Genomic DNA, 57,269 nt, shown 5'->3' on the forward strand with positions numbered 1-57,269 from the left:
GCTGGAGCGACGCCGCGGGCCGCGACGTCGTCGAGGGCCGCATGAACCTCGGCGTCGTGACGCTCAACGTCCCGCGCATCGCTCTCGAGACGCGCGGCGACATCGAGGGGTTCTGGGCGCTGCTCGAGCAGCGCCTCGAGATCGTCCACGACGCGCTCCTCTACCGCGTCGAACGGTGCAAGGAAGCGGTGCCCGCGAACGCGCCCATCCTGTACCGGCACGGTGCGTTCGGCGAGCGCCTCGCCCCGGACGACGACGTCGACTCGCTGTTCCGCGGCGGCCGCGCGACCGTGTCGCTCGGGTACATCGGCCTCTACGAGGCCGCGGCCGCGTTCTTCGGCGGCGAGTGGGAGTCCGACCCAGAGGCGAAGGAGTTCACTCTCCGTGTCCTGCGGACCTTGTCGGAGCGCGCCCGTGCGTGGACCGCGGAGCACGGTTACCAGTTCTCCGTCTACGCGACGCCGAGCGAGAGCCTGACGGACCGCTTCGCGCGGCTCGACGCGAAGAAGTTCGGGGACGTCGAGAACATCACCGACAAGGGCTACTACACGAACTCGTTCCACTACGACGTCCGCAAGGACCCGACGCCGTTCGAGAAGCTCGACTTCGAGAAGGTCTACGCACCCCTGACGTCGGGCGGGTTCATCCACTACTGCGAGTACCCGGTCCTGCAGCAGAACCCCAAGGCCCTCGAGGCAGTCTGGGACTACGCGTACGACCGCGTCGGCTACCTCGGCACGAACACGCCGATCGACCACTGCCTCGAGTGCGACTTCCACGGCGACTTCACGCCCACCGCGCGCGGCTTTGCGTGCCCGGCGTGCGGCAACGACGACCCGCGCACGTGCGACGTCGTCAAGCGCACCTGCGGCTACCTCGGCAACCCGCAGCAGCGGCCCATGGTCCGCGGCCGCCACATCGAGATCTCCTCGCGCGTCAAGCACATGGCGGGCAGCACGGGGTCGCTTCCTGATGGCGCGTGAGCCGCTCCCGGACTGGAGGTCCGACCGCCTCAGCCAGGGGCGTGTCGCGGACTACAAGCCGTTCGTCATGGTCGACGGCGAGGGCGTGCGCTGCTCGCTGTACGTGAGCGGCTGCCCGTTCGCGTGCGAGGGCTGCTTCAACGAAGCAGCCTGGTCGTTCCGGTACGGGCAGGTGTTCGACGACGCGCTCGGCGACCGCATCGCCGCGGACCTCGCGCACGAGGCCGTGCAGGGCCTGACCCTGCTCGGCGGCGAGCCGTTCCTCAACACGGGCGTGTGCCTCGCCGTCGTGCGGCGGCTGCGTGCGACGCACGGCCGCGCGAAGGACGTGTGGGCGTGGAGCGGCTACACGTTCGAGGAGCTGCTCGCGTGGGCCGAGGCCGGGCACGACGACAAGGCCGAGCTCCTCGCCGAGGTGGACGTGCTCGTCGACGGGCGGTTCGACGTCACGCAGAAGGACCTGCGGCTCGCGTTCCGCGGGTCGCGCAACCAGCGCGTCATCGACGTGCCGGCTTCGCTCGCTGCGGGCCGCGCCGTCGCGTGGAGCGGCGTGCAGGACGCCTCCGCGACGTTCGAGCAGGTGGACCGGCGGGCGCTTGTCTGATCGCGGTGCCGGGACGCCGGTGCACTCAGCCCCCCGACGGCCGGGACTCGCTGCCCACAGACGGGCGGCTGCAAGCAACTCCCCACAACGTTGGGCTGCGCCGTCCGCAGGACCGCGGCTCCCATCACCGGTCGCGCGGCCCTTGCGGCGTGACGATGATGAGGGCATGGACCTCAAGGACCACCTGCACGGATACCTGCGGAACCGGCGCTCTGACCTGCTGTCGAAGCTTGACGGGCTGAGCGAGCACGACGCGCGCCGCCCCATGACGGCCACCGGCACGAACCTTGCCGGGATCGTCAAGCACGTCGCGAGCGTCGAGGTGGGGTACTTCGGCGAGGTCTTCGAGCGCCCGTTCCCGACCCCGCTCCCGTGGTTCGACGACGACGCCGAGCCCGACGCGGACTTCTGGCTGCCCGAGGGGCAGACGGTGGCCGACGTCGTCGCGCTCCACCACGCGTGCGCCGCGCACAGCGACGCGACGATCGAGGCGCTGCCGCTCGACGCCCCGGGCGTCGTTCCCTGGTGGGCTCCCGACCGTCGCGAGGTCACCCTCGGGCAGGTGCTCGTGCACATGCTCGCGGAGACCGCCCGTCACGCGGGCCACGCGGACATCGTCCGCGAGACCCTCGACGGGACGGCGGGGATGGCCCCCGGCGACGGGATGGTGACGCGACGCACGCCCGAGGAGTGGGCGACGCACCGGTCGCGGATCGAGGCAGCCGCCAGGGCGACGGTCATCGGCGCGGGCTGAGGCTCCGCTCACCACACGAGCGCTCGGAACACCGGAGACGCCACCGCGGTTGTACCGACCATGCCCGTCACTCTCTCCATGCTCGACCTTGCCCCGATCGTCCCCGGCGAGACCGCGTCCGACAGCTTCGCAGCGTCGGTCGCTCTCGCCCAGCAGGCCGAGAAGAGCGGCTACGCGCGCGTCTGGTACGCCGAGCACCACAACATGCCGTCCATCGCATCGAGCGCCACCTCCGTGCTCATCGCGCACGTCGCTTCGCAGACGTCGACGATCCGCCTCGGCGCGGGCGGCATCATGCTGCCCAACCACTCCCCGCTCGTCATCGCCGAGCAGTTCGGCACCCTCGAGGCCCTCCACCCCGGACGCATCGACCTCGGCCTCGGACGCGCCCCGGGCGGCGACCACTCCACCTTCCGCGCCCTGCGCCGCGACCCCGCCGCGTCCGACCGCTTCCCGCAGGACGTCGTCGAGCTGCAGGCGTACCTCGCCGGACGGTCCCGCGTCCCCGGCGTCACCGCCACCCCAGGAGCCGGCTCGCACGTTCCGCTGTACATCCTCGGATCGTCCCTGTTCGGCGCACACCTCGCTGCGACGCTCGGCCTGCCGTACGCGTTCGCGTCGCACTTCGCGCCCGCAGCCCTGCACGACGCCGTCGCGACCTACCGGCGTGAGTTCCAGCCGTCCGACCAGCTCGCCGAGCCGTACGTCATCGCCGGCGTCAACGCGATCGCGTCCGACGACCACGACGACGCTCTCGAGCAGCTCATGCAGGTCAAGCGGGCGCGCGTGCTGATGCTCCTGCGGCAGAGCGGGCAGGTCCCCCTCGACCGCACGTTCACCGACGACGAGCTCGACATGCTGCTCGACTCCCCCGTCGGCGCGCAGGTCGCGTCCATGACCCACTACACGGGTGTCGGCACCGGCGCGGAGGTCTCCGAGTACATCTCGACCTTCGCAGAGCGTGCCAGTGCCGACGAGGTGATCGTCGCCCACTCGTCGCTCGACGTGGCCGCCCGCCTGAGGTCCGTCGAGCTCCTCGCTGCCGCCCACCACTGACCGCGACGGCGCTCCTCGCGGTCAGCCCATCGGGGAGCGCCTCGCTCCAGACCTGGGAGCGCTTCAGACCCCGGAGCGCTTCAGACCTCGAGGATCGCCTCGCGCTCGGCCGACAGACGGGCTACCTCGTCCGCGGCCACGCCCGAACGCTCACCGAGCAGACGCTCGACCCGCTGGACCGCTTCACGAGCGCGCCTGCAGCGCGCTCGCGCGTCCTGCACCGACCGACGCACGGACATCGCCGAGAAGATGTCGTCGAAGAACATGTCCATCAGCTTGGTCCCCTCGGTCACGCCGACCGAGTCGACTCCGACGACGAGGTCCACGTCGGCAAGCTCACGCTGCAGGCGCCGCACGGCGTCGTCGGCCTGACGCATGAGAGCCTGCGCCTCGTCGATCTTCGAGTGCTTGACCATGTCGGTGACGAAGCCGCCGCCGAACAGGTCGAACGTCGCCCAGGACTCGGCGCTGTCGAGCACCCGGAGCACCTCGTCGAAACGGTCACGCGCTCTGCGCGCTGCGATCAGTGCCTCGTCGAGCTCGCGGCTCACCTCCCGCGCGGCCCCCATCTCGGTCGCGAGCGTCTCGAGCCGGACCCCGTCCGGGTGCCCGCTCGCACGCAGCCACTCGCCGCGCGCCGTGAGCACCGAACGCCGCCACGTCTCGAGGTCACCGAGCTCCTCGATGCGCGCGGACAGGTTCTCGACGTCGGCGCGGGCCGCGCCCGCCCGTGCGACCGCAGTCGCGTGGGCCGCCTCCGCGCGAGCTTCCTCGGCGCGCTCGCGCATCAGGTCGTCGGCGCGTGTGCCGCGGAAGGTCGCGGCGAGCCGCTCGAACGAGAAGCCCTCGAGACGCACGACGTCAGCGCGCTCGGCATCGAGCATCCTGCGCGTCTCGGACACCTGCTGCTCCGCCTGGGAGAGCTCACGACGGGCCACGTCACGAGCGCGCAGCAGCGCAGCCCGCTCCTCGAACGCCCGCGCGACCTCCTCGAGCCGTGCGTGGATCGCCGCGCCGTCGAGGCGGGCGGCTTCCGCGCGCCCGTCGGCTGGCTCGCTCACGGGCAGGGGACGGTCAACGGGGCCGTCGTACGGATCCCCACGATCTCCTCGAGCGGCACCGACACGTTCGTGCTCAGTCCGAGCGTCGAGACCCGGACGCCGACGACGCCCGTCGCGACCTCCGTGCTCGCCGCATGCGTGCCGCACCCGAAGCCCATCGTCACGACGGCTTCCACGACACCGTCGGGCTGGACCTTGATGGAACGGTCGCCCGGCACGGCGGTCGGGTCCTGCACCGGGTCCGTGACGGGACGGAAGGTGATGGTGAGCTGCGACGACGCGTCGGCCTCGGGCGCCGAGAGCACCACGGGTGTCAGCGACGCGTTGCGGATCTCGACGGCGAACGTCGTCGTCCCGCCTGCCGGGTCCGCGAGGACCCGCCCGTCGCCAGCGTCCACCTGAGCCAGGTCGAAGAGATGCGTGCGGTCGCCACGCTCGATCGACGGCGTCAGCGCCAGGAACAGCCACGCGCCCACGAGCACAAGGACCGCGAGCACGGCGATGCCGGCCTTGCCGAACCTTCGCCACGGGATCAACGGAGCGGGCTTGGGCCCGGTGTCCATGACCGACGTGAGCCATGCGCTGCGAGCGACGGGCGAGGCGTCGCGCATCGCCATCATCGGATCCTGCTTGCGGTCGTGCTCATGAGCGCCCCCTGGTGTTTTCGCAGATCGTAGCGGAGATGCGCCTCCCGACAACAGACCATGCGGGGGCCCCGGGAAGCCCCCTCACGGCCGGTCGCCCGGACCCGCACGTCACGTGCAGGTCCGGGCGACCGGTCAAGCCCAGCGGACGAGGTCAGCCCGCGAACGCGGCGCGCACCTCGTCGAGACGCTCCGCGACGACCTCAGCGACCTGCACCGCGTTGAGCGCGGCACCCTTGCGGAGGTTGTCGTTGCTGATGAACAGCGCGAGCCCACGCCCGCCGGGGACCGACTGGTCCACGCGGATGCGTCCCACGAAGGACGGGTCGGCGCCTGCCGCCTGCAGCGGGTTCGGCACGTCGGTCACCTCGACGCCCGGCGCCCCGGACAGCAGCTCCGTGGCACGTTCGGGCGACAGGGGCTGGCCGAACTCGGCGTTGACGACGAGCGAGTGCCCCGAGAACACCGGGACGCGCACGCACGTCCCGGAGACCGCAAGCTCGGGCAGGCCGAGGATCTTGCGGGACTCGTTGCGGAGCTTCTGCTCCTCGTCGGTCTCGAGCGAGCCGTCGTCGACGATCGAGCCAGCGACCGCCACGACGTTGAACGCGATGTTGCGCACGTACTTGTCCGGCTCGGGCAGCGCCACCGCTGAACCGTCGGTGACGAGCGCCTCGAGCGGCACGTCGCCCGCGACCGCGGCACGCACCTGGTCGGCGAGCTCGGTCGCCCCGGCCAGGCCAGAGCCGGACACGGCCTGGTAGGTCGACACGATGAGGCGCTCGAGCCCAGCCTCGTCAGCCAGCGGCTTGAGGACCGGCATCGCGGCCATCGTCGTGCAGTTCGGGTTCGCGATGATCCCCTTGCGCGCCTCCACGACGACCTCGGGGTTCACCTCCGACACGACGAGCGGCACGTCCGGGTCGAGCCGCCACGCGGACGAGTTGTCGATGACGACGGCGCCCGCCGCCGCGAAGCGCGGCGCGTGCTCCTTGGACGTGCCGCCGCCCGCGGAAAAGATCGCGATGTCGATCCCCGAGAGATCGGCGGTCGCCACGTCCTCGACGACGACGTCCTGCCCCTTCCAGGGCAGCACCTTGCCGGCAGAGCGCGCGGACGCGAAGTAGCGGATCGTGCCGACCGGGAAGCCGCGCTCGTCGAGCAGGCGGCGCATGACCGCGCCGACCTGACCGGTCGCACCGACGACGGCGACAGTGAGGTTCTCAGCCATCTTCAGCGCCCCGTTCCTGCGTAGACGACCGCTTCGGCGTCGCCGTCGAGCCCGAAGGCCGTGTGCACGGCGCGCACCGCGTCGTCGAGGGTGTCCTCGCGGGTGACGACGGAGATGCGGATCTCCGAGGTGGAGATCATCTCGATGTTGATGCCAGCGTCGCGCAGCGCCCCGAAGAGCTTCGCGGACACGCCCGGGCTGGACTTCATGCCCGCGCCGACGAGCGAGAGCTTGCCGACCTGGTCGTCGAACTGCAGCGAGGCGAACTTCAGCTCCTCCTGCGCGGCGGTCAGCGCGGCGAGCGTCCCGGGGACGTCGCCCTCCGGCAACGTGAACGAGATGTCGGTCAGGCCGGTCTGGGCGGCGGACACGTTCTGGACGATCATGTCGATGTTCGCGCCCGCGGTCGCGACGACCTCGAAGATGCGCGCTGCGGTACCGGGGACGTCGGGCACGCCGACGACGGTGATCTTGGCCTCAGACCGGTCGTGGGCCACGCCGGTGATGATCGGGTCTTCCATCGGGAGCTCCTCGCCGTTCTCGGCGTTCAAGGGTCGGTTGGTCACGAGGGTGCCCTCCTTTCCGGAGAAGGAGGACCGCACGTGGATCGGGACGTCGTAGCGACGCCCGTACTCGACGCAGCGCAGGTGCAGGATCTTCGCACCGCTCGCTGCCATCTCGAGCATCTCCTCGTAGGTGAGGCGCTCGACCTTGCGGGCGGCAGGCACGATCCGCGGGTCGGCCGTGAACACGCCGTCGACGTCGGAGTAGATCTCGCACACGTCCGCACCGAGGCCCGCCGCGAGCGCGACGGCCGTCGTGTCGGAACCGCCGCGGCCCAGCGTCGTCACGTCGTTCGTGTCGCGCGTGACGCCCTGGAAGCCGGCGACGATCGCGACTGCGCCTTTCTCGATCGTCTCGCGGACGCGTGACGGGACGACGTCGACGATGTGCGCCTTGCCGTGCACGGCGTCGGTGATGACGCCGGCCTGCTGGCCGGTGAACGACTTCGCCTTGATGCCGAGGTTGTTGATCGCCATCGCGAGCAGCGACATCGAGATGCGCTCGCCCGCCGTCAGGAGGATGTCGAGCTCACGCTGCGGGGGGGCTGGTGTGACCTGCTGGGCGAGGTCGAGGAGCTCGTCCGTCGTGTCTCCCATGGCCGAGACCACGACGACCACGTCGTTCCCGGCTCTCTTGGACTCGGCGATCCGCTTCGCCACCCTCTTGATGCTCTCCGCATCCGAGACTGACGAGCCGCCGTACTTCTGCACGATGAGTGCCATACGTTGCTCTCTTCTGTCACTGGTCCCGTCGATCTAAACGTCCACCAGGTGTTGTGTGAGTCGTGGCGATCATAGCCACGGCGCCGCGCGGGCCGCGACGGCCCTTCGTCATGCGGACGCGACGACGCCGCGGCCTCCGTCGTCGGAGTGCCGCGGCGTCGCGTGGTCAGCGTGCGTGGATCAGTTCTTCTGCTGCTTGGCGATGTAGTCCTGAGCGGAGTCCACGGCCTTGTCGACGTGCCCGTCGACCTTGTCGGGAGTCTTGCTCTTGACGAAGTCGCCCGCCTTCTCGAGGCCGTCGGAGACCTTGTCCCCATGCTGCTCGAGGGCGTCCTTCGCCTTGCCGACCAAGTCACCGAGTCCCATGCGCTTTTCCTCTCCTCGAGCGCGCCGACGCAGCCCGTCCGCGCATCCGTTGCTCACGCTAACCCGCGCCCCGCGTCCTTGCCAGGGTGCCCGCCCGCGGCACGCGGCGGCGCCGGTCAGGCAGCGAGGACCTGCCACCCGAGCCGGACGATGAGTGCGCCGACGACGAGCACGAACACGACACGCACGAACGTCGACCCCTTCGACACGGCCATGCGCGCGCCGATGTACCCGCCGACGAGGTTGGCCACGCCGACGGTCAGCCCGAGGCTCCACAGCACGGCGCCGTACGGCACGAAGAAGATCAGGGCGCCCGCGTTGGTCGCGAAGTTGACGATCTTCGCGAGGGCTGACGCCGGGAGGAACGCGTAGCCGAGCACGCTCACGAGGCCGATGACGAGGAACGTCCCCGTGCCGGGGCCGAGCAGGCCGTCGTACGCACCGATGACGAGCCCGAGCCCCGCGGCGGTCCAGCGGTGGGTGGCCGTGCCCTCCCAGCGGAGGCTGGACGTCCTGCCGAGCTGCGGCTTGAGCAGCGTGTACGCGGCGACGGCGACCAGGACGACGAGGATGATCGGCGTGAACAGCCCGGCGGGGATGCGCGAGGCGAGCGCTGCTCCGCCGACGGCGCCAGCGAGGGCTGCGAGGGCCATCGGCAGCGCGGTGCGCAGGTCGGGTCCGACGCGCCGGTAGTACGTGATCGCCGAGACCGAGGTGCCCATGATCCCGGCGAGCTTGTTCGTGGCGAGCGCCTGCACGGGGCTGATCCCGGGGACGAGCAGGAGCGCGGGAAGCTGGACGAGCCCGCCACCGCCGACCACGGCGTCGATCCAGCCCGCTGCGAAGCCGGCCACGACCAGCAGCAGGATCGTGGTGCCGGGGATGTCCATGCGTCGGTGCGCGGGTCAGCGCGCGGCGTCGGCCGGGGCGTCTGCCCCGCCCTGGAGAGCCTCGTACTCCGCCTCCGCTGCGACGTCGTCGTCCACGTCGAGGCGCAGGTGCGCGAGGATCATCTGCAGCACGCGCGCAGCCGAGGCGGCGCGCTCGGCCCAGCTCGAGAGCGCGGAGAACTGCCACCACCAGAGCGCCTCGACGACGTGCCCGGCCTCGTGGTGCGCGAGGCCCTGCATGAGGGCCGCGGCGATCGCTGCGACGTCGTCGGAGAGGCTCGCGTCGCCGGTCTCGCCGCCGAGCACGGGGTCGACGACCTCGGGGTAGGCGTCGAGCCCGTCGAGGACGCGGGCGAGCGCGACGCGCAGCGGCTCGACGTCCGTGTCTGGTCCGGAGTCGGGTTCGAAGCGCTCGTCGGGGACGACGTCGACCATCGCGCCGAGCCGTGCGCCGGCGGCGAGGATGTCGGTCGTCGCGAGGAGCAGCAGCGGGATCGCGGCCTCGGGTGCGGCGCCTGAGGCGACCTGGGTGCTCGTCTCGAGGAAGCGGGTGGCCTGGACGGCGAAGGACTCGGCGACCTCCGCGAGGCTCGCCGGGGTGGGCGCGGGTGCGACCGCGTGCTCAGCCATGAACGACTCTCCGTCCTTCGAACGCCCGGCCGAGGGTGACCTCGTCGGCGTACTCCAAGTCTCCCCCGACCGGCAGGCCGGAGGCGAGTCGCGTGACGCGGAGCCCCATGGGGACGAGCAGGCGCGAGAGGTAGGTGGCGGTGGCCTCACCCTCGACGTTCGGGTCCATGGCGAGGATGACCTCGGCGACGGTGCCGTCGGCGAGGCGCGTCATGAGCTCCTTGATGCGCAGGTTGTCGGGCCCGACGTTGTCGATCGGGTTGATGGCGCCGCCGAGCACGTGGTACGTCCCGCGGAACTCGCGGGTGCGCTCGATCGCGACGACGTCCTTGGGCTCTTCGACGACGCAGATGACGGTCGTGCTGCGGCGCGGGTCGCGGCACACCTGGCAGCGCTCCTCCTCGGCGACGTTGCCGCACACCTCGCAGAAGCGGACCTTGTTCTTCACCTCGATCAGGGCGTCGGCGAGCCGCCGGACGTCTTCCGTGTCGGCTGCGAGCAGGTGGAACGCGATGCGCTGCGCGCTCTTGGGCCCGACGCCGGGGAGACGGCCGAGCTCGTCGATCAGGTCTTGGACTGCGCCTTCGTACACGCGTTCAGCCTAGTTCCTCGCCGGGAACCTGGGCGTCACGCCTGGCCCTCGACGATCTCGGTGATGACCTTGGCGCCGAGGAGCTGCGCCACGAGCGGGACTCCCATGAGGGTGGTCTCGGAGAAGTCGACGGAGTCCTCCGCGTACGGGGGCTCCTCGTCGTAGTCCGGGGGGACCTCGGCGTCGGGGATCGCGTCGTCCACCGGGGCGGCGGGCGACGACGGGCGCGTGCTCGCGCCGGCCTGCCGCGCGGCGAGCGCAGCCTTGGCGGCCTGAGCGCCGGTGAGGTGCTGGCCGGGCAGGTCGCCCGTCGGGACAGGGGCGAGGTCGGGTGACGGGACCGTCGCCGAACGCGGCATCGCGGCCGGGCTCTGCGCGTCTGCCGACGGCGCGGCGGGCGCAGGCGTGACGGGCGCCAGCGTGACGGCCGGTGCGTGCGGGGCGGCAGGCGCGGACGCGTGGGAGGCCGTCGACGTGGGTGCCGGATCGGGGACGTACGTGCCGACCGGGACGACCTCCCAGTCGGTCACCGGTCCCTCGGGCTCGGGCGACCGTGCCGGTGCGGAGGCGGCCGCGGCCACCGCAGCGGCCGGCGCGGCTGCGGGGGCGGGTTCGGGGGCCGGCGCGGGCACGGCTGCGGCAGCCGGTTCGGCGACCGGTGCGACGACGGAGATGGTCGAGTCGACGACCGTTGCGGCTGACGGCCCGGCACGGTGCGGTTCGGCCTCGTGCGCGGCGGCGGACGTTCCGGTCGCGCTCGCGAACGGGTCGTTCTCGGTGGCAAAGGAGTCGGTCTCAGGTGCGAACGGGTCGGCCGGGTGGCCGCGCCCCGGGTCGGGCTCCTCGGGCGGGGCGCTCGCGGACTCGCGCGCCGACGGGCGGGCCTCGTCGATGCCGCCCTCGACCTTGACCTCGAAGCCGAGCGTCTCGTGGACGGCCTGCTGAACGAGCTGCGCGTGCGGACCGTTGCGGAACGTCGTCGCGAGGCCGGCCGAGCCGAACGTGAGCCGCAGCGTCGTCGAGGTGAGCTCGGCGACCTGGGCGTTGTCCTTCACGAGCACCCACGTCGCGCGCTTGAGGTTGGACAAGGTCTCGAGAACCTCGGGCCAGCGACGGCGCAGCATCTCCGAGTCTTGCGATGCGGCGGCGTCCGCAGCCGGGGCGGGCGCGGAGGCTGGCTCGACGGCGGTCGACTCAACGGTGGACGCGGTGGTCGGCTCGACCGCGGTCGCGGTGGCCGGTTCGACCGCGGGCGTGGACACAGGCGCGGGGGCCGGCGCGGGCTCCTGCGCGACAGCGGGCGCTGGCTCAGGCGCGGTTGCATCGACGCTCGGCGTGAGCTCCTCGGCGCGAGGGGCCGGGACGTCCCAGGGCGGCGCGGGCTCGACGGCCGCCTCGGGAGCGACGGGTTGCGCGACCTGCGGGTCGGGGCGCACCTCGTCCTGACTGTGCGCCGGTCGCTCGTCGTCGTGCGGAGGCTCGAGGTCCCACGGCGGGAGGTCCTCGCCGACCGGCGCCGGACGCACGGCAGGTGCCGGGGCACCCGCGTCCGCAGCCACGTCGTCCGTCGGGGCCAGCGAGACGGGCGCCGCGGCAACCAGGCCCTCGGCGGCAGGCTCGTCAGCCGATCGCCCGGTAGCTGCCGGGCCACGGCCGGTCGCGGCCGCGAGAGCCTGACGGGCGGCGGCCGCGCCGCGACCTGGCGCGGCGGGTGCTGCGCTCGGCTGGGGCGCCGCGACGGGGGCGGCGGGACCTGATGCGGCCAGCTCCTGCACGTCGGCGGGCCGCGCCACGGGCGCACCGCCCAGACCGCGCTCGAGCCGGTCGAGGCGCGCGGCCACGCCGACCATCGCGTCGTCGGCCGCAGGCAGCAGAAGACGCGCGCACAACAGCTCGAGGTGCAGACGCGGCGAGGTCGCGCCGCTCATCTCGGTGAGCGCAGCGTTCGCCAGGTCGGCCGCCCGCGACAGCTCAGAGATGCCGAGGTTCGTCGCCTGCAGACGCATGCGCTCCATCTGGTCCGCGGGCAGTCCGCGCAGCACCGACTCGGCGCTCTCCCCGCTCACGGAGATGACGATGAGGTCGCGCAGACGCTCGAGCAGGTCCTCGACGAACCGCCGCGGCTCGTGGCCCGAGTCGATCACCCGGTCGATGACACGGAAGATGCTCGCGCCGTCGCGCGCCGCGAGGCCGTCCACGACGTCGTCGAGCAGCGTCGCGTGCGTGTAGCCGAGCAGCGCGACCGCGAGCTCGTAGTCGACCGTGCCGCCGTTCGACCCCGCGATGAGCTGGTCCATGACGGACAGCGTGTCTCGAGCCGAGCCGCCACCCGCGCGCACGACGAGCGGCATGACGCCGCCGCCCACCTGGACGCCCTCCTGCTGGCACAACGTCTCGACGTAGGGAGCGAGCACGTCCGGCGGGATCAACCGGAACGGGTAGTGGTGCGTGCGCGAGCGGATCGTGCCGATGACCTTGTCCGGCTCGGTCGTCGCGAAGATGAACTTCAGGTACTCCGGCGGCTCCTCGACGATCTTCAGCAGGGCGTTGAAGCCCTGCGGCGTGACCATGTGCGCCTCGTCGAGGATGAAGATCTTGAACCGGTCGCGCGACGGCGAGAACGTCGCGCGCTCCCGCAGCTCGCGCGCGTCGTCGACACCACCGTGGCTCGCCGCGTCGATCTCGACGACGTCGAGGCTGCCCGCCCCTCCCGTCGCGAGGTCGAGGCACGACGGGCATGTCCCGCACGGGGTGTCCCGCGGCGTCTGCTCCGTGTTCTCGTGGCAGTTGAGGATGCGCGCGAGGATGCGCGCCGACGTCGTCTTCCCGCAGCCGCGCGGGCCCGAGAACAGGTACGCGTGGTTGACACGGTTCGAGCGCAGCGCCTGCATGAGCGGGCCCGTGACGTGCTCCTGCCCGATGACGTCGGCAAAGGAGTCCGGGCGGTATCGGCGGTACAGGGCTGTGCTCACGGAGCAACCCTAGACGGTCCCGCTGACACGCTCGCGGGCGTCCGTCAGCGGCGCAGCATCTTCCGCGCGAGCCCGTTGCCGATCGCCTGGACCACCTGCACGATCACCACGATCACCGCCACGGAGACGAGCGTGATCTCCCAGTTGAAGCGCTGGTAGCCGTAACGGATCGCGAAGTCACCGATGCCACCACCGCCGATCAGGCCAGCCATCGCGGACATGTCGATCACACCGACGAACAGGAACGTGTAGCCCAGGATGAGCGGGCTCAGCGCCTCCGGGATGAGCACGGTGCGCACCACGCGCATGCGGGACGCGCCCATCGAGCGCGCCGCCTCGACGACCCCCGGGTCGATCGACACGAGGTTCTGCTCGACGAGCCGCGAGAACGCGAACGACGCCATGATCGTCATCGGGAAGATGACCGCCTCGGTACCGATCGTCTTGCCGACGACCTGCATCGTGAGGGGCCCGATCGCCGTGATGAAGATGATGAACGGGATGGGTCGCACGAGGTTCACGAGCATGTTGAGCACCGTGAACACGACGCGGTTCTCGAAGAGGTTCCCCGCGCGCGTGCCGTACAGGGTCAGGCCCATGATGAGGCCGAAGAACCCGCCGACGACGAGCGTGATGCCGACCATGTAGAGCGTCTGCACGATCGAGTCGAGCAGGACCGGGAGCATCTGGTCCCAGTCCGTCGGGCGCGCGGCGCCCGGGAGGAGCGTCGGGAGCGCGAGGGCGAAGGACGCGGTCATGACTGGGGCCCCTTCCGCCGGAACGGCGCTAGCGGGTCGAAGGACGGCGCGCCGCCGGGCGCCGCGTCGAGGTTCGTGGGCAGAGCGTCGCGGTCCGACGGGACCGACAGCGGCGTCGTCGACGCGCGCGGCCCGACGGCGTCCGGGTCCTCGATCGGGGCCGCGGCGGTGCCGAGGTCGAGGACCGTCGTCGAGCGTGACAGGTCCGCGATGAACGCGTCGATCGCGGCGGTGTCCCCCTCGACCTCGAGGGTGAGCGAGCCGTAGGGCCGCTCGGAGATCTCGGTGATGCCGCCGTAGACGATCGTGCCGTCCACGGGGTGCTCGCGCAGCGCGCGCGTCAGGTCGGTCGACGACGCACCGTCCTCGCGGATGCCGATCGTCACGATGCGGCCCGGGTGCCGGCGGCGCAGGCGCTCGAGCGCGGCAGGGCTCGGGCGGTCGCGCAGCGCAGTGCCGACGAAGCGGCGCGTCGCGGGGTGCTTGGGCCGCGCGAACACGTCGTAGACGTCGCCGTGCTCGACGACCTTGCCGCCCTCCATGACCGCGACGCGGTCGCACACGTACTTCACGACGTCCATCTCGTGCGTGATCACGACGACGGTCACACCCAGCTCGACGTTGACGCGCTTGAGGAGATTGAGCACGTCCTGCGTGGTCTCGGGGTCGAGCGCGCTCGTCGACTCGTCCGCGAGGAGGATCTTCGGGTTCGTGGCGAGGGCGCGGGCGATGCCGACGCGCTGCTTCTGCCCGCCGGACAGCTGAGACGGGTACTGGCGCGCCTTGTCGCTCAGCCCGACGAACTCGAGCAGCTCGGCGACGCGCGCGGCGCGTCGGGGCTTGGACCAGCCGGCGACCTCGAGCGGGTACGCGACGTTCCCCGCGACGGTGCGGGAAGACAGCAGGTTGAACTGCTGGAAGATCATGCCGATCCCGCTGCGGGCGACGCGCAGCTCGGACTCCTTGAGCGCGTGGATGTCCTGCCCGTCGACGACGACGGTGCCGCTCGTGACCGGCTCGAGCGCGTTGATGAGGCGCACGAGCGTGGACTTGCCGGCGCCCGAGTACCCGATGACGCCGTAGACCTCACCTGCCTCGATCCGCAGGTCGACGCCGTCGACGGCTCTCACCTCGCCGGACTTGGTGCGGAACACCTTGGTGGCGTCACGGAACTCCACCATGGCTTGCGGCTGGCTCATCGGCACTGCTCTCAATCCGTCGGTCACGTGTCGCTCATTGTCGCGCAGCGTGCTGCCCCGCGCCCGGGAGTCTCAGCACGACGACGGGGCTGCGCGTGCACAGCCCCGTCGTCCTCGTGCGCGTCACCGGGCCCCTCACCGGTGACGCTGGATGGTCAGCCCTTGATCTGGGCCTGGATGTCGGCGAGGTAGCCGGCGAGCGTCGCGCCGTCCTCCTTGACGATCACGGCCGAGCCGCCCGAGGCGGCCTTGAGGGCTTCCTCGACCTCGGCGTCGTGCGCGATCTCGACGAGCTTGAGGAGGGTCGGGTCGTTCTTGTCCTCGTCGCGGGCGACCCAGATGTTGATGTACGGGCGGGCGCCGACCGAGGACGGGTCGTCCTGGGCGATGGCGTCCTCGGGCTTGAGGCCCGCGTCAGCGATGAAGTCGTTGTTGATGATCGCCGCGGCGACCGACTGGAGCGAGATCGCGGCCTGGGCGGCGTCGACCGGCGTGACCTTGACCTTGGACTCGGGCAGGACGTCAAGCTCGGTCGAAGCGAGGGTCCCGCCGTCCTTGAGCTGGACGAGCCCGGCGCTCTGCAGCACGAACAGCGCGCGGTTGAGGTTCGTCGGGTCGTTGGGGACGGCGATCTCGGAGCCGGCGGGGATGGCGTCGACCGAGTCGTACTCGTTCGAGTAGAGGGCGAGCGGGTAGATCGCGGTCGAGCCGATCGGGGTCAGGTTGTCGTCGGACGCGACGTTGTAGTCCGCGAGGTACTGCAGGTGCTGGAACTGGTTGAGGTCCAGCTGGTCCTGGCTGAGCGCGGGGTTCGGCTCGGTGTAGGCCGTGAAGTTGATGATCTCGACGTCGATGCCGGCCTCTTCGGCCTTCTTCTCGAAGATGGGCCACTGGTCGTCCTGCGAGCCGACGACGCCGATGCGGACGGGCTCGGTGCGGGCGGCGGGGGTCTCGCCTGCGGCGGGGGTGGCCTTGGAGTCGTTCGAGTCGCTGCCGCAGGCGGCGAGCGTGGCGAGGAGCGCGGTGGCGGCGACGACGGCGGTGGTCTTGCGGATCATGGTTCTCTCACTTCGTGTGGTGGTGACAGTCCCCGGTCGAGGCAGCGGCAGACGCTGCGACGGGGGTCGACACAGGGAGGCGGGCGTACCGCCGAGGGCGCGGGGGTGCGGGAGCTGGGCGCGTGACTGTGCCACGGCCTGGCAGGGTGGGCTCTCCGCCGGCGACCGCTGTGCGGTCGGGTCCTTCTGGACTGTCCGGAGGCTCAGGCCTGCGCGGCCCGCTGCGGCATTCGACAACACATCACGCCGCGACGGGAGGTCGCGGTGGCGATGAGGTCGAGGCCTGCGGTGCGGGTCATGTTCTCCACTATGGGTGGGCGCAGGCCCTCCTGACCAGCGAGATCCAGAATATCTCGGATGCTGGACGAGGCGTCCGAATTGTGGCGCCAGATCAGGAGGAGCCCGACAATCCGGGCACCGCCAGGCATGAAAGGACCCCCCGCACACCCGCCAGAGCTCACCTACCCTTGCTGCCTTCCGGCCCTGGGGGAGTTCAGCGAGATGACGCCGTACGAGGGGTCACCCCCGAGCCTAGCCCAGCGCCGGACCGCCCTCAAACTCCGCACACGAGGGCCGTCCGCACCCCCTGACTGTCCCAGTTTCAGCATCCGGCCACTCGTCGGGTATCCTCGGACGTGCTGTCACCAGGAGGATTCGCCTAGTGGCCTATGGCGCCGTCTTGGAAAGGCGGTTGGGTTAACGCCCTCGGGGGTTCGAATCCCCCATCCTCCGCAGCAGCACGAAGGCCCCGGACCACGTTTCACGGTCCGGGGCCTTCGTCATGGGCGAACGGCCGCACCGCGCTCCCCCCGACCACACCCCGGGCTCGCTGCGATGATGGGCTCATGCGTCCGTTCGTCACCGCGCTGCGTCGCGCCTCCGTCCCCACCCTCCTCATCGCCGCGGGCATCGCCCTCGCACCCGCAGCAGCAGCCCACAACCCGCCACCGGTGCCGACCCCGGCCGACGGCGCGACGGTCACGGAAGCCCCCGACGAGGTCGTCCTCACGTTCACCGACGTCGTGCTCGAGGTCGGCGCGACGGTCGCCGTCACCGCCCCCGACGGCACCGACGTCACGGACGGGGAAGCCGTGGTCGACGACACGGTCGTCACCCAGGCCCTCACCGCAGAGCGCCCCGCGGGCGAGTACCGCGTCGACTGGCGCGTCACCTCCGCCGACGGCCACCCCGTCGACGGCACGTTCACCTTCACCGCGTCCGACGCCGTCGCGCCCGCCCCTGCAACCCCTGAGGCCACGCCTTCCGAGGAGCCGAGCACCCCGCCCGCGACCGAAGCGCCGGTCGCACCGAGCCCCACGCCGACCGTGACGGACGACGGCGATATCACCACGCCAACCGAACCCGGCCGCACGATCGCCCTGGTCGTCGCAGCAGCCGCAGCGCTCGTCTTCATCCCGCTCCTCGTACGCCGGCTGCGAGAGACGCGCGAAGGCTGACGCGCGCGAGCGCGCACGAGCGAACCGCTCACGTCTGCGGCGGCTGGAACGATGTACCTGCTGGAAGCGCCACCAGATATGGTGAGCGACACACACCCGCACCAGGTGCAGACGACGGAGGAGGCGACAGATGGCCCCCTCGTCGATCCGCCGCACGAGCGTCCGCGAGGTGTATGTGAGGCGAGCGGTGGCCGCTGGTGAAGGTCGTGCGCAGGACGCGTATCCCTCGAGCCGCCGCACCGAGGCCGGTCCTAGACTCGCAGCCGTGATCTTCCGCGCCGTGGGCGATGGCCGCCCCTACCCCGAGCACGGCCTCGTCACGCCCAAGGACTGGGCTGTCGTGGCACCACGTCAGGTGCGCCTCGACGAGCTCGTCACGACCAAGCGGACCCTCAACCTCGACTCCCTCCTCTCGGACGACTCGACGTTCTACGGCGACCTCTTCGCCCACGTGATCATGTACCGCGGCGTCATGTACCTCGAGGACGGCCTGCACCGCGCCGTCCGCGCGGCGCTCCAGCAGCGCCCCATCCTGCACGCGCGCGTCCTGACGATCCCCGACGACGCAGAGCCCGTCTCGCCCGCGGACTCGGCAGCAGAGGTGACGTCCGAGCTTCCCGTGACCCGCACCCCGGCCGCTCCCGCGGCTGACGACCTCGACTAGATTGCACCTGTGAACACACCCCTGACCCCGCAGCAGGCGCGCGCCCTGCGCAGCCGCAAGCAGCACGAGCGCCAGGCCGTCGTCTTCGGTCTGCTCATCGCGCTGCTCGCGGCCACGGGCGTCGTCGGCCTCGCCGTCTACACGGGTGCGTTGTCCTTCCCCGGCTCCGCCGACTTCGTCGCGAAGGAGAAGGAGCCCGGGACGACGTTCACCGCGCCGCAGCCGTGCGTTCCCTCCGGGACCGTCCCGGTCGGCCGCAAGAAGATCAAGGTCACCGTCCTCAACGGCTCCGACCGTGCAGGGCTCGCGGCGGTCGTGAGCGACCTCCTCACCGACGAGGGCTTCACCGTCGAAGGGACCGGCAACGACACGCGGCGCCCGGCGCAGCCGATCATCTCCTTCGGGGCCAAGGGCATCACCCGCGCCTACACGCTGCTCGCCTACGTGCCCGAGGCGCGGCTCGTCCTCGACAACCGCCCCGGCGCGTCCGTCGACCTCACCGTCCCTGAGAAGTTTGCGGGACTCGTCCCGAGCGACCAGGTCATCCTCGACCCCGAGATCCCCCTCGAGAGCGTCCCCGAGTGCCTCGAGCTCGACGCCGTGACACCGCAGCCCGCACCGGCTCGCTTCACCAAGACCGAGGAAGCGACCGAAGAGCCCGCGGAGGGCTGATGGCGCAGGTCCGTCGCGCACGCACGGACGCCCTCGAACGCGCACGCCTCGAGGAGATCTGCCTGCTCACCGGCGCCGCCGGCGGGGACGCCACACAGCTCCTCGACGACCCGACACTCCTCACCGACGCCTACCTCACGCCCTACCTCGCGCTCGAGCCCGACCTCTGCCTCGTCCTCGTCGACGACGCCGACATCCCCGTCGGGTACGCCATCGGCGCCGCAGACACCGCCGCGTTCGAGGCGCGGTGCGCCGCATGGTGGCCGGTGGTCCGCGCCCGGCACGGGACCCGCACCCGACCTCCCCGGCCAGGGCTCGAGCAGCACCTCGTCGAGCGGCTCGACGGCCGCAACCTCACCGACCCGCGCCTCCTCGACCAGTTCCCCGCCCACCTGCACATCGACCTGCTGTCCACCGCCCAGGGCGGCGGCAACGGCCGGCTCCTCATCACCGCGCTGCTCGACGCCCTGCGCGAGGCGGGCGCCCGCGGCGTCCATCTCGGTGTCGACCCCGCCAACACACGTGCGCTCGGCTTCTACCGCCACCTCGGCTTCGCCGAGGTCCCCCACGCGAACAGCCTCGTGCTCGGCCTCCCCCTGTGACGACAGGGCACCTGACGACGAACGCCGCCGCCCCGGACGGGGCGACGGCGTCCTGTCAGCGCTGAGCGCCGGTCAGTCGAGGACCGTGTCCGGGACGGACGTCGGGCTCGCAGGCTCCGCCGTCGTCCCCCGCAGTCGGGAGACCACCCGCATGAGGTGGTACAGGACGATCGCAGCGATCGCGCCCGACGCGATGCCGCCGATCGTCACGCTGCCGATCGTGAACGTGTAGTCGGCGATGCCCATGATGAGCGCGACCGCCGTCGGCGTGAGGTTCACCGGGTCAGAGAAGTCCACCTTGTTCTGCACCCAGATACGGGCGCCGAGCAGGCCGATCATGCCGTAGAGCACGGTGCCCGCACCGCCGAGGACACCGGCAGGCATCGCCTGGATCACCGCGCCGACCTTCGGGGAGAACGCGAGGAGCAGCGCCGTCGCGCCCGCGACCCAGTACACCGCCGTCGAGTAGACGCGCGTCGCCGCCATGACACCGATGTTCTCGGCGTACGTCGTCGTGCCCGAGCCGCCGCCCGCACCCGCGAGGACCGTCGCGACGCCGTCCGCGACGAGCGCCTTGCCGACCTTGTCGTCGAGGTTCTGGCCCGTCATCGCCGCGACCGACTTCACGTGCCCGATGTTCTCCGCAACGAGCACCAGCACCACGGGCACGAACATGACGAGCAGCCCCGGGTCGAACGTCGGCGTCGTGAAGTGCGGGAGGCCGAAGATCGGCGCGTCGCCGACGCCGTCGAAGCTGATCTCGTCACGGAACCACGCGACGACGTAACCGACCGCGACACCGACGAGGATCGACAGGCGGCCGAGGATCCCGCGGAACAGGACGGCTGTGAGCGCGATCGCGAGCACGACGACGAGGCCGGTCACCGGGGCGGCACGGAAGCCGGACGTGCAGGACGGCACGATCTCGCCGTCGACGACCGACTGCTGGCACGCACCCCACGCGGCGCTCGCAAGGTTCAGGCCGATCAGCGCGACGATCGCGCCGTTGACGACCGGAGGCATGAGCGCATTGATCCAGCGGACACCGGCGACGTGACCGACGACCCCGATCACGATCAGGGCCGCCCCCGTGAAGACGACGCCGCCGAGCGCGTCCGAGACGGTCGCGGCGGCCGCGAACGGCGCGAGGAACGCGAAGCTCGAGCCGAGGTAGCTCGGGAGGGTGTTGCGGTTGATCAGCAGGAAGATGAACGTGCCGATCGCGGAGAAGAACAGCGTGGTCGTCGCCGGGAGGCCGGTCAGGAGCGGCACGATGAGGGTGGCCCCCGACATGGCGACGACGTGCTGCATCCCGAGACCGATCGTCCGCGGCCACGTGAGGCGCTCGAGCGGCGCCACCGCCTCCCCGTTCCTCACAGTCGTACCGTCGCCGTGCAAGGTCCACAGAGCCATGCGCATTCCCGTCTCGAGAGCTCGGATGGCGCCCGCCGCGCCGGGGGAATGCTACTCCCGGCGCGGGTCCGCGTCGCGCGTCGTTTCAGACGCAGCCGTTGACCGTCGCGGCGATGCGGTCGGCTGCGGCGCGCGCCTTGTCCCGCGCCTTCGACGTCCAGAGCCTGTTCGCGACGATCGAGAACGCCTTGAGCCGCCCGTCCTCACCGACGGTGTAGCCCGACAGCGCGATCTCCCAGTCGAGCGAGCCGGTCTTGGCGACCACGGCGCCGCGCGCACACTCCGACTTGCCCGTGAAACGGTATGCGAGCGTCCCCGTGCGCCCCGCGAGGGGGAGCGACCAGTCCTCGTAGAGGAGGGCCCGCAGCTCAGACCGGTCAGGCTGCGCCGCGACGCTCAGCAGGTTGACGACAGCGGCTGGCGAGATCTTGTTCGCCGCGGAGAGGCCGGACCCGTCCGCGAGCACGCTCGTGCCCAGGTCGACGCCGAGACGACGCATGACCTTCCGTGTGCCCTTCACGCCGCCAGCAAAGGTGGGTCGGTAGCCCTCGGAGCGCGCGACGTGCCGGCTCAGCACCTCGGCGACCTGGTTGTCCGAGACGAGCAGCATGCGCTTGACGAGCGTGTGGACCGTGTCGGAGTCGACCCGCGCGACGACGCGCGCCTTCGCGGGCGCGGCCTTGGCCCCCCGGTACTCCACGACCCATCCCCTGCCGAGGCTCGAGTCGAGCCGCTTCGCGAAGTAGCGCGCCGCCGACGCCGCGGAGTCCGACGAGCGCACGGTCGTGCGGGCCGTGCCGCGCACCGGCTGGATCGTGCCGAGACCGTAGCCGCCCTTGCGCCACGTGCCGAGCTTGCTGGCTCCCGCGAACACCGAGTCGTCGAGCCGTACGTACACGACCTTGCGGAGCTTGCCCTTGACCTTGGTCCGGGCGGGCTGCTTGGACTTGAGCGCAGCCGCGGTCTGCTTCGCGAGCAGCCTGAGCTTCGCGTTCGTCATCCGAGGGTCGCCGCCCGAGACGAGGGTGACGGTCCGTGCGCGGCCCTTGCGCTCGATGACGGTCGGGAACCGCGTCTCGAGCCCGAGGGAGGCGAGGGCCGCCGTCGCCGTGAACAGCTTGGTCGTGGACGCGGCGATGCGCGGGGTCCCCGACCTGGACGAGTAGATGCTGCGGCCGCTCTCGACATCGACGATCCGCACCGACGCGGCGGGGCCGAGCCCACCCTTGTCGACGATCCTCGTCACGTCGAGGTTGACGGCCTGCCGGACCTCGTCCTCGCTCGGCGGGAGGGGGAGCGCCACGGTGTCGTCGAGCTCGGCGCTCCCGTCCGTGGGAACCGGTGTCGTGCCCGGCGGGGTCGTCGCGGGCGGGGTCGGATCCACGACGGGCCAGATCGCTGCGTCCGCCGCGTCGAGACCGCCAGGGACGCCCCCGAGGACGAGGGCTGCCGCGAGCGCCAGGGCAGCACGACGGCGGCCAGGGCTGGTGGGCTGCGGCGCGGTCACCCCTCGACGATACTGTCGCCGGGGATGGGCGGTCCATCAGGAGTGGCCGTGCCGGTCCAGGAGGTTCGCAGCGAGCTCGTCGCCCCGCTGGGCGGCGCGGTGCCATGCCCGCCGGGCGGCCTCGAGGTCGCCGTTGTCGCACCACAGCGACCCCAGGTTGGTCAGTGCGTGCACGTCGCCGAGCTCGGCCGCGACGAGCAGGAGCGCCTCCGCGTCGTCGGTGCGCTCGGCCTCCCCCAGCAGGAGCGCCATCGTGACCGCGACGTGGTGCTCGCCCGCGGTCCAGTGGCGGTCGAGGATCTCGAGGCCCTCGTACGTCGGCGTCGACTCCCGCAACGCGTACTCGACCGCTGACTCCCAGCTCGTCCCGACGGACTCGTCGATGATGCGGTCCGCGTCCGCCGACATACCGAGGAGGCGCAGCACCCGCGCGAGCCGGACGGGAGTCTCGGGGAGCTCGAGCGCACGCGCGTAGTGCAGCGCCGCAGCCTGGTGCTCCCCGCACGCCTCGAAGATCTGTGCCGCCATGAACGCACCCTTGGCGTCACCGTGCTCGGAGGCGGTCACGAACCCCTGCCGGGCGCGGTCTACGTCGCCGCACTCGTGGTGCAGGAGCGCAAGGTTGTAGACGGCCTCGACGACCCCCGCCGCGATCGCCTTCTCGTAGAACGGGACGGCTGCCGCGTCGCAGCCGAGCGCCCGCAGGTCGTTCGCGATGTTGAAGAACTCCTCGGGGTGCTCCGAGGACACACGCCCGAGCGCGACGCGGATGTCTTCCGCTGCATCCATGTCGTCGTGTTCGCTGGCCATTTCTGGAGCATGGCAACGCCGTGAGGGGCCAGCAACCCTAACCACCCCGGGTCGTCGCGACGTCGCCCCGGGTATCGCCCGTGTCGTTGGTGCCGTCGCCCGGCCCGTCGCGCTCACCAGCGGGTTCTCACCACGTGGGCGCTGCGGTCGCGAAATCGTCATGTTTCCGCCAATCTGGTGGAAATCTCCGCACGGTCGTCGTCCACGACGGCCGGTCCGCCCCCCGCCGCTCGCCGCGCCAAGGAGCACCACGTGCCTCGTCCCCTGCTGGACCGCTCACGCCGCCGCCAGCGGCGTGTCACCGCGACCTTCCTGGTCGCGATGATCGCGGCGGCCAGCATCGGTGCCACCGCGATCATCGCTCCCACCGCCGAGCAGACCGATGTCGCCGAGCTGTTCCCCCCGGAGCCGCCCGTCGGGGTCGACGACGGCGTCCGCACGTCCCTGACAGGTCGCTCCGACTCGAGGCTCCCGGTCGACACCTCCGTCTCGACGGGCCTGCCGACCTCGAAGGCCGGTCCCTCGGCCGGTCCGACGACGCGGCTCGGGCGCCCGTGGCACCCGCTGCGCGGGCGGCGGCCGCCTGTCGCTCCGACAACCGGCCCCACCCCGCCCACGGCGACGGCACCGCCCACCACGCGGCCCACCACCGCCCCGCCGACGCCGGGCCCGACGAGCACGCCGTCGAGCACGCCCACTGCCACGGAGCCGGACCCGTCGACGAGCCCGACGAAGGCCCCGACCAAGACACCGAACCCGACCAAGGCGCCGCCGACCACCACGCCTCCGGCGCCGAAGCCGCCGGCCACGTCCCGCCCCGACGGCTCGAGCACCGGCGTGCCCGCCGGGACGAAGCTCAAGGTCCACGAGGGGGACCTGACCGTCACCCAGCGGGGTGCTGTGGTCGACCGACTCGACGTCCGCGGCGCGATCCGGGTCCAAGCGAGCGACGTCACGATCAAGAACACCATCGTGCGCGGGCGCCCCGTCTCCTCGATATTCCATCTCGTGCAGATCTCCGAGAACGCGAGGGGCACCAGGATCGTCGACTCCGAGATCTTCGGGGCGAACCCGTCCCCGTACGTCATGGGGGTCGTCGGCTCGAGCTTCACGCTCGAGCGCGTCAACATCCACACGGTCATCGACCAGGTCACGATCATCGGCAAGGACGTGACCATCAAGAGCTCGTGGCTCCACGACAACCTGTCGTACGCGCAGGACCCCAACCACAACGGCGGCCCGTCGCACGACGACAACATCCAGATCCAGGTCGGCTCCAACCTGCTCGTGACGGGCAGCCGGCTCGAGGGATCGAGCAGCGCTGCGGTCATGATCACGCAGGGCCGCGGCAAGGTCTCCGGCACGACCGTCGAGAACAGCTGGATCGACGGCGGCTCCTGCTCGGTCAACATCGCCGAGCTCAACCAGGGCCCGCTGAGCGGGCTCACGTTCCGGAACAACGTCTTCGGCACATCGACCCGGCACCCGTACTGCGCGCTGCTCGTCCCGTCGACGACCACGGTCACGCAGTCCGGCAACTCGTTCGCCGACGGGACCGTTTTCCGGGTCTCGAAGGGCTAAAGCCCCCGCCCCACCCTGCCGATCTGGGTGGTATGCGTCACTTTTGCCCCACTGCGCCCACGCTGACCAGCAGCGCCGCGCGTGTGACGCGCAACCTCTTGAGAAGAGGTTCACACCACACCACTCTTGGGTTCACCCTGGATGTACCCCAAAAGGGGCATATCCCCCACCCAGGAGTCGCTGTGCACACCCCCGACAGCACCACCACCTCCCGAGCGATCAGCACCCTGATCGCCTCGGTGATCGCTGCCGTCGTCGGCCTGTCCGGCCTCGCCGTCGTTGCGCCCGCCGCGACCGCAGCCAGCTCGACGCCCGAGAGCATCAGCCAGCGCGTCGCGAAGAAGAAGGCGAGCACCTACAAGGCCGTCACGGCCAAGCGCACGCTCGGCAGCGCCAAGGGCACGACGCTCAAGGCCGGCAAGGCGACCACGAAGAAGGTCAAGCGCCACGCCAAGGTCCCCGCGAAGACGACGTCGCTCGTCGTGAAGGTGACCGTCCGCGGCGCCAAGAAGCCAGGCACGCTCCAGCTCTGGACGCCCGGCAAGGCCAAGGTCGAGCGCACGGTCGTGAAGTACGGCAAGGGCACGACAATCGACAAGGTCCGCATCACGACGTCGGCCAGCGGCAAGATCCGCCTCAAGGCCAGCACCGAGGTGCGCGTCAAGCTCAGCACCGTAGGCTTCAAGAAGCGCACCGCCAAGCCGAACGCCACGAACACCGGCGTCCCCACGAGCAAGAAGAAGAAGCTCAAGGTCCACAACCGCGACCTCGTCGTCACGAAGAACGGCACCGTCATCGACGGTTACGACATCCGCGGCGTCGTGAAGATCCGCGCGAACGACGTCACGATCAAGAACTCGATCGTGCGGGGCGGCGCTCGAGCCAAGTCGATCACCCACCTCGTCCAGATCGCTGACGACGCCCGCCGTACCACGATCGTCGACTCGGAGATCGCTGCGACCCACGCCTCCCCGTACGTCATGGGTGTCGTCGGCGCACGCTTCACCCTCCTGCGCACCAACATCCACCGCGTCATCGACCAGGTGACGATCATCGGCCCCCACGTCCTCATCGAGGACTCCTGGCTACACGGCAACCTCTCCTACGCGAACGACCCCAACCACCGGGGCGGTCCGTCGCACGACGACAACATCCAGATCCAGCAGGGCACCAACATCCGCGTGATCGGCAGCCGGCTCGAAGGATCGAGCAGCGCCGCCGTCATGATCACCCAGGGGCGCGGCAAGGTCGCCAACGCCCGCTTCGAGGGCAACTGGATCAACAACGGCTCGTGCTCCGTCAACATCACCAGGAGCGCCTACGGCCCGTTGCAGGGCGTCGCGGTGACCGGGAACTCGTTCGGCACCGCGACACGTCACCAGTACTGCGGCATCATCATGCCGGTGACGACGAAGCTCGTCGAGGCCCGCAACTTCTTCACCGACAACCACGCGTTCCGCATCAGCCGCGGCGCCTGATCACGCGAGGACGACGGCCGACTCCCCGGCGAGCATCCCGCCGTCGACCGGGCTGCTCGCGACGAGGACCTCGCCCGCAGGCAGCTCGACCGGCTCCTCGGTGAGGTTCACGACGACCCTCAGGTCCCGCCCGCCCGCCGCCGCCCGACGGCGCAGCACGAGCAGGTCCGGACCAGGCTCCTCCCACGAGACGGACCCGCTGCGCAACGCAGGCTCCGCCCGGCGCAGCGCGAGGACGGACCGGTACAGCGCGAGCATCGAGGCCGGGTCGGCCTCCTGCCGCTCGACCGTCAGCGACGCCCAGCCTTCAGGCTGCGGCAGCCAGGTCGCGGCGTCGTCCGCGGCGAAGCCGAACGGCGGGCGGACGCCCGACCACGGCAGCGGGACGCGGCAGCCGTCACGGCCGCGCACCCGGCCACCCGAGCGGGCCACCGCCGGATCCTGCAGCACCTCGAGCGGCAGGTCCTCCACCTCGGGCAGCCCGAGCTCCTGGCCCGCATACACGTACGCGGCGCCCGGCAGGGAGAGCAGCAGGACGCTCATCGCGCGCGCCCGGCGCGTCCCGCGCGCGAACGCCTCGGGGTCGAGGGCACGCTCTTGCGCGACGTCGGGCACGTAGTCCCCGACGAGCGTCACGTCCGCGCCGTACCGCGTCACCGAGCGGGTCGTGTCGTGGTTGTCCGTGACCCACGTGGTCGGGGCGCCCACCGCGGCGTTCGCCGCGATCGACTCGTCGACCGCCGCACGCAGGGACGCACCGTCCCACCCCGCCTTGACGAAGCGGAAGTTGAAGGCGAGGTGCATCTCGTCAGGCCGCAGGAAGGCGGCGACGACGTCGTCCGGGGCGCCGGTCTCGATGACCGCCATGCGGTCGCCGGGGTACTCGTCCATGACGCGACGGAACGCGCGGTAGACGTCGTGCACCGCGCTCGACTCGTCCTTCGGGATGACCGGCGAGCCGTCCTCCGTGTCTGGCCACGTCGTGTCCTTGATGAGCGCGTCCGACACGTCGATGCGGAAGCCGTCGACGCCCCGGTCGAGCCAGAACCGCAGGATCCGCTCGAACTCCGTGAGGATCTCCGGGTTGCCCCAGTCGAAGTCCGGCTGCTCGGCCGCGAACAGGTGGTAGTACCACTGCCCTGGCGTCCCGTCGGGCTCGGTCACGCGCGTCCACGACGGTCCGCCGAAGACGGAACGCCAGTTGTTGGGAGGCAGGTCGCCGTCCGGGCCTCGCCCGTCGACGAAGTGGAAGCGGGAACGCTCGGCGCTGCCACGACCTGCCGCGACCGCCGCCCGGAACCACGGGTGCTGGTCGGAGCAGTGGTTGGGGACGAGGTCGATCGTCACGCGCAGGCCGCGCTCGTGTGCCGCTGCGAGGAGCTCGTCGAAGTCGTCGAGCGTGCCGAACATCGGGTCGACGTCGCAGTAGTCGGAGACGTCGTACCCGGCGTCGACCTGGGGCGACGGGTAGAACGGCGAGAGCCACAGGGCGTCTGCCCCGAGCGCCGCGACGTGGTCGAGCCGCGCCGTGATGCCCCGCAGGTCACCCATGCCGTCGCCGTCGCTGTCTGCGTAGGAGCGCGGGTACACCTGGTAGAACACGGCGTCACGCCACCACGGCGCGGCCTCCTCGGATGCGGTGGAGACGGCGGACGAGGAGGCGGGTGCAGAGGTCACCTGCCAACACTAGGCGAACGGTCAGGCCGGACGCGCCCTCAGGACGCGGTCCACGAGGGTCTGCATCGCGCCGCTCTCGAACGCCGAGAGCAGCGTGCCCTCGTCCGTCCGCCCTGCGTCCAGGACGGCGGCGACGGTCCGCAGCGCTGCGCCCGGCGTCAGCTCCGTGAGCTGGTCCAGGTCGGCCTCGCGGACCGCGCTGCTCACCACGCCAGGGTCGATACCAGCCGCTTCCACGAACGGCCGGAGCGCCTCCACGAGGGCGCGCGCCTCGGCGTCGAGGCGCGGCACGAGCAGCTCGTCGTCGTCACGGTGACCGTCGTCAGGCCCCTCGAACGGAACGGGGAGCCAGCCGCCCGACGCGCCCTCGGCACGTACGAACGCCCCGGCGAGCGCGTCCCAGCGCTCGACCGCCATCGTCTGCACGATGACGACGAGCCTGTCGTCGGCACCCTGCACATCCACCTGCTCCACGTCCAGCCCCCATTCTCGACCCCTGAGGGTCGAGCGTAGTCGTGCAGGCCCTGCGGTGGCTGCTCCCCCGCAGGGTGAGAGACGAGATGACCTCGCGTCTGCTCGTCGCGTCAGGCCGCGGCGAGCACCAGCCCGCCCGCACGACGCCGCGCCCACGCGGTCGCCGCGACGTCCGCGGCGAACCCTGCCGCAGCCCACACGAGCAGCAGCACCACCGCCCCGACGCTGCCGCCGTCGCCCGCAGCAGCGGTCAGGAAGCGACCCGCCGCGTCGAGCGGACCGAGGGCCCCGAGCGACTCGAGCCACGCCGGGGCCGACGGCGCGGACGCGGCGACGAGGACGGAGACCCCGACGACGAGCGCGATCGCACGGCCCACGTTGCCGGCCCACGCGACGAGCGCGTGGAGGAACAGCACCATCGACACCGCCGCGAGGGCCGCCGCGGGGACCATGGCGAGCGGCGCGTCGGTGACGACCACGACGACCGCACCGACGAGCACACCCTGGAGCGCCGTGACGCCGACCGCGAGGGTCACGCCGTGCAGCGCCATGCGGGCCGACGAGCGCGTCGTCCCGAGCAGGGCGAGGCCAGAGGTGCGCGGGCGCATCGTCATGACGAGGGCACCGAGCCACAGCGCGACCGCGGCCGTGAGGCCGACGCCCGCGAGCGGTCCGAGGTCGGAGAGCGTCGGCGCCGCGACGGGCGCCGCGATTACCTCAGCGAGCGTCTCGGGGTTCTCCGGGACCTGCGCGGAGATACCGTCGACCGCCTGGCCGAGACCGCCCGCGAGCTCGGACGTGCCGTCAGCGAGCTGCTTCGCGCCCGGCGCCGCCTGGGCGAGGCCGTCGGCGAGCTGGGTGGCCCCGTCCCCGAGGTCGCCCGCTCCGTCGGCGGCCTCACGGGTACCGGTCGAGAGCTGCGCGACGCCGCCAGCGAGCTCGCCGGTCCCGGAGGCGAGGCTCTTGGCACCCGAAGCAAGCTCGCTCGCACCCGAGGCGAGACCGTTCGCCCCGGTGCTCAGGGTGGTCGTGCCGGACGCGAGCGTGGTGAGACCGCCTGCGAGGCTGTCCGCACCCTTGTCGAGCGTGGCGGCTCCCGACGCGGTCTGCGCGAGGCCGCCCGCGAGAGTCTTCGTGCCCGTCGCCGTCGCCTGTGCGCCGGCAGCGAGCGCCTTGGCGCCCGACGGCTCGGCGCCGTCGGTGCCGTCGGTGCCGACGGCAGCAGCGAGGCCCGCAGCGAGCAGGTGGGCGCCCGTCGGTGCCGTGGTTGAACTCGCAGGCGTCCCTTCGGCGCGGCGGAGGCCATCGGAGAGCTTCTCGAGCCCACCGCGATATGGAGCGACGACATCGGCGAGTGCGGCGTCGAACGCCTCGCACGGACCGCCGTCCCCGGGCTCGCACCCGGCTGCCGCCTGGGCCGCCCCGACCTGCCGGATGCCGTCGACAAAGTCGTCGAGAGCGTCTCCCGCGAGCGCGTCGACGCCGGCACGTGCGGTGGCGAAGGCAGCCGGGACGTCAGCGGCGCCGCTGGCGAGCTTCTCGAGCCCGTCCACCAGGCCGTCGGCACCGTCGGCGACCGCCGCGGAGCCGGTCGCGAGCTCGCCCGCGCCGTCGGCCAGCGCGTCGAGGCCGTCGGCCAGCTGACCGGTGCCCTTGGCGAGCTCGTTCGCGCCGCCGGCCGCGCTCTTCGCACCCTTCGCGAGAGGCTTGACGCCCTTCGCGAGCTTGCCTGCGCCGTCGGCCAGGTCCCCAGCGCCACCCGCGAGGCTGCTCGTGCCATCGCTCAGCTTGCTCGCGCCCGAGGACGCCGTGCTGGCGCCTGAGGCGAGGGCGCTCAGGCCGTCAGCGAGGCTCCCGGTGCCGTCGGCGAGCGTGCCCGCACCCTGCGCGAGCTGGGTCTGGCCGTCGGCAAGCTCGCCAGCGCCGTCGGCGAGCTGCTGGGCACCGCCCGCGGCCTCGCCAAGCTGAGAGCTGAGGTCCTGGAAACCGACGAGGACGTTCTGGAGGTAGGACTCGGTGAGCTGGCGACCCAGGCCGACGGTCGCGGCGTCGGCGAGCGCGCTGGTCACGAGGTTGCGCGTCGCGGTCGAGCTCTCGGCGGTCGCGACGTCGATCTGTGCGGTGCGCGCGGCCGGCTGGTCCGCGGCGAACGACGTCGCAGCGGCGGAGAAGCCCTCCGGGATCGTCACGACGGCGGCGTAGCGGCCCTCGTCGAGGCCCTCGGTGGCGTCCTCGGAGTCGGTGACGACCCATGACCACCCGCCCTGCGACCGTGAGTCCTTGACGAGCTGCGCGGCGAGCTGACGGCCGAGCGGCGTGATCTGCCCGTCGAGCGTCACCGGCTCGTCGAGGTTGACGACGGCGGCGGTCACGTCGCCCGCGCGGGACGCGGGATCCCACTGCGCGGCGAGGAGCGCACCGACGAGCGCGATCGGGACGAGCAGCGCGACGAGGGCGACAGCCCAACGGCGGCGGCTCGACCGTGGCATGGAGGTGGGGCTGGTCATGTCACTCGCCCTTCGTGAGGGTCAGCAGGTGGGTGGAGGTGACGCCAGGGGGCAGGACGTCCGGGTCGGTCGTGCCGAGGACGAGCGTGGTGCCGCCCTGCGCGGCAGCCGCGAGGGCCGCGCCGGCACGGGCGTCGCCGTGCAGGTGGTGGGCGTGGTCGACGACGAGGACGCGCGGCTTCTCGCGCAGCGCGGCGTCGACGGCCCGGGCGTCACCGCGCCGGGCGTCGAGCCACGCGGCGCGTCGCCGCACGGTCGCGGCGCGCTCCGGCAGGACGAGGTCGTCGACCTTGAGGTCGCCGCCCTCGGGGCGGACGCGTCCGGCGAGCGTGAGGAGGAGGCCGGTGACGGCGCGTGCCGGCCCGTCGACGACGAGCACCCCGCGGTCGGGGACCTCCAGGTCGATCGGCGTCGCGACGTCGGCCCGCGGTGCGAGCTCGAGGCCGCGCGCAGCGACGGCCGTGCCCTCGCCCGGCCAGCCGGCGAGGGAGAGCTCGCGGTGCAGGCCCTCGCCCTCGACGTCGAACGACGGCAGCGCGCGGTCGAGCCACGCGGGCATCCACCAGGCGCGCTCGCCGAGCAGCTCGAGCACGGCGGGCACGAGCGTCATGCGCACGAGGAACGCGTCGACGGCGACACCGACGGCAAGACCGAGCGCGATCGGCTTGATATTGACGTCGCCCTCGGGGACGAAAGCGAAGAACACGGCGATCATGATGACGGCGGCAGCCGTGACCACCTTGGCGGAGCCGGCGAAGCCGCTGCGGATCGCTGCGCGCGCGTCGCGCCCGTGGACGTAGTCCTCGCGGATGCGCGAGACGAGGAAGACCTCGTAGTCCATCGCGAGGCCGAAGAGCACGCCCATGAGGATGATCGGCATGAACGAGATGACGGGGCCGAGGCGGCCGACGTTGAGCATCTCTGCGGCGATGCCGTTCTCGAACACCGCCGTGACGACGCCGAACGCGGCGAGGACCGACAGCAGGTAGCCGAGCGTCGCCTTGAGCGGCACGGCGACAGAGCGGAACACCATCGTGAGCAGGACGAGGGACAGCCCGACGACGAAGATGCCGAAGGGCAGCAGCGCGGCGCCGAGCTTGGCGGACACGTCGATGCCGACGGCGGTGTACCCGGTCACCGAGATGTCGACGTCGTAGCGGTCCTCGATCTCGGGCCGCATGTCGCGGATCGTCTGGACGAGGTCGGCCGTCTCCTGGTCGTTCGGGCCGGACTCGGGGACGACCTGGACGATGACCGTGTCGGCGGACGCGTTCGGGGTCGCGAGCGGGACGTCGGCGACGCCGGGCAGGGCGCGCAGCTCGTCGGCGAGGTCGGTGGCGAGGCCGAGCGGGTCGTCGCTCGTCAGGACGGACCCGGTGATGATGAGCGGTCCGTTCGAGCCGGGGCCGTAGTGGTCCGAGATGCGCTCGTACGTGACGCGGGCGCTGCTCGACTCGGGCAGCACGCCCGCGTCGGGCAGCGCGAGGCGCAGGTTGAGCGCGGGCAGCGCGAGGCCGGTGACGGCGCCGAGGACGAGGACGATCGTCACCCAGGGCTTCGCGACGGCGAGGTTCACCCAGCCGGTGAAGAAGCGGGAGGCGCGCGACGGCATCGTGCTGGGGGCGGCTGCCTGGCCGGTGGCCGCCGCACGGCGGGCGCGGCGCGACGGGCGGGGACGGAGGCGCTCGCCGGCGAAGCCGAGGAGCGCGGGGACCATGGTGAGGGAGACGATCACGGAGATGCCGACCGCGGCGGCACCTGCGACGCCCATGGTCGTGAGGAACGGGATGCCGGCGACGCCGAGGCCCACGAGGGCGATCATGACCGTGAGCCCAGCGAAGACGACGGCCGACCCGGAGGTCGCGACCGCGCGGGCGGCCGCTTCTCGGGGGTCGAGGCCGTCGGCGAGCAGCTCGCGGTGCCGGGACACGATGAAGAGCGCGTAGTCGATGCCGACGGCGAGGCCGAGCATGAGCGCGAGCATCGGCGTCGTCGACGTGACGGGGGTGACGGCGGTCGCGAGGACGACGAGGAGCATCGAGACGGCGACGCCGAGGAGCGCGTTGACGAGCGGCATGCCCGCGGCGACGAACGAGCCGAGGGTCGCCATGAGCACGATGAGCGCGACGACGACGCCGAGTGCCTCGGTGAGCGTCAGCCCGGGGAACTCGGACGCGAAGAGCTCGCCGCCGAGCGTCGCGTCCCACCCGTCGGGGAGCGCTCGCGCGAGGTTCGCGGTCGCGGTGCGCAGCTCTTCCTTGGTCGCGTCGGTGACGGTCGTGGAGGGACCGTCGAGCGTGACGGTCAGGAGGGCGGCGCGGTGGTCGTCGCTCGCGCCGGTGATGGCGTCGCCCGTGAGGGCGTCACCGGTGAGCGGGTCCGTGTAGGGCGTCGAGACGGCGGCGACGTGCTCGACGCCGGCGATCGCGTCGGCCGCGTCCCGGATGGTCGCGGCGACGTCGTCGGCCCGGACGTCCGCGCCCTCGGGCGCGAGGACGAGCACCTGCGCGGAGGCGCCGCTGACCTGGGGGAAGGTCGCCTTGAGCTGGTCGAGCGCGGCCTGCGACTCGGTCCCGGGGATGGAGACGGAGTTGTCGAAGCCCTTCTGGAGCAGGCCGGCGGACGCCCCGAGGACGACGAGCAGGACGAGCCAGAGGGCGATGACGGCGCGCCGGGCGCGGAACGCCCAGGATCCGAGGCGGTACAGGGCGGAGGACACGTGGGCTCCCGGTCGTGGCGTGCGGGTGGTGCTTGCGATGCACCACTGTATCCGATACATGCTCGTACTGGATACAGGTGTGTATCTCACGGTAGGCTGACGCCATCCGGAAGGAGAACGATGACTGCCGACGCGACCGACGCGGCCGACGGCCCCCGCACGAGCGCACGCCGCGAGCGCACGCGCGAACGCCTCCTCGACGCAGCCCTCGCCCTGTTCGCCGAGCACGGCGTCGAGGCGACGTCGATCGAGGCGATCTGCGACGGCGCCGGCTTCACGCGCGGAGCGTTCTACTCGAACTTCGAGGACAAGGCCGCGCTCATCGACGCGCTCTCCGCCCGCGAGCAGGACCGCGCCGTCGAACAGCTCCGTGCCGCGATCCTCAACGCACCCTGGGCCGGCGAGACCTGCGACGGCGCGGACGTCGACGCCGCGACGATCGGCCGGATCGTCACGACCCTCCTGCGCGCGCTCACCCTCGACCCGCGCTGGGGGGTCGTCAACAGCGAGCTGCGCCTCCGCGCGATGCGCGACCCGCGCGCCGCAGCCGCGCACGCGGCCCGCGAGACCGCCGTCATGGACGCGATCGCCGACGAGATCAGCGCGCTCATGGCTCGCATCGGCGTCATCTCCCTCATCCCCGAGGGCGTGTTCATCCGCCTGCTCATCTCGGGCTTCCAGACCGAGCTCGAACGAGCCCTGCTCACCCACGCGAGCCAGGCCGAGGACGACGCGGCGACGACGGGCGACCCGTTCGCCCAGGCCGCCGAGTCCGCAGCCTCGTGGCTGCCCACCGTGATCGACCACCTCACCCGGCTCGAGGGCTGACGCTCAGCCCTCGGCGTCGCCCCGCTTCACCTACTGAGCAGTCGGCAGGGGCACGCCGTCGGGCCGCATGCCTGCGAGGAGCATCGCCATGAGGCGAGGGGCGAAGGCGGGCAGCACGTCGGGAGTGCGCAGCGTCGGCGGCTGGCTGAGGTGCGCGACGACGAGCACGAACTCGGTGAGGCCCACGTCCTCGCGGAGGAGGCTCGCCTCTCGCGCGAGGTCGAGGACGATGTCGACCTCGCGCTCGGTGCGTGCCTGCGCCTCCACGACCTGAGGTGCGGGCTCGACGCCGTGGGCGTGCGTGAGGGCGGTGATGACGGAGCCGAGGCGGAGCTCGACGAGGTCGGCGACGAAAGCGCGCCACGCTCCTTCGGCGTTGTTCGTGAAGCCGACCCGGGCGACCTGCGCGACGCGCAGCATGTCGGCGAGCACCGCGCAGGCGGTCGCATCGATGAGGTCTTGGCGTGACGGGAAGTTGCGGTAGAGGGTGGCAATGCCCACACCTGCCCGGGCTGCGACGGCCTCGAGGGCGACGGTGTCGCCGTGGCGGAGAAACTGCTCGCGAGCAGCGCTGATGAGCGCCTCGCGACGTCGGAGCGCGTCGGCTCGCACGGTGTCCTCCTCGGGCTGCGTCTGTGCCGGGTTGCGGTCCCGGGGTTGACAGGCTAGCGGACGTCCGCGAGATTAGCGGAGGAAATCCCTCCACTACTGACCGAGGACCTCGTGACCGACTCCGCACGCACCACCACCGCAACCACCATGCACCACCCGAAGAAGCCAGCCCGCACGCTCACGAAGCTCCTCGGCTCGCTCGGAGCCCTGACGTCGATCGTCGTCGTCCTGCTCATGCTCTTCGTCCTGCCCGCGCTCAAGAGCGGCCCCCACGACCTCCCCGTCGGCGCCGTCGGCGACGCCCAGGCGACGACCACGCTCGGAGCCGGCCTCGAGGCCGTCGCGCCGGGCGCGTTCGTCCCCGAGGCCTTCCCGGACGAGGCCGCCCTGCGCGACGGGATCCTCGACCGCAGCGTCACCGGCGGCTACGTGGTCGAGGGCGGCACCGTCCGCCTCCTGACCGCGACCGCGGGAAGCGCCGCCATCTCCGGCTCGCTCACGCAGACCACGATGGCCGCCGCCGGCGCCGCCGGCATGACCGTGACCGTCGAGGACCTCGTCCCCTACACCGCTGACGACCCGTCAGGCATCGGCATCGGCGGCCTCGCCTTCCCGCTCGTCTTCGGCGGGATCGTCCCCGCGGTCGTCGCCATGAACCTCTTCCCCGGCCGGCTCACCATGCAGCTCGCGAGCGCAGGCAGCTTCGCCGTCGTCGGCGGTCTCGTCGTCACGTCGATCCTGCGCTTCTGGTTCGGCAGCTTCACCGGTCCGATCCACCTGCCCGCTGCCGCGCTCAGCCTCGGGATCGCCGCGATCTCCGTGCCGCTCCTCGGGCTCCAGGCGCTGTTCGGCGGGAAGGGCTTCACCGCGCTGGCCGCGTCCATGATGTTCCTCGGCAACCCGCTCGCCGGGATCGGCACCTCCGGCGCCTGGCTGCCCACCGGCCTCGGCCTGTTCGGCCAGCTCCTGCCTCCCGGCTCGACCGGCACGCTCGTGCGGTCCGCGGCTTACTTCGACGGCAAGGGCGCGACGGGCGCCGTCGTCATCCTCGTCGCCTGGGTCGTCGTCGGCGTCGCGCTCTGCGTCGCGGGCGCCCGTCGCACCGAGGCCGCCGACGAGGCGGAGCTCGCGATCCTCGACGCCGAGCTCGAGGCGTCTCTCGCCACGGCCCCGGTCGCCTGATCACGTGACGCCACCGGGCTCGGGTGGCGGCGCCGAGCGGCGTCGGTAGGTTCGACGTATGGCCAGCGACGCGCTCGTCCTCGACGTCCCCGGCCCGGACGGCGCCCGCACCGTGCGGCTCACGAGCCCGGACCGGGTGCTGTGGCCCGAGCCCGGCCTGACGAAGCTCGACCTCGCGCGGTACGTGATCGACGTCGGCGACGCGTTCCTCGCCGCGAACGGCGACCGACCGCTCTCCCTGCAGCGCTTCCCCGGTGGGGTCGACGGCGAGCAGTTCTTCTCGAAGAACCCGCCCCGGGGCGCGCCGGGCTACGTGCGGTCCGTCATGGTCACCTACCCGAGCGGGCGCAGCCACCCGCAGCTCGTCGTCGACGAGATCGCGACCGCCGTCTGGGCCGTGCAGATGAACACGGTCGTGTTCCACCCGTGGGCGTCGCGCGCGGGCGACCCCGACAACCCCGACCAGCTTCGCATCGACCTCGACCCGCAGCCAGGCACGGACTTCGCGGACGCCGTCCGTGCGGCGGTCGAGCTGCGCTCGGTGCTCACCGAGGCAGGGCTGACGTCGTTCGTGAAGACGTCGGGCAACCGCGGGCTGCACGTGTTCGCGCCGATCGAGCCTGCCCACGAGTTCCTCGACGTGCGGCACGCGGTGATCGCGGCGTCACGCGAGCTCGAGCGTCGCATGCCCGACGCCGTCACGACCGCGTGGTGGAAGGAAGAGCGCGGGGAACGCGTGTTCGTCGACTACAACCAGGCGAACCGCGACCGGACGATGGCCGGCGCGTACAGTCCCCGCCCGCTCCCGCACGCGCCGGTCTCGTGCCCGCTCGAGTGGGACGAGCTGGGCGGCGCGCACCCCGAGGACTTCACGATCACGACCGTGCCGGAGCGGCTGCGCACCGTCGGCGACCCGTGGGCGCGCATGTCCGAGCACCCCGGCACGATCGACGCGCTGCTCGCCTGGTGGGAGCACGACCTTGCGGACGGGCTCGGCGAGCTGCCGTTCCCGCCAGACTTCCCGAAGATGCCGGGCGAACCGCCCCGCGTGCAGCCGAGCCGCGCCCGGAAGCCCGACGACGGAGCCACGCCGTGACGCCGTCCCGCCTCGGCGCGGCCACGAGGTAGGCGCCCTCGCGCGAGGTAGGGCGCCTCAGGCCTCTTCGCCCTCGCGGATGTGCCGCGTGATCCACGGCGTCACGAGGAAGAAGACGCCCGCGATGGCGAGGGTGACGACGCCGATCGTGCCGAAGTACGTCGCGTAGCTGTTCGCGAGGTCGTCCGTCGCGGAGACGAGCTGCGCGGTGATCGCCTGGCCGGCCGCGGGGGCGAGGAACCACAGCGCCATCGCCTGCGAGCGGAAGGCTGCGGGCGCGAGGAGCGTCGTCGCGGCGAGCCCGACGGGCGAGAGGAACAGCTCGCCGATCGTCTGGATCGCGTAGGTCCCCACGAGGACGCCCGAGCTGACCTTCGCGTCGCCGGCGAGCGCCGTCATCGCGGCGAGGAACACGAACGACAGGGCAGCGAGCGACAGACCGATGCCGAACTTGTGGGCGGTCGACGGCCCACGTTCAGCGAGCTTGCTCCACACTCCCGCGAAGACGGGTGCGAGCACGATGATGATGAGCGGGTTGACCGACTGGAAGAACGCCGGCTCGATCGTCCACCAGAGGAACGACAGGTCGGTCTTGTCCTCGGCGAACGCGGACAACGAGCTCGCGGCCTGCTCGTTGATCATCCAGAAGAGCATCGCCGCGACGAACAGCGGGATGTACGCGAGGACGCGCTTGCGCTCCGGCGCGGTGACCTTCGGGGAGCGCAGCATCACGATGAAGTAGGCGATGGGCGCGGCGAACGCGAGGTAGGAGATCGTGTCGACGACGCCCTCGGTCCCGAAGGAGGACCCGGGCCCGCGCCAGCTCCCGACGCCCCACGCGGCGAGCGCCGCGAGCGCGACCAGCCCGAGGATGGCCGCACCACCGCGGGCGAGCGCGGGCCGCTCCTCGCGTGCGATGGGGTTGTCGACGTGGTCGCCGGCGCCGTAGAGCGCCTTGCGCCCGAGCACGAAGAACACGAGGGCGAACGCCATGCCGATCGCGGCGACGAGGAAGCCCGCGTGGTACCCGCCCCAGCTGCGAGCTGCGCCGACGAGGATCGGCGAGAAGAACGACCCGAGGTTGATGCCCATGTAGAAGATGGAGAAGCCGCCGTCGCGGCGGGCGTCGCCGCGCTCGTACAGCTCACCGACCATGCTCGACACGTTGGGCTTGAGCAGGCCCGTGCCGACGGCGACGGAGATGATCCCGGCGAACGCCGTGGGCGCACCGCCCGGGACGGCCAGCAGGACGTGACCGAGCGCGATGACGAGGCCACCGTAGAGCGTCGCGCGACGAGCCCCGATCACCCGGTCGGCGAGCCATCCGCCGACGACGGACAGCAGGTAGACGGACGCCCCGTAGATCGACGTGATCGCGACGCCGGTCGAGCGGTCGATCCCGAGCCCACCGTTGGCGAGGGTGTCGGTGATGAAGTACAGCAGGATGGCGCGCATCCCGTAGTAGCTGAACCGCTCCCACAGCTCTGTGCCGAAGAGGGTCATCAGTCCGAGCGGGTGCCCGAAGAAACGGTGGTCCTGCGACCGCGCCGACGGTGTGCTCGGCGTGGACCCGGCAGCGCTCGTCGCGCTCATGGGGGTTGTCCTTCCGTGGGGTGCGCTCGCCGCTGGGTGGTCCGGCGAGAAAACAGCGTTCTATTGTCCCGCCGATCCGCGGAAGAAGCCGTCCCAAGAGTCCCAGCGTCAGCCTTCTCACATGGTGCAGGCCACGGCACGAACGCCCAGGACCACGTAAAATGGGTGACTGGTGTGCCGGGAAGCCTGGTCGGCGTTCTCTCGGAGACCCTCCGTGAGATCCTCGCTGACGCTCGGAGGTCCCTCCCATGCATGCCCCCGCACCTGCCCGTTCACGTTTTCGTTCGTGGGTCTCGCGCGAGACGACGGGTGGCGCCCTCCTCATGGCCGCAGCCGCCATCGCTCTCGTGTGGGCGAACTCTGCGTGGCGCGACTCGTACGCGGCCCTCTCGTCGACCGTCGTCGGCCCTGCTGCCTGGCACCTCGACCTCTCGCTCGCCGGCTGGGCGGCTGACGGCCTCCTCGCGGTCTTCTTCCTCACGGTGGGACTCGAGCTCAAGCGCGAGATCATCGTCGGCTCGCTCCGCGATCCGCGACGCGCAGCGGTGCCTGTCATCGCTGCGGTCGGCGGCATGGCCGTCCCCGCGCTCGTCTACCTGGCGGTGGTGGTCAGCTCCGGGAACGACGCCGCGACGGGCGGCTGGGCGATCCCGACGGCGACCGACATCGCCTTTGCGCTCGCCGTGCTGGCCGTGTTCGGGCGTGGGCTGCCGGTCGCGATCCGGACGTTCCTGCTCACGCTCGCGGTCGTCGACGACCTGCTCGCGATCATCGTGATCGCCGTCTTCTACACGGACTCGGTGTCCGTCGCCGCGCTCGGTCTCGCGCTGCTGTGCGTCGCCGCGTTCGGGGCGCTCGCCCGGTCGCCGTACGTGCACCCGTGGCTGCTCGCGCCGCTGGGGGTCGCCGCGTGGGCGCTCATGCACGCGTCGGGCGTGCACGCGACGATCGCGGGTGTCCTCCTCGGGCTGACGGTGCCCGCTCGGCCGGTCCACGGTGAGCCGGACGACCGGGCGCACCGCTACGAGCACGCGGTGCGGCCGTGGTCGACGGCGCTCGCACTGCCGATCTTCGCGTTCTTCTCCGCAGGCGTGACGCTCGGCGGTGGCTCCGGAACCGGCGCTGGCGCGTCCGCCGTCTTCCTTGCGGTGACGCTGGGCCTCGTCCTGGGCAAGGTGACGGGCGTCCTGGGCAGCGCCGCCCTCGTCACGCGGGTGACCCGCCTGCGCCTTCCGGACGGCATCGGCTTGCGTGACCTGCTGCCGGTCGGTCTGCTGGCCGGGATCGGCTTCACCGTCTCGCTGCTGATCACGGAGCTGTCGTTCGACGACGACGCGACGACGACCGCCGCGAAGGCGGCGGTCATGGCAGGCACGGCGATCTCGGCGGTCGCCGCGGCGCTGCTCCTGGGGTGGGACGCGCGCCGGGCGCGCGGCACCGACATGAACGACGACGGGATCCCCGACACGGCGCAGCCCACGATCGCCGAGGCGGGCGACAGGGACTGACGCCCGGGGGCAGGCGTCGCGCGGGTCGGGGGGTCAGGCCCGACCCGCGCGACGCGGTCGCGCGGTCAGGCCGAGGCGCTCACGAGCGTCGGGTAGTCGATGTACCCCTCGGCGGTGCTCCCGTAGAACGTCGCCGGGTCGGGCGTGTTCTCCGGTGCACCCGTGGCCCAGCGGGCGACCAGGTCGGGGTTGGCGATGAGGGGGCGTCCGACGGCGACGGCGTCGGCGTGCGTGAGGGCGGCCTGCGCGACGTCGCGCGTCGTGACGACGCCGAAGCCCGTGTTGCCGATGAGCACCCCGTCGAAGCGCGCGCGCAGGCCCTGGACCAGATCCCCGCCGAGGTCCTGGTGGAGGACGCTCAGGTAGGCGAGCCCGAGCCCGCCGATGCCGTCGAGGAGCGCGCCGTACGTGGCGCGGACGTCGTCGGCGTCGGTCTCGAGCGCGCCCTGGATGTTGTGCTCGGGAGAGATACGGATGCCGGTGCGGCCCGCGCCGATCGCCTCGGCGACGGCCTTCGTGACCTCGATGACGAACCGCGCGCGGTTCTCCGGGCTGCCGCCGTACTGGTCGTCGCGCGCGTTCGAGGCGGGCGAGAGGAACTCGTGCAGGAGGTAGCCGTTGGCGGAGTGGATCTCGACGCCGTCGAACCCGGCGCGGATCGCGTTGCGCGCACCGGCGACCATGGCGGCCTTGGTGGTCTCGATCTCGTCGAGCGTCAGGGCGTGCGGGACGGGGAACGGCTGCTTGCCGGTCGGGGTGCGGACCTCGCCGTCGATCGCGATCGCGCTGGGGCCGACGACGCGGCTCGTCCCGTTGACGTCGGTGTGGCTCACGCGGCCGGAGTGCATGAGCTGCAGGAAGATCAGCCCGCCGTCGGCGTGGACGGCGTCGGTGACCACGCGCCAAGCGGCGACCTGCTCGTCGGTCTCGATGCCGGGCTGGCCGGGGAAGGCCTTCGACTCCTGCAGCGGGTACGTGCCCTCGGAGACGATCAGGCCGACGCTCGCGCGCTGCCGGTAGTACTCGACGGCCAGCTCGCCGTGGACGCCACGCTCGTCGGCGCGCGTGCGGGTGAGCGGGGCCATCGTGATGCGGTTCGCGAGCTGGAAGTCTCCGACCGTGATCGGGGAGAAGATGTCGGCGGGTGCATCGGTGCGTGCGTCAAGAGTCATGCAGACGCCAACACGGCAGGGTGCCGCGCGCATTCCGGCGCGAGGCCCGGACGGACGCCTCTGTGACACGAGTCACGAAGTCGCACCGGCCGCCCGGTCGCGCAGGCCGCTACAGGCAACGTTCCGGCTCGAACCCTGCGGGCGCGGGGGTGAACGTCTCGCGGTGCCCGACTCCGTCGGTGAACGTCGCGACGGAGCCCTCGACGACGACCCAGCCCTTCTGGAACGGGTCGCCCCAGCCGGGCGGCGAGCTGCCGTCGCCGAGCTTCCCGCCGACGCGCAGATAGAGATCGCCGCCGACATCCACCGCGCTGGCACCGCAGTGCGTGAACAGGTCGTGCTCGACCGCGCCGTCGGGCTGCGGTCCTCGGCCCTCCGCCGGGTCCCCGGCGCACGCGCCGAGGAGGATGGCGAGGACCGCGGCCGCAGCCGCCGCGCGTCGCCGTGCTGACGTTCCGACTGTCACCAGAGCCCCCTTGCCGACATTCGTGACCTGCGATCAGTTCCGCAGGTACAGCACGAGAACCGTGATGACGACGGCGAGCGCCGCGAGGATCGCGAGCGTCAGCTTGACCGGCGAGTAGGGCCGCTTGCCGATGACCTCGCCGGTGGTCGCGTTGACCATGACCTGCCACTGCTTGCCCGCGTACATGTACGTCATGATCCAGACGGGCAGGAGCAGGAGCGTGAACATGACGTTCGAGTAGGCGGTCTGCAGCGTGCGGACCCGCTGCTCGTCGCCGCCGATGTCGTTCTCGACGTCCTTGCGGATCGGGCCGACCATCCGCTGCTTGGCCTTCTCGAGGCCCGCGGCGGGGTCGACGTCGTAGCTCACGGTCGAGTACCCCGCGAGGTATCCGGGCTGGAACGGCACGATCTTCGCCGTGTCCCAGGGGGTCAGGGAGTCGACCTGCTTCTCCGAGAGCGTCGTGGTGCCGACGACGAGGACGTCGTCGAACCGGCGCGTCGTGGTGCCGCGCGCGTCGCGCCACCGCACCTTGCGGACCCGGTCGTCGCCGCTGCCCTCCCAGTACTCGTCGCCACGCTCGCCCGTGTAGTCGGTGCGGGTGTCGGCGTCGAACGCCCAGTGCGGGACGTACGTGCCGCGCAGCGACTCGGTCGCGTTGACCTGCTTGAGCGCGTTGGGTGCGAGCCAGCGCGACTTCACCCACGTCACGACGGCGGACTGCGCCGCTGCGGTGTCAAGCGCGAACGGCAGGACGCCCGACGGCGCGACCGTGCCCTCAGCCGTGCCGACGGCGACGAGGTGCCCGGCGCAGAACTGGCACGTGTCGGAGAGGTTCGCGCTCTGCGTCTGCGCGCCGCAGCCGTCGCAGCGCAGCGTGCGCAGCACGCTCGCCGCGGCCGGGCTCTGGCCTGCGTGCGTGCGCGCCCACTCCTCGTATCCCTGCTCGACGACGTTTCCGGCGTCCGCGATCTGCACCTGGCTCTGGCACCTGCACTGCAAGTACGCCGTGCCTGGTGCGTAGACGAGCTGTGAGCCGCAGCTCGAGCAGCGGGTGGACATGAGCTCCGCAGGGGCAGGCTGCGGGGTGGGACCCGTCGTCGGGTCGTACAGCTGGTCGCTCATGCGTCAGGCTCCCGGGAGCGGCGGGGGCGTGGCGCCCAGCAGGTGGGAGAGCGCCGGGACGGAGCGCACGGGCGTCCATGCGGCCATGCCCTCCTGCCAGACGAGCGTCTCCGCGGTGATCTTGCCGGCGAGCTGTGCTGCGGGGACGGGGCCCTGCTGCGTACCCGCGGCGTCCGCGTAGTACCAGGGCGTGCCACCGGGCAGCGGCGGCGGGGTCGCCGGCGCGGTGGGCGTGCCGGGCGTCGTCGCTGCGGCGGCTGCGGCGCCCATCGACGCGGCCATCTGCTGTCCCATCGCGAGACCCATGCCCATGCCCATGCCCTCGCCGGAGCCGCCGGGGTTGTTGGCGGCGTCCTCGATCGCGTTGGCGGTCTGGAACTTCGTGTACTGGTCGAGGTTGCCCAGGACCGACATCTGGGTGCGCTTGTCGAGCGCCTCCTCGACCTCGGGCGGCAGGGAGATGTTCTCGATGACGAACTTGGGGATCGTGACGCCGTACTCGGCGAGGGCGGCGGTGAGCTCGCGGGCGAGCGTCGCGCCGAGGGTGTGCTGGCTCGCGGCGAGGTCGAGGGCCGCGATGTTCGCGGCGGCGAAGGCCGGGCCGAGGTGCGAGACGACGACCTGGCGGAAGTACTCGCCGATCTCCTCGGTGCGGAAGTTGGGGTCGGTGCCGACGAGCTGGCGCAGCAGCGCGGACGCGTCCGTCACCTGGAGCGCGTAGGAGCCGAAGCCGCGCAGACGCACGACGCCGAACTCCGGGTCGCGCATCATGATGGGGTTCTGCGTGCCCCACTTGAAGTCGGTGAACTGGCGCGTCGAGACGAAGTACACCTCAGCCTTGAACGGCGAGTTGAAGCCGTACTTCCAGCCCTTGAGGCTCGAGAGGATCGGGATGTTCTGCGTCGTGAGGGTGTACGTGCCGGGGCCGAAGACGTCAGCGAGCTGACCCTCGTTCTCGAAGACCGCGACCTGGCCCTCGCGGACGACGAGCTTGGCGCCGTTCTTGATCTCGTTGCCCTGGCGGGGGAAGCGCCACACGATCGTGTCTCGGCTGTCATCGAGGAACTCGATGATGTCGACGAGCTGCCCCCGCAGCTTTTCCATGAACGACATGTGATCTCCGTGTCTGTCTCGGGCGGCGCACCCTGCCGTGCCACCGTGGCGGCCCATCGCGCGCCACCAGAACCGTACCGACAATCGTGGTTGGGGGCACCGTCCTGACGACCGGAGCGAGGGCCTTCGTGGACGGGCACGCCGGACCGGAACGACGAAGGACCCCGTCCGGCGATGCCGGTCGGGGTCCTTCGGTGGCGGTAGCGGTGGGATTTGAACCCACGGTGGACTTTCACCCACACACGCTTTCGAGGCGTGCTCCTTAGGCCGCTCGGACACGCTACCTCGCCGAGAAGCGTACCTTCCGAAGGGCCGATCGTCGAAATCGTCGCTGTTCGGGGCCTGTCGGAGGGCTGCGGGGCATCGCGGGTGCGGGTGACGGGTCACCCGGGTCGTTGCCCCTCACCCTGACAAACCACCCCAAAAGACACTACGCGGCGGCGGTTACCCGGTCCTAGCGTGACCGGGTCGGCACGCGCTCGGGGGAGCGCACGACGTGCCGCGCACCTGAGGGGAAACACCACCATGGGCAACACCACGGCCGTAGGCCTGTGCAACACCGACGACATGAACGTCGTCCACGCGATGTTCCGCCACCTCCTGGGGCGGGCTGTCCCGCTCGTCCGCGAGGTCCGACCGGGCGACAGGGACCGGGCGGCGATCGTCGTCGCGCACGTGCGGGAGATCGCGCACGGCCTGCACGACCACCACTCCACGGAGGACACGCTCCTGTGGGACGACCTTGCTGCGCGCGCTCCGGCGTGCGCGCTGCACGTCGGCCTCATGCGGTCGCAGCACGCGACCGTCGCGGACCAGCTCGCGGCGCTCGAGGATCCGCTCACGCAGCTCGAGCGCACCGCGAGCGCCGCCGCTCGGGACGACGCCGCGGAGGCGCTCGACCGGGTGCGCGTCACGCTCGAGGAGCACCTGGGTGCGGAGGAGGAGCAGATCCTCCCGTGGGTCCGCACGACCTTCACGCAGGAGGAGTGGGACGTCCTGGGCGAGGCGGGGCGCAGCAAGATCCCGAAGGAGCGGATGTTCGTCCAGCTCGGCCACATGATGGCGCCGATGTCCGACGGCGAGGCCCGTGCCTGGACGCGCGCGAACCTGCCGCTCCCCGCCCGGCTGATGTACCTGCTGGTCGGGCGTCGCCAGTACCTCGCCGAGCTGCGCACGCTGTACCCGGAGGGGGTGCCCGCCTGACGCACGCGGACGCCGTGGCGTGGGAGCCCGGTCACAACGTCTCCCGCGTCACGGCGCGGCTGGCGACGTCGTCGTAGCGTGGTCGGGTGACCTCCCCTGCCGTTCTCGACCTCCGCGCCACGTCTCTCGCGCCTGACGTGTCCGAGCTCGTCGCGCTCGTGCGCGGCCGCCGCACGGCCGTGCTCACGGGCGCGGGGCTGTCGACGGACTCTGGGATCCCGGACTACCGCGGCCCCGGCTCGGCTCCGCGCAACCCGATGACGTACCAGCAGTTCACGGGCGACCCGGCGTTCCGGCGGCACTACTGGGCGCGCAACCACGTGGGCTGGCGGCACATGGCGGCGACACGGCCCAACGACGGGCACCGCGCCCTTGCCGCGCTCGAGCGCGCGGGCGCCGTCTCCGGTGTGGTGACGCAGAACGTCGACACGCTGCACCGGCGGGCGGGATCGCAGAATCTCGTCGACCTGCACGGCTCGTACGACCGGGTCCGGTGCCTGGCCTGCGGGTACACGGTTTCACGTGAATCACTCGACGCCCGGCTGACCGCCCTCAACCCGGGGTTCCGCGAGGCACAGGGCATGGTCGAGGACATCGAGATCGCGCCTGACGCCGACGCCGTCGTCGAGTCGACCGCCTCGTTCGTCGTCGCGGACTGCGAGCGCTGCGGCGGCATGCTCAAGCCCGACATCGTCTACTTCGGCGAGACCGTCCCGCGCGAGAAGGTCGCGCGGAGCTACGAGATCGTCGACGACGCCGACGTCCTCCTCGTCGCCGGCTCCTCCCTCACCGTGCACTCAGGCCTGCGCTACGCCCGGCACGCCGTGCGCACCGGGACACCGCTCGCGATCGTCAACCGTGGCGCCACGCGCGCCGACGACATCGCGACCGTCCGCCTCGACGCCGGCACGAGCGAGACCCTCACCGCGCTCCTGCCCCACCTCCTGCCGACGCCGCCGCGCACCACCGGCTGACAGCCCCGCCCACCGAGCACGACCGCGCGTCCCTGCGAGGATCTGACCATGACGACCGCGCCCCTCGACCAGATCGCCGGCTTCGCCAACCTGCGTGACGTCGCCGGCTACCGCGTCGGCTCGACGACCGTCCGCCCGTACGCGCTCCTGCGCTCCGACGCGCCCTCCTCGCTCGACGACGCCGCGACCGCCGCCCTGCGCGACGTCGGCCTGGTCTCCGTGATCGACCTGCGGGACGAGCGCGAGCAACAGCTCGCCCCGTCGCCGTTCAGCGAGCGCGGCTTCGCGGTCTCGCACCTGCCGATCTTCGACTCGTCCGCGCACGCGCTCGTGCAGCCCGAGGTCGGCCTCGCCCCGCTCTACCGGCACATGGTCGAGGGCTGCGCGACGACGCTCACCTCCGCCGTGCGAACCGTCGCGACGTCGGCTCCCGGCGCCGTCCTCGTGCACTGCACCGCGGGGAAGGACCGCACCGGCATCACGGTCGCACTCGCGCTGCGCGCGATCGGCGTCTCCCGCGACGACGTCGTCGCGAACTACGTGATGACCGAGGCTCGCCTGCGCGGGCCGTGGCTCGACGCGCAGATCGTCCGGCTGACGGCGTTCCTCGGCGAGGACCGCGCGCACGAGTTCGTCGACCTGCTCGTCGGCAGCCCTGCCGACGCGATCGAGACCGCGCTCGACGTCGTCGAGCAGGGCTCGTCCGAGCGCACGCTCCCGTACCTGCGCGCGCACGGCATGACCGACGACGAGGTCACTGCCCTCGAGGAGCGCCTTCTCGGCTGAACCTCCGTCGAGTCAGCCTCGGCGCGACGCGAAGAAGTCGCGCAGCAGCCCCTCGCACTCGGCCGCCCGAACCCCCGGACGCACCTCGACGGTGTGCAGCGCCCGCGGGTCACGCACGAGGTCCCATTTCGAGCCCGTCGCTCCCGCCTTGTCGTCCCACGCCCCGAGCACCAGCCGAGGCACGCGCGCGGCCATGATCGCGCCCGCGCACATGACGCACGGCTCGAGCGTCACGACGAGCGTGCAGCCGTCCAGCCGCCACGTGCCGAGGGTCTCGGCGGCCGCGCGCAGGGCGACCACCTCGGCGTGCGCCGTCGGGTCCCCCGACGCCTCCCGCTCGTTGTGGCCCCGACCGACGACCCGCCCGGTCGCGTCGACGACGACGGCGCCCACCGGGACGTCCTGCGTCTCGAGCGCGAGGTGCGCCTCCGCGAGCGCGAGGCCCATCGCCTCGTCCCACCGTCCGTCGTCGTGCATGGTGACATGGTCGCAGACGACGGCGGGGTGCCAGACGGTCCGCGGCCACCTCGCGAGCGGTACGGTTGACCCATGCGCCTGCACGTAGCCGACCACCCGCTCGTCGCCCACAAGCTCACCGTCCTGCGTGACAAGAGCACGGCCTCGCCGAACTTCCGCCTCCTCGTCGACGAGCTCGTCACCCTCCTCGCGTACGAGGCGACCCGCGACGTGCGCACGGTCGACGCGCCGATCACGACGCCCGTCACCGACACGGTCGGCACCAAGATCGCCGACCCGCAGCCGATCGTCGTCCCGATCCTGCGTGCAGGCCTCGGGATGCTCGAGGGTATGACGCGTCTGCTCCCGACCGCCGAGGTCGGCTTCCTCGGCATGCAGCGCGACGAGGAGACGCTCGAGGCGATCACCTACGCCAACCGGCTGCCCGACGACCTCTCCGGCCGCCAGTGCTTCCTCCTCGACCCGATGCTCGCCACCGGCGGGACGCTCGTCGCGTCGATCAACTACCTTCTCGACCGTGGCGCACGCGACGTCACCGCCGTCTGCCTGCTCGCCGCCCCTGAGGGCCTCAAGGTTCTCGAGGAGGCGATCGGCGACCGGGCCGACGTCACCGTCGTCGTCGCAGCCGTCGACGAGCGCCTCGACGAGAACGCCTACATCGTCCCGGGCCTCGGCGACGCGGGCGACCGCCTCTACGGCGTCGTCTGAGCCGGCACGCACCGTCGGTCCACGTCACCTGACGCAGAGGATCGAGCTGACGGAGCCCCGTGGTCGCCTGCGCGACCACGGGGCTCCTCCCGTTCCACGACGCTCCCGAGGGCGATCCGGCTCCGGACCTACGAGGGGACCTCCGTCGGAGCCTCCAGCACCTCGATCGTCGCGTCGACCGCAGCGAGGACGACGGTGCCCGCCGACGTGGCGAGCTCCGCGCGCACCGGCACCACGCTCACTCCTGCGCCCTGCGCCGCGACCCCGCTCACCGGGACGGACACCCGGGCCTCCGACCCCGCCGACCCTGGCAGGGCGCATGTCACGACGTTGCTCTCGACCTGGCACGCCTCCTCACCGATCGTCGGCACGCCCTCGAGGACGACGCCGTCCGGAAGCTCGACCACCACCGTCGCGCCGCTGGCCGCGCGCCCGTTGCTGAACACGTCGACGCCGAGCGTGCCGACGTCCGTCGGCGCGTACGGCCCGATCCGCGTGAGCACCAGGGCCTCCGGGCGGAGGACGGCCCCGACAGGACCGGCGAGCAGGTACGGCTCGCTCGTGAGCGACTCGATGCTCGGCCCCCAGGAGAGCACCCCCGCGCCCAGCTCGGCTGCAGACGTCGTCACCGGCAGGTCCAGGCGCTGCGGATCCGCGAGCCCACCTGGCAGGTCGTCGGTGCGGCACTCGAGGGTCCGCGCCGTCGCCGGGTAGAGCGCGCACAGCCACCCCTCGGCGGAGCCGGGCACGAGCCCGCCGTCCCGACCGTCCAGCCACTCGGCACCGTCGGGGAGCTCGACGCGCACGACGGCGGGCGTCGCCACCTCGCCCGCGTTCGTGACCTCGACGCTCACGACCCCGGCCCCGTCGACGACGAGCAGCGAGTCCTCGAGGACCCTGGCCTGGACCTCCGCCGCGGCGGCCTCGACGGCGACCGGGACCGTGCGCGTCGCAGAGCCGCCCGCCGTCGTCACCCGCGCCTCGACGTCGAGCCGCGAGACGCCGGGCGTCTTGAGGGTCACCTGGAACGTCGTCGACGTCTCTGCACCCGCGGGGATGTCAGGAACGGCACACACTGCGGAGCTCGTCGTCGTCGAGCACGACCACGACGGGCTGATCGCGGCCGCGACCATGGCGCTGAGCGTCTGGGCGGGCTGGGACGCCGCGAGGATCACTCCGGTGCTCGACAGGTACATGCCCGCAGGAAGCGTGAGCTCGACCTCGACCTCCGTCGCCGGCAGCTGCGCGGTGTTCGCGACCGAGAGGGTCACGGTCGACGCGCCGCTCGCCTTGACCTGCGAGATCGCGAGGTTGAGCGCGGCCGGCGCGACCGGTGCGGCTGTCGCCGTGGGAGTCGGGCTGGGCGTGGGAGTCGGGCTGTGCGTCGGGGTCGGAGCAGGCGCGCTCGTGGGGGCCGACGTCGGCGCCGTCGTCGGTTCCCGTGACGGGTTCTCGGAGGGCGTCGCCGTCGGCGCGCCGGACGGCTCGTCCGTCGGCGCGGGCTCGCTCGGCTCCGGGTCCTCGTCGGGCTCGTCGCCCGTCGGGTCGTCGGGGGTGGTCGACGGCGCAGGCGTCTCCCCCGGTCCGGTCGGCAGGTCGGGCGGCGTCGCCACGCTCGTCGGGTCCGCCGTCGGTGTCTCCTCGACGGGCGAGTCGGGCGTCACGACCGTCGGAGGGGCGACCGTGGGCACCTCAGCGACCGACTCGGTGCCCAGGGGGCCCGCGACCCCGGGCGCGACCTGGTTGCTGCCCGACGCGAGAGCGACGCCTGCCGCCACCAAGCCACCCACGACGACGACGCCCGCGGCGGCGAGCACAGCTGCCGGAAGCTGCGCGATCGCGGAAATCAGACCGACCGCGGGTACCGCCGACGCCCCACCGGGGACCGCGACGGCGAGCGGAGCGCCCGGTCCGCCGCCGGTCGCCACGACGCCCGCGTCCGCACGCGCGACGACGATCCCCTCGGAACCGGCGCCAGCACCCGCTGCGGCAGCGGCCGCCGCCGGCGCAGCGCCACCCACCGGGAGCAGACCCAGGGAAGCGACACCGAGCGTGCCCAGAATGAGCGGCGCGACGACGGCGCGCATCCCCTGCGCGAGGTCGCCGAGCTCGAGCGCCGCAGCACGGCACGCCGCGCACACGTCGAGGTGCGCCTCGACACGCGTCGTCTCGCGACGCGACAGCCCGCCGCGCGCGTACGACCCGAGCTGGTCGTTGACCACCCGGCAGTCCTCGGACACTGCGGGCGACAGGAGGTGCTCCTGCAGGTACGCCTGACGCAGCCCCTCGCGTGCACGGTACGCGAGCGCAGAGACGCCGTTGGCCGACATCCCGAGCGCGGGCGCCACCGCGGCGGGGGTCTGCTGCTCGATGTCGAGATACCAGAGCACCGTCCGCCAGCGCTCTGGCAGCGACTCGAACGCGCGCGCGACCGTGCGGTCCTCGAACCCGCGGAGCATCGGCTCCTCGGTCGACGCGAGGGGCCCGATCACCGAGTCGAACACCGCGACGTCGTCGGTCGCGGTGGTGCGCCGCGCCTTCTCGAGCGACTCGATCGCGCGACGTCGCACGACGGTGAACAGGTAGGCGCGGAAGGCGACGTCCGGGCCCTTGCCTCCGCGGAGCACCTGGAGGATCTTCTCGAAGGCCCCCGCGACGACGTCGTCCGCGTCTGCCGCAGGCACGTAGCGCTGCGCGACCCTGCGCGCAGCCTCCTCGTGCCGCTGGTAGAGCACGCCGAAGGCCGCCGTGTCGCCCTGTCGCACGGCGGTGATCAGCTCGGCGTCACTCGCGACCCCGTCCGGGACCCGCGTCACGTCACTCATGTGGCTCCCCCGCCCATCTGCGGTGATCACACCGCACCCCAGGAATGTTGCCATGCCGCAGGCAGGAAGTCGCGGGACGGTCCTTCACAAAGGTCACCGAAAGCCGCGTCATGATCTGCGAGCACACCCCTCTCATCACTCGTGACCCACACGCGTGAGCCCTTCGACCCGCAGGACGCCGTCCTGCGGGGCTGGCGCACGGCCTCGCTCACCACGGTCTGGCGACACGGCGACGACTGGGCGCACCCGGCCGCGGAGGCTCTCGTCGAGGCGCTCGAGTCGGGTGTCGACCCGACCCCGGCCGCACAGCGGCTCGGGGCTGCGCGCGCCGAGCGTGGCAGCGACATGGCCGAGACGCTCGACGACCTCGGCTGCCTGTACGACACCCTCGGGTTCGACGCGCCGCTCGACGTCACCCGGGCGGTCGCCGTCGGCTGGGCCGAGGCACAGGAGGCGACGGCGGCGTCGCAGTCGTCGACCGACCCGCTCACAGGCCTGCGTACCCCCGCGTACCTGACCGCACGTCTCGAGGAGACGTTCACCGCCGCCCCGGCACCGTGGTGCCTGCTCGTGCTCGACGTCGCGACCGAGGGCGGCCACCGTCTCGACCAGATCCGCGTCGGTGCGCTCGTCGGGGCGGCGCTCGCACGGATGCTCGGGCGCTACCACCCGACAGCGCAGCTCCGCCCAGGACTGTTCGCGATCATGACGCAGCGCGACGACGCGCTGCCGACGACGGTCGAGGACATCCGGAAGCTCATCATCGGACTCACGAGCGTCGTCGGCCCTCGATCGATGCGGTCCCCAGCCCGGCTGTGGGTCGAGCGGCTGCCCGCCGACCCTGCGGGGTGCGCGGGGTTGCTGAGCTCCTTGCGGAGTTGATTCGGGGGAATTTCCGCAAGGCACACCACGGGGCCATGGCGTCGACGTCATGGCCCCGTGGCATCCCTCGATCCGCCCCTCCCGCGGTACGGCGGGCAGGAGGTCTGGTCAGGCCGGCGAGTAGGTGAGGCAGTCCGCGTGGTGCGTCCCGCCTGCGCCGATGCGCACGGACTCGGCGTTGCACTCGAGGTGGTCGTTGTGGCTGCACTCTGCGCGCTGGCACGCCCCGACGGCGGCGACGACGCGCGAGAGCCCGCCCTTGACGTCGAGCGGGATGAACGTGGCGCACGAGGCATCGCCCGCATTCCCGGCGATCGTGATGGCCCCGGCGTGGCAGCCGTCGTGGTTGTAGGAACAGCCAGCGATCGTGCACTCGCTGACCGGAGGCATCTCCAGCATCGCGCTCATGGGTCTCTCCGACTCTGTCCGGCTTCGCCTGACGGCTCTTCTTGCTGACGATAGGCCTGGGTCAGGACGTTGTACAGGGAGGGGAGCCTTACCGGATCCGCAGGATTCTGCGGAATTTGCGCACCGCGCCGTTGCGCAATTGTGCACGGGGATCTGACGCTCAGCCCCGGGGCCGCCACACGACGAGCGCTCCCGACGTGCGCACGCGCGCCTGGCGCTTCCCGCGGGGAAGAGCCACGATGTCACCGGTCGCGTCCGCGGCGAACACCCGGTGCCCGGCCTCGGTGGCGGACGCCAGGGCGCGCAACCGCTCGCGGAGCGCGTGCACCTCGTCCTGCAGGTCGAGGATGCGCATGATGCCCGCAAGGTTGATGCCCTCTTCCTGGCTGAGCTGCTGCACGGTGCGCAGCCGCTCGACGTCCCGCGCGCTGTAGCGCCTCCCGCGGCCGGCCGTCCGGCTCGGGACGACCAGTCCGAGACGGTCGTACTGCCGCAACGTCTGCGGGTGCATGCCAGCGAGCTCGGCGGCTCGCGAGATCGGGAAGATCGGGCGGTCGGCGACGTCCATCACGGCCTCCGGGCGGTCATTCCTGCGCGCGGGCCAGGAGGTCCGCGCGCACGTTGCGACCCTCGCCTGCGGTCGCCTCGGCGAAGGCCTCGACGGCCTTGCGCGCGACCGCGTCGAGCTTCTGCGGCACCACGACGGTGACCGTGACGAGCAGGTCGCCGGTCGCCTTCGCGGTGCTGACACCGCGGCCCTTGACGCGCAGCGTCCTGCCCGACGGCGTACCCGCAGGGACCTTGACCCGCACGGTCTGCCCGTCGAGGGTCGGGACGTCGATCGTCGCACCCAGCGCGGCCTCGTCGAACGTGACGGGCAGCGTCATGCGCAGGTTCGCGCCGTCGACCGCATAGACGGGGTGCGGCGTGACCTTGACCGTGATGTTGAGGTCACCTGCGGGAGCGCCGCCCGTACCGGGGCGGCCCTTGCCGCGCAGGCGGATCTTCTGGCCGTCGCGCACGCCCGAGGGGATGCGGGTCGTGACGGTGCGGCCCTCGACGTCGAGGGACACGGTCGCGCCCTCGACGGCGGAGCGGAAGGACAACGTGGTCGTCGCGTTGATGTCGGCACCCTGCTGGGCGCGCGTGCCACGGAAGCCTGCGGGGCCGCGACCGCCACCGAACAGCCCGCCGAGGATGTCCTCGAACCCGCCACCTCCGGTCGACGCGCCGCCACCGGGGAACGACGTCGTGCGAGCACCGCCGCCTCCGCCGCCGAACATGCCGCCGAAGAGGTCCTCGAAGCCGGCGGCACCGCCGGCGCCACCGGGCCCCGCGGCGAAGCGGGCGCCGCCGCCCATCGCCCGGACGGCGTCGTACTGGCGGCGCTGCTCCGGGTCGGAGAGCACTGCGTACGCCTCGCCGATCTCCTTGAAGCGCGCCTCGGCCTTCGTGTCACCGGCGTTCTGGTCCGGGTGGTGCTGGCGCGCGAGCTTGCGGTAGGCCTTCTTGATCGCTGCAGCGTCAGCGTCCTTCGCGACGCCGAGGCTCGCGTAGAAGTCCTTCTCGAGCCAGTCCTGTCCGGTCAACAGCGGTCACTTCCTTCTTTCAGGTCTGTCATGAGGGTACGGCCTGCGCCGCGGCCGAGCCGCGGCGCAGGCCGTCACCGTTCGTCGTGCTCGTCAGTGCTGTGGTCCGACGACGGCCACCCGAGCGGCGCGCACGACACGCTCGCCGATCTTGTAGCCAGGCTCGACGACGAACTTGACGGTCGTCGTCTGCGCCTCCGCGGACTCCTCGTGCATCAGCGCGTCGTGGAAGTTGGGGTCGAACTCGTCCCCGACCTCGCCGAAGCGTGCGATCTCGAACTTGGCCAGCGTCCCGTCGAGCTTGTCGGCGATGGCCGCGAACGGCCCCTCGAGCTCGCCGGCCTGCCTGGCCCGGTCGATGTCGTCGAGCACGGGGAGCAACGACGCGAGCACGTCCTCGATCCCCTTGACCCGAGCGGCCTCCTGGTCACGCAGGGCCCGGTTGCGGTAGTTCGTGAAGCTTGCGCGCTCCCGCAGCAGGTCCTCGAGGCGCTCGTCGGCGACCTTCTGTGCCGCGGCGACCGCGTCGTCCTCGAGGGACGACGCGTCGTCGGGCACCTGGATGTCGACGTCGGCGTCCGCGTCAGCGGGCGTCTCGGCGTTCGCCTCGCGCGGCTCGCCCGTCTCCGGGTCGATCCGGCGCTTGTCCGTGAACTCGAAGGGGGACTCGGTCACTTGGACTCGTCCTCGTCCACGATCTCAGCGTCGACGACGTCGTCGTCCGACGTCGCCTCCTCGGCCGCCGGGGCACCCTCGGCACCCTCGGTCGACTGCTGGGCGTAGAGCGCCTCGCCGATCTTCTGGGCGACCGTGCTCAGGTGCTCCTGCTTGGCCTTGATCTCGGCGATGTCCTCGCCCTCGAGCGCCGTCTTGAGCTCGGCGACAGCGTCCCCGACCTCCTTCTTGACGTCGTCCGAGAGCTTCTCGTCGTTGTCCTTGAGGAGCTTCTCGGTCGAGTAGGCGAAGCCCTCGGCCTGGTTGCGGGTCTCAGCGTCCTCGCGGCGCTTCTTGTCCTCGGCCGCGTGCTCCTCGGCCTCCTTGACCATGCGGTCGATGTCCTCCTTCGGGAGGGCAGAGCCACCCGTGATCGTCATCGACTGCTCCTTGCCCGTGCCGCGGTCCTTCGCGGACACGTGCACGATGCCGTTCGCGTCGATGTCGAACGCGACCTCGATCTGCGGCATGCCGCGCGGGGCGGGGGCGATGCCGGTGAGCTCGAAGGTGCCGAGCGGCTTGTTGTCCCGGGCGAACTCACGCTCACCCTGGAAGACCTGGATCAGCACGGACGGCTGGTTGTCCTCGGCCGTCGAGAAGACCTCGGAGCGCTTCGTCGGGATGGCGGTGTTGCGCTCGATGAGCTTCGTCATGACGCCGCCCTTCGTCTCGATGCCGAGGCTCAGGGGGGTGACGTCGATGAGGAGGACGTCCTTGCGCTCACCCTTGATGACACCGGCCTGCAGGGCGGCGCCGACGGCGACGACCTCGTCCGGGTTGACGCCCTTGTTGGGCTCCTTGCCGCCGGTCATCTCCTTGACGACCTCGGTCACCGCGGGCATGCGGGTCGAGCCGCCGACGAGGACGATGTGGTCGATGTCGTTGACCGAGATGCCCGCGTCGCGGATGACGGCGTTGAACGGCGCCTTGGTGCGGTCGATGAGGTCCTGCGTCATCTGCTGGAACTGAGCGCGCGTGAGCTTCGTGTCCAGGTGGATGGGGCCGTTCTCGCTCATCGAGAGGTACTGCATGGAGATGTTGGTGCTCGTCGCGGACGAGAGCTCCTTCTTCGCCTGCTCGGCGGCCTCACGCAGACGCTGCAGCGCGATCTTGTCCTTGGACAGGTCGACGCCCGAGCTGTTCTTGACCTCCTTGATGAGGTGCTCGACGATCCGGTTGTCCCAGTCGTCGCCGCCGAGGCGGTTGTCGCCCGAGGTCGCGCGGACCTGGATCGTGGAGAACTCGTCCTCGTCCTTGCCCACCTCGAGCAGGGAGACGTCGAAGGTTCCGCCACCGAGGTCGAAGACGAGGATGAGCTCGTCCTCCTTGCCCTTCTCGAGCCCGTAGGCGAGAGCGGCCGCGGTCGGCTCGTTGACGATGCGCAGGACGTTGAGGCCGGCGATCTGGCCAGCGTCCTTCGTGGCCTGGCGCTCGGCGTCGTTGAAGTAGGCCGGGACGGTGATGACGGCGTCGGTGACGGGCTCGCCGAGGTACTCCTCGGCGTCGCGCTTGAGCTTGCCGAGGATGCGCGCGGAGATCTCCTGCGCGGTGTACTTCTTGTCGTCGATCTCCTGCGACCAGTCCGTGCCGATGTGGCGCTTGACCGAGCTGATCGTGCGGTCGACGTTCGTGACGGCCTGGCGCTTGGCGATCTCGCCGACGAGGACCTCGCCGGACTTGGAGAACGCGACGACCGACGGGGTGGTGCGCATGCCCTCGGCGTTGGCGATGACCGTGGGCTCGCCACCCTCGAGGACCGCGACGACGGAGTTGGTGGTGCCGAGGTCGATGCCGACTGCTCGTGCCATGGGTGATGCCTCCATGTAGTGGTGCGGTTGAGTCCGTTTCACTCAAGTCTGCGTCTTGAGCCTGAGGGGCGCAAGTCCTGACCTTCCAAACTTGAGTCTGTCTCGCTCAACCTCGGAGTGCGTCGAGTTATTCCGCCCTCCCCGACTCCGCGGAGTCGAGCAGCGGCGCGAGGACGTCGACGGTCTCGAGGCGCGCGATCCTCGGGAGGATCACCTCGAGGCTGGTGGCGTGCGCGGACGCGACCAGGTCCGTGACGACGTCGTGCGCAACGACGACCTCGTAGCCGAGCTCGCGCGCGGTGCGCGCGGTCGACTCGACGCCGATGCTCGTCGCGATCCCGGCCAGGACGACCGACCGGACCCCGCGCCTGCGCAGCTGCAGGTCGAGCTCGGTCCCCGCGAAGGCGTCCCAGCCGCGCTTCGTGACGACGATGTCGCCGGGCTCGGACGGGACACGCGGGTCGAGGTCGGCGAAGTCGGAGCCCTGCGCGACCGACGGCCCGGGGGCGTCGGTGCGGCCGCGGAGGACGTCGCCGCCGTCGGGCGAGAAGGCTG

The 57,269-nt window shown here is 71.7% G+C and carries 52 protein-coding genes, 2 tRNA genes and 1 other RNA gene (2 of these 55 running past the window's edge); 20 read left to right on the forward strand and 35 right to left on the reverse strand.

Going from position 1 to position 57,269, the window contains the following annotated elements; genetic code table 11:
• The 4 genes from nrdD to HF995_RS04220 all read left to right on the forward strand — a co-directional run.
• Positions 1–983, forward strand: the final stretch of a protein-coding gene (gene nrdD / locus HF995_RS04205; RefSeq protein ID WP_168446513.1) for an anaerobic ribonucleoside-triphosphate reductase. It extends 1,255 nt beyond the left edge of the window; only the last 983 of its 2,238 coding nucleotides appear in the window; its start codon lies off the left edge, out of view; the stop codon is at positions 981–983.
• Entirely contained in the window at positions 973–1,587 is a 615-nt protein-coding gene (gene nrdG / locus HF995_RS04210; RefSeq protein WP_168446514.1) for an anaerobic ribonucleoside-triphosphate reductase activating protein, read from the forward strand. Before nrdD ends, nrdG begins: the two co-directional genes overlap by 11 nt.
• Positions 1,588–1,753: 166 nt before the next feature.
• Positions 1,754–2,341, forward strand: coding sequence for a DinB family protein (locus HF995_RS04215; RefSeq protein WP_168446515.1), 588 nt, complete (start codon positions 1,754–1,756; stop codon positions 2,339–2,341).
• A gap of 60 nt (positions 2,342–2,401) precedes the next feature.
• On the forward strand, positions 2,402–3,397 hold the full coding sequence (locus tag HF995_RS04220; RefSeq protein WP_168446516.1) for an LLM class flavin-dependent oxidoreductase: 996 nt from the start codon (positions 2,402–2,404) through the stop codon (positions 3,395–3,397).
• An 80-nt stretch (positions 3,398–3,477) separates the two neighbouring features.
• On the opposite strand, the gene HF995_RS04225 is transcribed toward HF995_RS04220, so the two are convergent.
• The 13 genes from HF995_RS04225 to ffs all read right to left on the reverse strand — a co-directional run bounded on the left by HF995_RS04225 (position 3,478) and on the right by ffs (position 16,608).
• The gene (locus HF995_RS04225) at positions 3,478–4,458 is read right to left on the reverse strand and encodes a hypothetical protein (protein WP_168446517.1); all 981 of its coding nucleotides are present in this window, start codon (positions 4,456–4,458) and stop codon (positions 3,478–3,480) included.
• Positions 4,455–5,075 carry a hypothetical protein gene (locus HF995_RS04230; protein WP_168446518.1) on the reverse strand — a complete coding sequence of 207 codons (621 nt, stop codon included), beginning with the start codon at positions 5,073–5,075 and terminating at the stop codon, positions 4,455–4,457. The genes HF995_RS04225 and HF995_RS04230 overlap by 4 nt, the downstream gene beginning before the upstream one ends.
• 181 nt (positions 5,076–5,256) lie before the next feature.
• On the reverse strand, positions 5,257–6,333 hold the full coding sequence (locus tag HF995_RS04235) for an aspartate-semialdehyde dehydrogenase (RefSeq protein ID WP_168446519.1): 1,077 nt from the start codon (positions 6,331–6,333) through the stop codon (positions 5,257–5,259).
• Between the two features lie 2 nt (positions 6,334–6,335).
• Positions 6,336–7,619 (reverse strand): aspartate kinase, encoded by a 1,284-nt coding sequence (locus HF995_RS04240; RefSeq protein WP_168446520.1) that lies wholly within the window; start codon positions 7,617–7,619, stop codon positions 6,336–6,338.
• Positions 7,620–7,799: 180 nt separating this feature from the next.
• Positions 7,800–7,985: an antitoxin gene (locus HF995_RS04245; protein ID WP_168446521.1), complete on the reverse strand. Its 186-nt coding sequence runs from the start codon at positions 7,983–7,985 to the stop codon at positions 7,800–7,802.
• A 116-nt stretch (positions 7,986–8,101) separates the two neighbouring features.
• The gene (locus tag HF995_RS04250) at positions 8,102–8,875 is read right to left on the reverse strand and encodes a sulfite exporter TauE/SafE family protein (RefSeq protein ID WP_168446522.1); all 774 of its coding nucleotides are present in this window, start codon (positions 8,873–8,875) and stop codon (positions 8,102–8,104) included.
• Positions 8,876–8,890: 15 nt separating this feature from the next.
• The gene (locus HF995_RS04255; RefSeq protein ID WP_168446523.1) at positions 8,891–9,505 is read right to left on the reverse strand and encodes a DUF5063 domain-containing protein; all 615 of its coding nucleotides are present in this window, start codon (positions 9,503–9,505) and stop codon (positions 8,891–8,893) included.
• Positions 9,498–10,097, reverse strand: a complete 600-nt coding sequence (gene recR / locus HF995_RS04260; RefSeq protein WP_168446524.1) for a recombination mediator RecR — start codon at positions 10,095–10,097, stop codon at positions 9,498–9,500. Before recR ends, HF995_RS04255 begins: the two co-directional genes overlap by 8 nt.
• 35 nt (positions 10,098–10,132) lie before the next feature.
• Positions 10,133–13,069, reverse strand: coding sequence for a DNA polymerase III subunit gamma and tau (locus HF995_RS04265; protein ID WP_168446525.1), 2,937 nt, complete (start codon positions 13,067–13,069; stop codon positions 10,133–10,135).
• A 44-nt stretch (positions 13,070–13,113) separates the two neighbouring features.
• Positions 13,114–13,827 (reverse strand): methionine ABC transporter permease, encoded by a 714-nt coding sequence (locus tag HF995_RS04270; RefSeq protein WP_168446526.1) that lies wholly within the window; start codon positions 13,825–13,827, stop codon positions 13,114–13,116.
• Positions 13,824–15,026 carry a methionine ABC transporter ATP-binding protein gene (locus tag HF995_RS04275; protein WP_210727068.1) on the reverse strand — a complete coding sequence of 401 codons (1,203 nt, stop codon included), beginning with the start codon at positions 15,024–15,026 and terminating at the stop codon, positions 13,824–13,826. The genes HF995_RS04270 and HF995_RS04275 overlap by 4 nt, the downstream gene beginning before the upstream one ends.
• A 155-nt stretch (positions 15,027–15,181) precedes the next feature.
• A complete protein-coding gene (locus HF995_RS04280) occupies positions 15,182–16,084 on the reverse strand; it encodes a MetQ/NlpA family ABC transporter substrate-binding protein (protein ID WP_168446527.1) in 903 nt (300 codons plus the stop codon).
• 427 nt (positions 16,085–16,511) lie between these two features.
• Positions 16,512–16,608: signal recognition particle sRNA small type (gene ffs, locus HF995_RS04285), an RNA gene on the reverse strand.
• Positions 16,609–16,731: 123 nt separating this feature from the next.
• Between ffs and HF995_RS04290 the strand changes: the two genes are divergently transcribed.
• The 5 genes from HF995_RS04290 (at position 16,732) to HF995_RS04310 (ending at position 19,479) form a co-directional block, all read left to right on the forward strand.
• Positions 16,732–16,816, forward strand: a tRNA-Ser gene (locus HF995_RS04290).
• 113 nt (positions 16,817–16,929) lie between these two features.
• Positions 16,930–17,541 (forward strand): copper resistance CopC family protein, encoded by a 612-nt coding sequence (locus HF995_RS04295; protein ID WP_168446528.1) that lies wholly within the window; start codon positions 16,930–16,932, stop codon positions 17,539–17,541.
• A 265-nt stretch (positions 17,542–17,806) separates the two neighbouring features.
• Positions 17,807–18,205 (forward strand): type II toxin-antitoxin system VapB family antitoxin, encoded by a 399-nt coding sequence (locus HF995_RS04300; protein WP_168446986.1) that lies wholly within the window; start codon positions 17,807–17,809, stop codon positions 18,203–18,205.
• 9 nt (positions 18,206–18,214) lie between these two features.
• Entirely contained in the window at positions 18,215–18,877 is a 663-nt protein-coding gene (locus tag HF995_RS04305; protein ID WP_168446529.1) for a LytR C-terminal domain-containing protein, read from the forward strand.
• Positions 18,877–19,479, forward strand: a complete 603-nt coding sequence (locus tag HF995_RS04310) for a GNAT family N-acetyltransferase (protein WP_168446530.1) — start codon at positions 18,877–18,879, stop codon at positions 19,477–19,479. The genes HF995_RS04305 and HF995_RS04310 overlap by 1 nt, the downstream gene beginning before the upstream one ends.
• Positions 19,480–19,551: 72 nt before the next feature.
• Here HF995_RS04310 and HF995_RS04315 read toward each other — a convergent pair whose 3' ends face one another.
• The 3 genes from HF995_RS04315 to HF995_RS04325 form a co-directional block, all read right to left on the reverse strand.
• Positions 19,552–20,892 (reverse strand): uracil-xanthine permease family protein, encoded by a 1,341-nt coding sequence (locus tag HF995_RS04315; protein ID WP_168446531.1) that lies wholly within the window; start codon positions 20,890–20,892, stop codon positions 19,552–19,554.
• 85 nt (positions 20,893–20,977) lie between these two features.
• Positions 20,978–22,399 (reverse strand): D-alanyl-D-alanine carboxypeptidase/D-alanyl-D-alanine endopeptidase, encoded by a 1,422-nt coding sequence (gene dacB / locus HF995_RS04320; protein WP_168446532.1) that lies wholly within the window; start codon positions 22,397–22,399, stop codon positions 20,978–20,980.
• A 36-nt stretch (positions 22,400–22,435) separates the two neighbouring features.
• The gene (locus HF995_RS04325) at positions 22,436–23,209 is read right to left on the reverse strand and encodes a tetratricopeptide repeat protein (RefSeq protein WP_168446533.1); all 774 of its coding nucleotides are present in this window, start codon (positions 23,207–23,209) and stop codon (positions 22,436–22,438) included.
• A gap of 252 nt (positions 23,210–23,461) precedes the next feature.
• Between HF995_RS04325 and HF995_RS04330 the strand changes: the two genes are divergently transcribed.
• Positions 23,462–24,790, forward strand: a complete 1,329-nt coding sequence (locus HF995_RS04330) for a hypothetical protein (RefSeq protein WP_168446534.1) — start codon at positions 23,462–23,464, stop codon at positions 24,788–24,790.
• Between the two features lie 182 nt (positions 24,791–24,972).
• Positions 24,973–26,268 (forward strand): hypothetical protein, encoded by a 1,296-nt coding sequence (locus tag HF995_RS04335; protein WP_168446535.1) that lies wholly within the window; start codon positions 24,973–24,975, stop codon positions 26,266–26,268.
• Here the strand turns inward: HF995_RS04335 and HF995_RS04340 are convergent, their stop codons facing one another.
• The 4 genes from HF995_RS04340 to HF995_RS04355 form a co-directional block, all read right to left on the reverse strand.
• A complete protein-coding gene (locus HF995_RS04340; protein ID WP_350308726.1) occupies positions 26,269–27,945 on the reverse strand; it encodes a glycoside hydrolase family 13 protein in 1,677 nt (558 codons plus the stop codon).
• A gap of 21 nt (positions 27,946–27,966) precedes the next feature.
• Positions 27,967–28,419 (reverse strand): hypothetical protein, encoded by a 453-nt coding sequence (locus tag HF995_RS04345; protein ID WP_168446536.1) that lies wholly within the window; start codon positions 28,417–28,419, stop codon positions 27,967–27,969.
• Positions 28,420–28,529: 110 nt separating this feature from the next.
• Complete coding sequence (locus HF995_RS04350; protein ID WP_168446537.1) at positions 28,530–30,926, reverse strand: YhgE/Pip family protein; 2,397 nt, start codon at positions 30,924–30,926, stop codon at positions 28,530–28,532.
• Position 30,927: 1 nt separating this feature from the next.
• Positions 30,928–33,645, reverse strand: coding sequence for an MMPL family transporter (locus HF995_RS04355; protein WP_168446538.1), 2,718 nt, complete (start codon positions 33,643–33,645; stop codon positions 30,928–30,930).
• Between the two features lie 120 nt (positions 33,646–33,765).
• Between HF995_RS04355 and HF995_RS04360 the strand changes: the two genes are divergently transcribed.
• Positions 33,766–34,473 (forward strand): TetR/AcrR family transcriptional regulator, encoded by a 708-nt coding sequence (locus HF995_RS04360; RefSeq protein WP_168446539.1) that lies wholly within the window; start codon positions 33,766–33,768, stop codon positions 34,471–34,473.
• Positions 34,474–34,503: 30 nt separating this feature from the next.
• On the opposite strand, the gene HF995_RS04365 is transcribed toward HF995_RS04360, so the two are convergent.
• Entirely contained in the window at positions 34,504–35,085 is a 582-nt protein-coding gene (locus tag HF995_RS04365) for a TetR/AcrR family transcriptional regulator (protein WP_168446540.1), read from the reverse strand.
• 111 nt (positions 35,086–35,196) lie between these two features.
• Here HF995_RS04365 and HF995_RS04370 point away from each other — a divergent pair, with 111 nt between their 5' ends.
• Positions 35,197–36,267, forward strand: coding sequence for an ABC transporter permease (locus tag HF995_RS04370; protein WP_168446541.1), 1,071 nt, complete (start codon positions 35,197–35,199; stop codon positions 36,265–36,267).
• Between the two features lie 58 nt (positions 36,268–36,325).
• Complete coding sequence (ligD, locus tag HF995_RS04375; RefSeq protein WP_168446542.1) at positions 36,326–37,363, forward strand: non-homologous end-joining DNA ligase; 1,038 nt, start codon at positions 36,326–36,328, stop codon at positions 37,361–37,363.
• 57 nt (positions 37,364–37,420) lie between these two features.
• Here ligD and HF995_RS04380 read toward each other — a convergent pair whose 3' ends face one another.
• The gene (locus HF995_RS04380; protein WP_168446543.1) at positions 37,421–38,956 is read right to left on the reverse strand and encodes a peptide MFS transporter; all 1,536 of its coding nucleotides are present in this window, start codon (positions 38,954–38,956) and stop codon (positions 37,421–37,423) included.
• A gap of 248 nt (positions 38,957–39,204) precedes the next feature.
• On the opposite strand from HF995_RS04380, the gene nhaA reads away from it, so the two are divergent.
• A complete protein-coding gene (gene nhaA, locus HF995_RS04385) occupies positions 39,205–40,464 on the forward strand; it encodes a Na+/H+ antiporter NhaA (RefSeq protein WP_168446544.1) in 1,260 nt (419 codons plus the stop codon).
• Positions 40,465–40,529: 65 nt separating this feature from the next.
• Here the strand turns inward: nhaA and HF995_RS04390 are convergent, their stop codons facing one another.
• The 5 genes from HF995_RS04390 to HF995_RS04410 all read right to left on the reverse strand — a co-directional run bounded on the left by HF995_RS04390 (position 40,530) and on the right by HF995_RS04410 (position 44,625).
• Positions 40,530–41,636 (reverse strand): alkene reductase, encoded by a 1,107-nt coding sequence (locus HF995_RS04390; RefSeq protein WP_168446545.1) that lies wholly within the window; start codon positions 41,634–41,636, stop codon positions 40,530–40,532.
• 109 nt (positions 41,637–41,745) lie between these two features.
• Positions 41,746–42,102, reverse strand: a complete 357-nt coding sequence (locus HF995_RS04395; RefSeq protein WP_168446546.1) for a hypothetical protein — start codon at positions 42,100–42,102, stop codon at positions 41,746–41,748.
• Positions 42,103–42,135: 33 nt separating this feature from the next.
• Entirely contained in the window at positions 42,136–43,227 is a 1,092-nt protein-coding gene (locus tag HF995_RS04400) for a hypothetical protein (protein ID WP_210727070.1), read from the reverse strand.
• Between the two features lie 3 nt (positions 43,228–43,230).
• A complete protein-coding gene (locus tag HF995_RS04405; protein WP_168446547.1) occupies positions 43,231–44,340 on the reverse strand; it encodes an SPFH domain-containing protein in 1,110 nt (369 codons plus the stop codon).
• Between the two features lie 195 nt (positions 44,341–44,535).
• A tRNA-Ser gene (locus HF995_RS04410) sits at positions 44,536–44,625 on the reverse strand.
• A 240-nt stretch (positions 44,626–44,865) separates the two neighbouring features.
• Here HF995_RS04410 and HF995_RS04415 point away from each other — a divergent pair.
• From HF995_RS04415 to HF995_RS04425, 3 genes are all read left to right on the forward strand, one after another.
• Positions 44,866–45,543, forward strand: a complete 678-nt coding sequence (locus HF995_RS04415; protein WP_168446548.1) for a hemerythrin domain-containing protein — start codon at positions 44,866–44,868, stop codon at positions 45,541–45,543.
• A gap of 137 nt (positions 45,544–45,680) precedes the next feature.
• Positions 45,681–46,517, forward strand: coding sequence for an NAD-dependent protein deacetylase (locus HF995_RS04420; RefSeq protein WP_434060842.1), 837 nt, complete (start codon positions 45,681–45,683; stop codon positions 46,515–46,517).
• Positions 46,518–46,565: 48 nt separating this feature from the next.
• Positions 46,566–47,303, forward strand: a complete 738-nt coding sequence (locus HF995_RS04425; RefSeq protein ID WP_168446550.1) for a tyrosine-protein phosphatase — start codon at positions 46,566–46,568, stop codon at positions 47,301–47,303.
• Between the two features lie 12 nt (positions 47,304–47,315).
• On the opposite strand, the gene HF995_RS04430 is transcribed toward HF995_RS04425, so the two are convergent.
• Entirely contained in the window at positions 47,316–47,750 is a 435-nt protein-coding gene (locus HF995_RS04430) for a nucleoside deaminase (RefSeq protein ID WP_168446989.1), read from the reverse strand.
• A 102-nt stretch (positions 47,751–47,852) separates the two neighbouring features.
• On the opposite strand from HF995_RS04430, the gene upp reads away from it, so the two are divergent.
• Positions 47,853–48,488 carry a uracil phosphoribosyltransferase gene (upp, locus tag HF995_RS04435; RefSeq protein ID WP_168446551.1) on the forward strand — a complete coding sequence of 212 codons (636 nt, stop codon included), beginning with the start codon at positions 47,853–47,855 and terminating at the stop codon, positions 48,486–48,488.
• A gap of 128 nt (positions 48,489–48,616) precedes the next feature.
• Here the strand turns inward: upp and HF995_RS04440 are convergent, their stop codons facing one another.
• Positions 48,617–51,313 carry a sigma-70 family RNA polymerase sigma factor gene (locus HF995_RS04440; RefSeq protein ID WP_168446552.1) on the reverse strand — a complete coding sequence of 899 codons (2,697 nt, stop codon included), beginning with the start codon at positions 51,311–51,313 and terminating at the stop codon, positions 48,617–48,619.
• A gap of 141 nt (positions 51,314–51,454) precedes the next feature.
• Here HF995_RS04440 and HF995_RS04445 point away from each other — a divergent pair, with 141 nt between their 5' ends.
• Entirely contained in the window at positions 51,455–52,195 is a 741-nt protein-coding gene (locus HF995_RS04445) for a hypothetical protein (RefSeq protein WP_168446553.1), read from the forward strand.
• A gap of 108 nt (positions 52,196–52,303) precedes the next feature.
• On the opposite strand, the gene HF995_RS04450 is transcribed toward HF995_RS04445, so the two are convergent.
• The 6 genes from HF995_RS04450 to HF995_RS04475 all read right to left on the reverse strand — a co-directional run.
• The gene (locus HF995_RS04450) at positions 52,304–52,603 is read right to left on the reverse strand and encodes a DUF1540 domain-containing protein (protein WP_168446554.1); all 300 of its coding nucleotides are present in this window, start codon (positions 52,601–52,603) and stop codon (positions 52,304–52,306) included.
• A gap of 160 nt (positions 52,604–52,763) precedes the next feature.
• Complete coding sequence (locus tag HF995_RS04455) at positions 52,764–53,171, reverse strand: heat shock protein transcriptional repressor HspR (protein ID WP_168446555.1); 408 nt, start codon at positions 53,169–53,171, stop codon at positions 52,764–52,766.
• A 16-nt stretch (positions 53,172–53,187) separates the two neighbouring features.
• On the reverse strand, positions 53,188–54,192 hold the full coding sequence (locus HF995_RS04460; protein ID WP_168446556.1) for a DnaJ C-terminal domain-containing protein: 1,005 nt from the start codon (positions 54,190–54,192) through the stop codon (positions 53,188–53,190).
• Between the two features lie 93 nt (positions 54,193–54,285).
• The gene (locus tag HF995_RS04465; RefSeq protein ID WP_168446557.1) at positions 54,286–54,867 is read right to left on the reverse strand and encodes a nucleotide exchange factor GrpE; all 582 of its coding nucleotides are present in this window, start codon (positions 54,865–54,867) and stop codon (positions 54,286–54,288) included.
• Positions 54,864–56,714: a molecular chaperone DnaK gene (dnaK, locus tag HF995_RS04470; RefSeq protein WP_168446558.1), complete on the reverse strand. Its 1,851-nt coding sequence runs from the start codon at positions 56,712–56,714 to the stop codon at positions 54,864–54,866. Before dnaK ends, HF995_RS04465 begins: the two co-directional genes overlap by 4 nt.
• A 127-nt stretch (positions 56,715–56,841) precedes the next feature.
• On the reverse strand, positions 56,842–57,269 hold the 3' portion of the coding sequence (locus HF995_RS04475) for an isochorismatase family protein (RefSeq protein WP_350308727.1). It continues 166 nt past the right edge of the window; 428 of the gene's 594 nt are visible here — the last part of the coding sequence; its start codon lies beyond the right edge, outside the window; its stop codon occupies positions 56,842–56,844.

The organism is Sanguibacter hominis ATCC BAA-789 (assembly GCF_012396185.1).
In the GTDB taxonomy this organism is placed as follows: domain Bacteria; phylum Actinomycetota; class Actinomycetes; order Actinomycetales; family Cellulomonadaceae; genus Flavimobilis; species Flavimobilis hominis.

Excerpts from the sequence above, each read along its gene's own strand:
- upp (WP_168446551.1), top strand. The coding sequence starts at position 47,853 with ATGCGCCTGCACGTAGCCGACCACCCGCTCGTCGCCCACAAGCTCACC.
- HF995_RS04360 (WP_168446539.1), top strand. The coding sequence starts at position 33,766 with ATGACTGCCGACGCGACCGACGCGGCCGACGGCCCCCGCACGAGCGCA.
- HF995_RS04415 (WP_168446548.1), top strand. The coding sequence starts at position 44,866 with ATGGGCAACACCACGGCCGTAGGCCTGTGCAACACCGACGACATGAAC.
- HF995_RS04270 (WP_168446526.1), bottom strand. The coding sequence starts at position 13,827 with ATGACCGCGTCCTTCGCCCTCGCGCTCCCGACGCTCCTCCCGGGCGCC.
- HF995_RS04405 (WP_168446547.1), bottom strand. The coding sequence starts at position 44,340 with ATGTCGTTCATGGAAAAGCTGCGGGGGCAGCTCGTCGACATCATCGAG.
- HF995_RS04400 (WP_210727070.1), bottom strand. The coding sequence starts at position 43,227 with ATGAGCGACCAGCTGTACGACCCGACGACGGGTCCCACCCCGCAGCCT.
- HF995_RS04255 (WP_168446523.1), bottom strand. The coding sequence starts at position 9,505 with ATGGCTGAGCACGCGGTCGCACCCGCGCCCACCCCGGCGAGCCTCGCG.
- HF995_RS04240 (WP_168446520.1), bottom strand. The coding sequence starts at position 7,619 with ATGGCACTCATCGTGCAGAAGTACGGCGGCTCGTCAGTCTCGGATGCG.
- HF995_RS04380 (WP_168446543.1), bottom strand. The coding sequence starts at position 38,956 with ATGAGCGCGACGAGCGCTGCCGGGTCCACGCCGAGCACACCGTCGGCG.
- HF995_RS04280 (WP_168446527.1), bottom strand. The coding sequence starts at position 16,084 with ATGATCCGCAAGACCACCGCCGTCGTCGCCGCCACCGCGCTCCTCGCC.
- HF995_RS04245 (WP_168446521.1), bottom strand. The coding sequence starts at position 7,985 with ATGGGACTCGGTGACTTGGTCGGCAAGGCGAAGGACGCCCTCGAGCAG.
- HF995_RS04440 (WP_168446552.1), bottom strand. The coding sequence starts at position 51,313 with ATGAGTGACGTGACGCGGGTCCCGGACGGGGTCGCGAGTGACGCCGAG.
- HF995_RS04310 (WP_168446530.1), top strand. The coding sequence starts at position 18,877 with ATGGCGCAGGTCCGTCGCGCACGCACGGACGCCCTCGAACGCGCACGC.
- dnaK (WP_168446558.1), bottom strand. The coding sequence starts at position 56,714 with ATGGCACGAGCAGTCGGCATCGACCTCGGCACCACCAACTCCGTCGTC.
- ligD (WP_168446542.1), top strand. The coding sequence starts at position 36,326 with ATGGCCAGCGACGCGCTCGTCCTCGACGTCCCCGGCCCGGACGGCGCC.
- HF995_RS04215 (WP_168446515.1), top strand. The coding sequence starts at position 1,754 with ATGGACCTCAAGGACCACCTGCACGGATACCTGCGGAACCGGCGCTCT.
- HF995_RS04275 (WP_210727068.1), bottom strand. The coding sequence starts at position 15,026 with ATGAGCCAGCCGCAAGCCATGGTGGAGTTCCGTGACGCCACCAAGGTG.
- HF995_RS04350 (WP_168446537.1), bottom strand. The coding sequence starts at position 30,926 with ATGACCAGCCCCACCTCCATGCCACGGTCGAGCCGCCGCCGTTGGGCT.
- HF995_RS04230 (WP_168446518.1), bottom strand. The coding sequence starts at position 5,075 with ATGGCGATGCGCGACGCCTCGCCCGTCGCTCGCAGCGCATGGCTCACG.
- HF995_RS04235 (WP_168446519.1), bottom strand. The coding sequence starts at position 6,333 with ATGGCTGAGAACCTCACTGTCGCCGTCGTCGGTGCGACCGGTCAGGTC.
- HF995_RS04315 (WP_168446531.1), bottom strand. The coding sequence starts at position 20,892 with ATGGCTCTGTGGACCTTGCACGGCGACGGTACGACTGTGAGGAACGGG.
- HF995_RS04390 (WP_168446545.1), bottom strand. The coding sequence starts at position 41,636 with ATGACTCTTGACGCACGCACCGATGCACCCGCCGACATCTTCTCCCCG.
- HF995_RS04430 (WP_168446989.1), bottom strand. The coding sequence starts at position 47,750 with ATGGGCCTCGCGCTCGCGGAGGCGCACCTCGCGCTCGAGACGCAGGAC.
- nrdG (WP_168446514.1), top strand. The coding sequence starts at position 973 with ATGGCGCGTGAGCCGCTCCCGGACTGGAGGTCCGACCGCCTCAGCCAG.
- HF995_RS04455 (WP_168446555.1), bottom strand. The coding sequence starts at position 53,171 with ATGGACGTCGCCGACCGCCCGATCTTCCCGATCTCGCGAGCCGCCGAG.
- HF995_RS04220 (WP_168446516.1), top strand. The coding sequence starts at position 2,402 with ATGCCCGTCACTCTCTCCATGCTCGACCTTGCCCCGATCGTCCCCGGC.
- HF995_RS04250 (WP_168446522.1), bottom strand. The coding sequence starts at position 8,875 with ATGGACATCCCCGGCACCACGATCCTGCTGCTGGTCGTGGCCGGCTTC.
- HF995_RS04325 (WP_168446533.1), bottom strand. The coding sequence starts at position 23,209 with ATGGCCAGCGAACACGACGACATGGATGCAGCGGAAGACATCCGCGTC.
- HF995_RS04425 (WP_168446550.1), top strand. The coding sequence starts at position 46,566 with ATGACGACCGCGCCCCTCGACCAGATCGCCGGCTTCGCCAACCTGCGT.
- nhaA (WP_168446544.1), top strand. The coding sequence starts at position 39,205 with ATGCATGCCCCCGCACCTGCCCGTTCACGTTTTCGTTCGTGGGTCTCG.
- HF995_RS04450 (WP_168446554.1), bottom strand. The coding sequence starts at position 52,603 with ATGAGCGCGATGCTGGAGATGCCTCCGGTCAGCGAGTGCACGATCGCT.
- HF995_RS04295 (WP_168446528.1), top strand. The coding sequence starts at position 16,930 with ATGCGTCCGTTCGTCACCGCGCTGCGTCGCGCCTCCGTCCCCACCCTC.